Annotated in this window: 55 protein-coding genes (2 of these 55 cut by a window edge); 31 read left to right on the forward strand and 24 right to left on the reverse strand. The window is 58.9% G+C overall.

The genetic code is table 11. The features are described from left to right. Positions 1–216, reverse strand: partial view of a lipid IV(A) palmitoyltransferase PagP gene (gene pagP / locus FHC52_RS08630; protein WP_008501026.1) — the beginning only. The gene continues 402 nt to the left of window position 1, outside the view; only the first 216 of its 618 coding nucleotides appear in the window; it begins with the start codon at positions 214–216; its stop codon lies off the left edge, out of view. A gap of 394 nt (positions 217–610) precedes the next feature. Between pagP and dcuC the strand changes: the two genes are divergently transcribed. Together dcuC and rna are read left to right on the forward strand one after the other, a co-directional pair. Continuing rightward, positions 611–1978 (forward strand): anaerobic C4-dicarboxylate transporter DcuC, encoded by a 1368-nt coding sequence (gene dcuC / locus FHC52_RS08635; protein ID WP_021242585.1) that lies wholly within the window; start codon positions 611–613, stop codon positions 1976–1978. A gap of 94 nt (positions 1979–2072) precedes the next feature. Next, positions 2073–2882, forward strand: a complete 810-nt coding sequence (gene rna, locus FHC52_RS08640) for a ribonuclease I (RefSeq protein ID WP_100122694.1) — start codon at positions 2073–2075, stop codon at positions 2880–2882. Here the strand turns inward: rna and FHC52_RS08645 are convergent. Then, entirely contained in the window at positions 2876–3493 is a 618-nt protein-coding gene (locus FHC52_RS08645) for a flavin reductase family protein (RefSeq protein ID WP_063417924.1), read from the reverse strand. The two genes, rna and FHC52_RS08645, sit on opposite strands and share 7 nt — an antisense overlap. A 246-nt stretch (positions 3494–3739) precedes the next feature. Here FHC52_RS08645 and rnk point away from each other — a divergent pair, with 246 nt between their 5' ends. Beyond that, positions 3740–4150, forward strand: coding sequence for a nucleoside diphosphate kinase regulator (gene rnk / locus FHC52_RS08650; RefSeq protein WP_008501021.1), 411 nt, complete (start codon positions 3740–3742; stop codon positions 4148–4150). Between the two features lie 139 nt (positions 4151–4289). Beyond that, positions 4290–4379: a small membrane protein YldA gene (gene yldA, locus FHC52_RS22925; protein WP_008501020.1), complete on the forward strand. Its 90-nt coding sequence runs from the start codon at positions 4290–4292 to the stop codon at positions 4377–4379. 10 nt (positions 4380–4389) lie between these two features. Here yldA and FHC52_RS08655 read toward each other — a convergent pair whose 3' ends face one another. Continuing rightward, positions 4390–5628 carry a zinc-dependent alcohol dehydrogenase gene (locus tag FHC52_RS08655; protein ID WP_008501018.1) on the reverse strand — a complete coding sequence of 413 codons (1239 nt, stop codon included), beginning with the start codon at positions 5626–5628 and terminating at the stop codon, positions 4390–4392. A 180-nt stretch (positions 5629–5808) separates the two neighbouring features. Between FHC52_RS08655 and uspG the strand changes: the two genes are divergently transcribed. Further along, positions 5809–6237: a universal stress protein UspG gene (gene uspG, locus FHC52_RS08660; RefSeq protein ID WP_008501017.1), complete on the forward strand. Its 429-nt coding sequence runs from the start codon at positions 5809–5811 to the stop codon at positions 6235–6237. 61 nt (positions 6238–6298) lie between these two features. Here uspG and ahpF read toward each other — a convergent pair whose 3' ends face one another. Then, positions 6299–7864 carry an alkyl hydroperoxide reductase subunit F gene (gene ahpF, locus FHC52_RS08665; RefSeq protein ID WP_063436470.1) on the reverse strand — a complete coding sequence of 522 codons (1566 nt, stop codon included), beginning with the start codon at positions 7862–7864 and terminating at the stop codon, positions 6299–6301. A 187-nt stretch (positions 7865–8051) separates the two neighbouring features. After that, positions 8052–8615 carry an alkyl hydroperoxide reductase subunit C gene (gene ahpC, locus FHC52_RS08670; RefSeq protein ID WP_008501015.1) on the reverse strand — a complete coding sequence of 188 codons (564 nt, stop codon included), beginning with the start codon at positions 8613–8615 and terminating at the stop codon, positions 8052–8054. 675 nt (positions 8616–9290) lie between these two features. Between ahpC and FHC52_RS08675 the strand changes: the two genes are divergently transcribed. The 3 genes from FHC52_RS08675 to FHC52_RS08685 all read left to right on the forward strand — a co-directional run bounded on the left by FHC52_RS08675 (position 9291) and on the right by FHC52_RS08685 (position 12182). Further along, entirely contained in the window at positions 9291–10190 is a 900-nt protein-coding gene (locus FHC52_RS08675) for a DNA-binding transcriptional repressor CitR (protein WP_220420025.1), read from the forward strand. 157 nt (positions 10191–10347) lie between these two features. Next, a complete protein-coding gene (locus FHC52_RS08680) occupies positions 10348–11571 on the forward strand; it encodes a phosphoadenosine phosphosulfate reductase (protein ID WP_021242593.1) in 1224 nt (407 codons plus the stop codon). Beyond that, on the forward strand, positions 11556–12182 hold the full coding sequence (locus FHC52_RS08685) for a ParB/RepB/Spo0J family partition protein (protein WP_032656202.1): 627 nt from the start codon (positions 11556–11558) through the stop codon (positions 12180–12182). The genes FHC52_RS08680 and FHC52_RS08685 overlap by 16 nt, the downstream gene beginning before the upstream one ends. On the opposite strand, the gene FHC52_RS08690 is transcribed toward FHC52_RS08685, so the two are convergent. Beyond that, entirely contained in the window at positions 12183–13343 is a 1161-nt protein-coding gene (locus FHC52_RS08690; protein ID WP_220420026.1) for a pyridoxal phosphate-dependent aminotransferase, read from the reverse strand. 248 nt (positions 13344–13591) lie between these two features. Here FHC52_RS08690 and FHC52_RS08695 point away from each other — a divergent pair, with 248 nt between their 5' ends. The 3 genes from FHC52_RS08695 to FHC52_RS08705 are packed head-to-tail and all read left to right on the forward strand — an operon-like array spanning position 13592 to position 15431. Beyond that, on the forward strand, positions 13592–14206 hold the full coding sequence (locus FHC52_RS08695) for a methylthioribulose 1-phosphate dehydratase (protein ID WP_008501010.1): 615 nt from the start codon (positions 13592–13594) through the stop codon (positions 14204–14206). Continuing rightward, a complete protein-coding gene (mtnC, locus tag FHC52_RS08700) occupies positions 14203–14892 on the forward strand; it encodes an acireductone synthase (protein ID WP_126288516.1) in 690 nt (229 codons plus the stop codon). The genes FHC52_RS08695 and mtnC overlap by 4 nt, the downstream gene beginning before the upstream one ends. Beyond that, positions 14889–15431 (forward strand): acireductone dioxygenase, encoded by a 543-nt coding sequence (locus FHC52_RS08705; RefSeq protein ID WP_126288518.1) that lies wholly within the window; start codon positions 14889–14891, stop codon positions 15429–15431. Before mtnC ends, FHC52_RS08705 begins: the two co-directional genes overlap by 4 nt. Positions 15432–15484: 53 nt before the next feature. Here the strand turns inward: FHC52_RS08705 and FHC52_RS08710 are convergent, their stop codons facing one another. Next, complete coding sequence (locus FHC52_RS08710; protein ID WP_220420027.1) at positions 15485–15955, reverse strand: SRPBCC family protein; 471 nt, start codon at positions 15953–15955, stop codon at positions 15485–15487. A gap of 42 nt (positions 15956–15997) precedes the next feature. After that, on the reverse strand, positions 15998–17014 hold the full coding sequence (gene mtnA / locus FHC52_RS08715) for an S-methyl-5-thioribose-1-phosphate isomerase (RefSeq protein ID WP_126288522.1): 1017 nt from the start codon (positions 17012–17014) through the stop codon (positions 15998–16000). Positions 17015–17118: 104 nt separating this feature from the next. On the opposite strand from mtnA, the gene mtnK reads away from it, so the two are divergent. Beyond that, positions 17119–18318, forward strand: a complete 1200-nt coding sequence (gene mtnK / locus FHC52_RS08720) for an S-methyl-5-thioribose kinase (protein ID WP_126288524.1) — start codon at positions 17119–17121, stop codon at positions 18316–18318. An 87-nt stretch (positions 18319–18405) separates the two neighbouring features. On the opposite strand, the gene FHC52_RS08725 is transcribed toward mtnK, so the two are convergent. From FHC52_RS08725 to FHC52_RS08740, 4 genes are all read right to left on the reverse strand, one after another. Further along, entirely contained in the window at positions 18406–19647 is a 1242-nt protein-coding gene (locus FHC52_RS08725; RefSeq protein ID WP_032674350.1) for an LVIVD repeat-containing protein, read from the reverse strand. A gap of 83 nt (positions 19648–19730) precedes the next feature. Further along, the gene (locus FHC52_RS08730; RefSeq protein WP_126288526.1) at positions 19731–20795 is read right to left on the reverse strand and encodes a sugar ABC transporter substrate-binding protein; all 1065 of its coding nucleotides are present in this window, start codon (positions 20793–20795) and stop codon (positions 19731–19733) included. A 19-nt stretch (positions 20796–20814) separates the two neighbouring features. Next, on the reverse strand, positions 20815–21810 hold the full coding sequence (locus FHC52_RS08735; RefSeq protein ID WP_123922757.1) for an ABC transporter permease: 996 nt from the start codon (positions 21808–21810) through the stop codon (positions 20815–20817). After that, complete coding sequence (locus tag FHC52_RS08740) at positions 21807–23309, reverse strand: sugar ABC transporter ATP-binding protein (protein WP_220420028.1); 1503 nt, start codon at positions 23307–23309, stop codon at positions 21807–21809. The genes FHC52_RS08735 and FHC52_RS08740 overlap by 4 nt, the downstream gene beginning before the upstream one ends. 159 nt (positions 23310–23468) lie before the next feature. Here FHC52_RS08740 and FHC52_RS08745 point away from each other — a divergent pair, with 159 nt between their 5' ends. The 4 genes from FHC52_RS08745 to FHC52_RS08760 all read left to right on the forward strand — a co-directional run bounded on the left by FHC52_RS08745 (position 23469) and on the right by FHC52_RS08760 (position 26223). Then, positions 23469–24557 (forward strand): oxidoreductase, encoded by a 1089-nt coding sequence (locus FHC52_RS08745; protein WP_220420029.1) that lies wholly within the window; start codon positions 23469–23471, stop codon positions 24555–24557. Positions 24558–24614: 57 nt separating this feature from the next. Then, positions 24615–25358: an SDR family NAD(P)-dependent oxidoreductase gene (locus FHC52_RS08750; RefSeq protein ID WP_039024444.1), complete on the forward strand. Its 744-nt coding sequence runs from the start codon at positions 24615–24617 to the stop codon at positions 25356–25358. Between the two features lie 183 nt (positions 25359–25541). After that, positions 25542–25838 (forward strand): type II toxin-antitoxin system RelE/ParE family toxin, encoded by a 297-nt coding sequence (locus FHC52_RS08755; RefSeq protein ID WP_023326881.1) that lies wholly within the window; start codon positions 25542–25544, stop codon positions 25836–25838. Continuing rightward, positions 25819–26223 carry a helix-turn-helix domain-containing protein gene (locus tag FHC52_RS08760; protein WP_008500997.1) on the forward strand — a complete coding sequence of 135 codons (405 nt, stop codon included), beginning with the start codon at positions 25819–25821 and terminating at the stop codon, positions 26221–26223. The genes FHC52_RS08755 and FHC52_RS08760 overlap by 20 nt, the downstream gene beginning before the upstream one ends. On the opposite strand, the gene FHC52_RS08765 is transcribed toward FHC52_RS08760, so the two are convergent. The 7 genes from FHC52_RS08765 to entC form a co-directional block, all read right to left on the reverse strand. Further along, the gene (locus FHC52_RS08765; RefSeq protein ID WP_006809671.1) at positions 26220–26417 is read right to left on the reverse strand and encodes a YbdD/YjiX family protein; all 198 of its coding nucleotides are present in this window, start codon (positions 26415–26417) and stop codon (positions 26220–26222) included. The genes FHC52_RS08760 and FHC52_RS08765 overlap by 4 nt on opposite strands. 59 nt (positions 26418–26476) lie before the next feature. Next, positions 26477–28582: a pyruvate/proton symporter CstA gene (cstA, locus tag FHC52_RS08770; protein ID WP_045335465.1), complete on the reverse strand. Its 2106-nt coding sequence runs from the start codon at positions 28580–28582 to the stop codon at positions 26477–26479. 145 nt (positions 28583–28727) lie between these two features. Beyond that, a complete protein-coding gene (gene entH / locus FHC52_RS08775) occupies positions 28728–29141 on the reverse strand; it encodes a proofreading thioesterase EntH (protein ID WP_008500995.1) in 414 nt (137 codons plus the stop codon). After that, the gene (entA, locus tag FHC52_RS08780; protein WP_055322158.1) at positions 29142–29894 is read right to left on the reverse strand and encodes a 2,3-dihydro-2,3-dihydroxybenzoate dehydrogenase EntA; all 753 of its coding nucleotides are present in this window, start codon (positions 29892–29894) and stop codon (positions 29142–29144) included. Continuing rightward, positions 29894–30748: an isochorismatase gene (locus tag FHC52_RS08785; protein ID WP_023293058.1), complete on the reverse strand. Its 855-nt coding sequence runs from the start codon at positions 30746–30748 to the stop codon at positions 29894–29896. The genes entA and FHC52_RS08785 overlap by 1 nt, the downstream gene beginning before the upstream one ends. A gap of 10 nt (positions 30749–30758) precedes the next feature. Beyond that, positions 30759–32369, reverse strand: a complete 1611-nt coding sequence (gene entE / locus FHC52_RS08790; protein WP_126288532.1) for a (2,3-dihydroxybenzoyl)adenylate synthase EntE — start codon at positions 32367–32369, stop codon at positions 30759–30761. 9 nt (positions 32370–32378) lie between these two features. Beyond that, positions 32379–33554, reverse strand: a complete 1176-nt coding sequence (entC, locus tag FHC52_RS08795) for an isochorismate synthase EntC (RefSeq protein ID WP_047748663.1) — start codon at positions 33552–33554, stop codon at positions 32379–32381. A 188-nt stretch (positions 33555–33742) separates the two neighbouring features. Here entC and fepB point away from each other — a divergent pair, with 188 nt between their 5' ends. Beyond that, entirely contained in the window at positions 33743–34702 is a 960-nt protein-coding gene (gene fepB / locus FHC52_RS08800) for a Fe2+-enterobactin ABC transporter substrate-binding protein (protein WP_128299254.1), read from the forward strand. Positions 34703–34785: 83 nt separating this feature from the next. Here the strand turns inward: fepB and entS are convergent, their stop codons facing one another. Beyond that, positions 34786–36021 carry an enterobactin transporter EntS gene (entS, locus tag FHC52_RS08805; protein WP_039265929.1) on the reverse strand — a complete coding sequence of 412 codons (1236 nt, stop codon included), beginning with the start codon at positions 36019–36021 and terminating at the stop codon, positions 34786–34788. A gap of 108 nt (positions 36022–36129) precedes the next feature. On the opposite strand from entS, the gene fepD reads away from it, so the two are divergent. Genes fepD through fepC form a run of 3 tightly spaced genes read left to right on the forward strand, consistent with a single transcriptional unit; the run spans position 36130 to position 38914 of the window. Further along, complete coding sequence (gene fepD / locus FHC52_RS08810) at positions 36130–37134, forward strand: Fe(3+)-siderophore ABC transporter permease (protein ID WP_126288536.1); 1005 nt, start codon at positions 36130–36132, stop codon at positions 37132–37134. Further along, positions 37131–38123 (forward strand): iron-enterobactin ABC transporter permease, encoded by a 993-nt coding sequence (fepG, locus tag FHC52_RS08815; RefSeq protein WP_126288538.1) that lies wholly within the window; start codon positions 37131–37133, stop codon positions 38121–38123. Before fepD ends, fepG begins: the two co-directional genes overlap by 4 nt. Continuing rightward, complete coding sequence (gene fepC / locus FHC52_RS08820) at positions 38120–38914, forward strand: iron-enterobactin ABC transporter ATP-binding protein (protein WP_063453221.1); 795 nt, start codon at positions 38120–38122, stop codon at positions 38912–38914. The genes fepG and fepC overlap by 4 nt, the downstream gene beginning before the upstream one ends. A gap of 87 nt (positions 38915–39001) precedes the next feature. Here fepC and entF read toward each other — a convergent pair whose 3' ends face one another. From entF to fes, 3 genes are read right to left on the reverse strand one after another with little or no spacing between them, the layout of a single operon-like run. Beyond that, complete coding sequence (entF, locus tag FHC52_RS08825) at positions 39002–42859, reverse strand: enterobactin non-ribosomal peptide synthetase EntF (protein ID WP_220420030.1); 3858 nt, start codon at positions 42857–42859, stop codon at positions 39002–39004. Beyond that, entirely contained in the window at positions 42856–43068 is a 213-nt protein-coding gene (locus FHC52_RS08830; protein ID WP_021242619.1) for an MbtH family NRPS accessory protein, read from the reverse strand. Before FHC52_RS08830 ends, entF begins: the two co-directional genes overlap by 4 nt. 10 nt (positions 43069–43078) lie before the next feature. Beyond that, complete coding sequence (gene fes, locus FHC52_RS08835) at positions 43079–44278, reverse strand: enterochelin esterase (protein WP_220420031.1); 1200 nt, start codon at positions 44276–44278, stop codon at positions 43079–43081. Between the two features lie 144 nt (positions 44279–44422). On the opposite strand from fes, the gene FHC52_RS08840 reads away from it, so the two are divergent. The 5 genes from FHC52_RS08840 to FHC52_RS08860 all read left to right on the forward strand — a co-directional run bounded on the left by FHC52_RS08840 (position 44423) and on the right by FHC52_RS08860 (position 48975). After that, positions 44423–46672: a TonB-dependent siderophore receptor gene (locus FHC52_RS08840; protein WP_008500981.1), complete on the forward strand. Its 2250-nt coding sequence runs from the start codon at positions 44423–44425 to the stop codon at positions 46670–46672. A gap of 85 nt (positions 46673–46757) precedes the next feature. After that, positions 46758–47399 carry an enterobactin synthase subunit EntD gene (gene entD, locus FHC52_RS08845; RefSeq protein WP_032656132.1) on the forward strand — a complete coding sequence of 214 codons (642 nt, stop codon included), beginning with the start codon at positions 46758–46760 and terminating at the stop codon, positions 47397–47399. Between the two features lie 153 nt (positions 47400–47552). Then, positions 47553–48113: a hypothetical protein gene (locus FHC52_RS08850; protein WP_021242623.1), complete on the forward strand. Its 561-nt coding sequence runs from the start codon at positions 47553–47555 to the stop codon at positions 48111–48113. Then, positions 48110–48466, forward strand: a complete 357-nt coding sequence (locus FHC52_RS08855) for a putative T6SS immunity periplasmic lipoprotein (protein WP_032656129.1) — start codon at positions 48110–48112, stop codon at positions 48464–48466. Before FHC52_RS08850 ends, FHC52_RS08855 begins: the two co-directional genes overlap by 4 nt. Beyond that, the gene (locus FHC52_RS08860) at positions 48466–48975 is read left to right on the forward strand and encodes a type VI secretion system tube protein Hcp (protein WP_126288544.1); all 510 of its coding nucleotides are present in this window, start codon (positions 48466–48468) and stop codon (positions 48973–48975) included. The genes FHC52_RS08855 and FHC52_RS08860 overlap by 1 nt, the downstream gene beginning before the upstream one ends. A gap of 157 nt (positions 48976–49132) precedes the next feature. Here the strand turns inward: FHC52_RS08860 and betT are convergent, their stop codons facing one another. Further along, positions 49133–51166, reverse strand: a complete 2034-nt coding sequence (gene betT / locus FHC52_RS08865; RefSeq protein ID WP_024906970.1) for a choline BCCT transporter BetT — start codon at positions 51164–51166, stop codon at positions 49133–49135. Between the two features lie 128 nt (positions 51167–51294). Between betT and betI the strand changes: the two genes are divergently transcribed. From betI to FHC52_RS08895, 6 genes are all read left to right on the forward strand, one after another. Continuing rightward, a complete protein-coding gene (betI, locus tag FHC52_RS08870) occupies positions 51295–51882 on the forward strand; it encodes a transcriptional regulator BetI (protein WP_008500977.1) in 588 nt (195 codons plus the stop codon). 13 nt (positions 51883–51895) lie between these two features. Continuing rightward, on the forward strand, positions 51896–53368 hold the full coding sequence (gene betB / locus FHC52_RS08875; protein WP_032674329.1) for a betaine-aldehyde dehydrogenase: 1473 nt from the start codon (positions 51896–51898) through the stop codon (positions 53366–53368). Positions 53369–53381: 13 nt separating this feature from the next. Further along, complete coding sequence (betA, locus tag FHC52_RS08880) at positions 53382–55046, forward strand: choline dehydrogenase (RefSeq protein ID WP_023293075.1); 1665 nt, start codon at positions 53382–53384, stop codon at positions 55044–55046. 143 nt (positions 55047–55189) lie between these two features. Continuing rightward, positions 55190–55753, forward strand: a complete 564-nt coding sequence (locus tag FHC52_RS08885; protein ID WP_032674327.1) for a fasciclin domain-containing protein — start codon at positions 55190–55192, stop codon at positions 55751–55753. A 43-nt stretch (positions 55754–55796) separates the two neighbouring features. Next, positions 55797–56351, forward strand: coding sequence for an RNA polymerase sigma factor (locus FHC52_RS08890; RefSeq protein WP_220420032.1), 555 nt, complete (start codon positions 55797–55799; stop codon positions 56349–56351). Continuing rightward, positions 56348–56698, forward strand: the 5' portion of a protein-coding gene (locus FHC52_RS08895) for an anti-sigma factor domain-containing protein (protein ID WP_220420033.1). It continues 297 nt past the right edge of the window; the window shows 351 of its 648 coding nt (coding positions 1–351); its start codon is at positions 56348–56350; its stop codon lies off the right edge, out of view. The genes FHC52_RS08890 and FHC52_RS08895 overlap by 4 nt, the downstream gene beginning before the upstream one ends.

Raw genomic sequence — 56698 nt, forward strand, 5'->3', positions numbered from 1 at the left:
CGGAACATAGAGATCATAATGTTCGGGCGCCGTCCAGGTCTGAGAGACATTATCCGTAAAGGTTGAGAACCACCCTTTATCCGTCGCGTTGTCCTCTGCCTGTGCAACAGAAGAAAACGTTAACTGCCCAAAAATAAACAATAAAATTGAGAAAAATGTATTACGTACGATCACAATGCAATTACCATTCTTAGTATTCGAGGCAAAGTTTACCATAAAGTAGTTGAATCAAGGCTTAACGACATCAGCGTTATTCCTAATTATTCGGCCTTTTTCCGGGAATATTCTCAATAAACTGGACCGCAAGTCTGAATAAGCACATTCAGAGTGAGCCTTTAACCTGTTTAGCCCTGTATATCAGCAACATGCTGAATTACACAAAATATTAACAATCTGTTATCATTGTAAGGACATATTGCGCTATTTCTGACGGTCAAGACTCTCATGGCGTAAATGTAAGAGCCATGGCAAAAACACGGTTGTTCTGCTCTCTAGTCGTCTGTTTATTGATTTTAATCAGCAAGAACAGGCCATTTATTCGGCACATTTTCATCCTTCTTATTTTTATTGATTTTTTGTGCTCCATTGCAGCAGAGATACAGGGGAAATCATGCTTACGTTATTCGAACTCCTTATTGGGGTCGTCGTCATTGTCGGTGTCGCACGCTACATCATTAAAGGCTATTCGGCCACGGGCGTATTATTTGTTGGCGGTTTAACGCTGCTGATTATCAGCGCCATAATGGGACATCAGGTATTACCTGCCAGTGCAACCAGTACGGGTTACACCGCCACTGATATTGTTGAATACATTAAGATATTACTCATGAGCCGCGGCGGCGACCTGGGTATGATGATCATGATGCTGTGCGGTTTTGCCGCCTACATGACCCATATCGGTGCCAACGACATGGTCGTTAAGCTTGCCTCAAAACCGCTGCAATACATCAACTCACCCTATCTGCTGATGGTCGCCGCCTATTTCCTCGCTTGCCTGATGTCGCTGGCCGTGTCGTCGGCAACCGGACTTGGCGTACTGCTCATGGCCACGCTGTTCCCGGTCATGGTGAACGTCGGTATCAGCCGCGGCGCGGCAGCAGCCATTTGCGCGTCTCCGGCAGCCATTATTCTCTCCCCGACCTCCGGCGACGTTGTGCTGGCGGCAAAGGCTGCGGAGATGTCGCTCATCGACTTCGCCTTTAAAACCACGCTGCCAATCTCTATTGTCGCCATTGTGGGAATGGGAATCGCGCATTTCTTCTGGCAGCGCTATCTGGATAAGAAAGAAAACATCAGCCACGAGATGATGGACGTGAGTGAGATCACCACCACCGCACCCGCGTTTTATGCCATTCTGCCCTTCACGCCGATTATCGGAGTGCTGATTTTTGACGGCAAATGGGGCCCGCAGCTGCACATCATCACCATTCTGGTGATCTGCATGCTGCTGGCTGCCGTGCTGGAGTTTGTGCGCGGTTTCAACACGCAAAAGGTGTTCTCTGGTCTGGAAGTCGCCTATCGCGGTATGGCGGATGCCTTCGCTGGCGTGGTGATGCTGCTGGTGGCAGCGGGCGTTTTTGCTCAGGGTCTGAGCACCATCGGCTTTATCCAGAGCCTGATCTCTATCGCCACCTCGTTCGGCTCGGCCAGTATTATCCTGATGCTGGTCCTGGTGGTACTCACCATGCTGGCGGCCATGACCACCGGTTCCGGCAATGCGCCTTTCTACGCTTTCGTGGAGATGATCCCGAAACTGGCCCACTCCTCCGGTATTAACCCGGCCTATCTCTCCATTCCCATGCTGCAGGCGTCAAACCTGGGCCGCACCATTTCCCCGGTATCGGGCGTGGTCGTCGCCGTTGCCGGGATGGCGAAAATCTCGCCATTTGAAGTGGTAAAACGCACCTCAGTGCCCGTTATGGTTGGGCTGATTATCGTGATTATCGCCACGGAAGTGCTGGTGCCCGGCGCAGCCTAAGCTAAATTCCTGATATCCAGAAAGCGCCTGCGGGCGCTTTTTGTGCTTTAATAACCCCCAGAAATCAATCACGCTCATTCGATCAGGAAATCATATGTTCAGGAAGGATATCGTTATCCCGTCTGGGGCAATCGCGCTTGCCCTCTGTGTTTTCTCCACGCAGGCAGAACCGCTCAAGGCAACCCAGTATGGCGATTTCGATCGCTATGTGCTGGCCCTGTCCTGGCAAACCGGTTTTTGCCAGAGCATGGTCGAGCGCAACCGCAATGAACCTGACGAATGTCGCCTGCAAAAAGAGCGCGAAAATAAAGCTGATTTTCTGACCGTTCACGGGCTATGGCCCGGCCTGCCGAAATCCATTGCCGCACGCGGGGTGGATGAACGTCGATGGATGCGTTTTGGCTGCGCCACGCGCCCCATTCCGAACATGCCGGAAGTGAAGGCCAGCCGCAAATGCGATGCCGCCGAAACCGGACTGTCGCTTTCCGCTGCCGCAAAGCTCAACGACGTGATGCCGGGTGCGGGCGGTAATTCCTGCCTGGAACGCTACGAATACGCCAAACATGGCGTCTGCTTTGGTTTCGATCCGGATGCCTATTTCGGCACGATGGTGCGGATGAATCAGGAAGTTAAAAACAGTGCGGTCGGTAAATTCCTTGCCAATAACTACGGAAAACCCGTCAATCGCAGCGACTTTGACAGTGCCGTAGCCAAAAGCTGGGGCAAGGAGAACGTCAGAGCGTTCAAGCTGACCTGCAACGGCAATCCGGCTTATCTGACCGAGATGCAGATTTCGCTGAAGGCTGACGCCATTAACAATCCGCTTTCTGCGACCTCATTTGCCCCGCAGCCACATCCGGGTAACTGCGGAAAACAATTCGTGATTGATAAAGCCGGTTACTGATCCGCGCCCGGGCGCACCATATCAAACCGGTTTTCATCGCTGATGCCATAGTATGCCGTCGGCCCACCCGCACGCAGGATGGGCTGCGCTTTCGCCGTCTGGTATATCCCCTCTTCCAGCAGCGTTTCGGCAATATGGATACCGACCACTTCCCCCAGCACCAGCCACGTGTCCACCGGCGTACCGTCGGCTCCGGTAAGCTGAATGCACTGGGACAGTCGACATTCAAAATTCACCGGGCTTTCTGCAACGCGGGGGGCGTTAACCAGCTGGCTGGCCGCTGGCGTGAGTCCGGCAAAGCTAAATTCATCCCGATCGTGGGGAAGCATCGCGGAGGTTTGATTCATCGCATGTGCGAGATCGCGCGTTGCCAGGTTCCAGACAAACTCCCCGGTTTCCGTAATATTACGCACGCTGTCCTTCCAGCCGTTGCTGGAAAAGCCGATGATCGGCGGGCGGTAGTTAAAGCAGTTGAAGAAACTGTACGGTGCAAGGTTCAGCTGACCGGCCTTGTCGCAAGAGGAGATCCAGCCTATCGGACGTGGACCAATAATGGCGTTCAGCGGGTCATGCGGCAGGCCGTGCCCCTGAGACGGTTGATAGAAGTACATAGTTCTCTCTCGTTGGTGGGCAACGCCCGGGTTCAGGACACTCAGCGTAACGTATTCCGTCAGGAATGAAGACTGAATAAATTTCAGCGAAAATTCATATGGCCCATGAATGTGACTTTCATCACTTCAAACTTGCGCGCTCAGCCAGTATCATCGGGAGAGTTAAACCCTCGCTGCCAGACGGCGAGGGTTTTCTTTTGGATCAGTTTCTGCGTTAGACGCAGCATTAACGACATGGAGTAAAAAATGTCCAGACCTACCATTATCATCAATGAGCTCGACGCAGAACGTATCGACAGGCTGCTGGAAAAAGCGGAATTTGCCTCGCTCCCCGTGGCCGACGCCCTGAATGAGGAGCTCGACCGGGCACAGATGTGCACGCCTGAGACAATGCCACATGACGTGGTCACCATGAACAGCCAGGTGAAATTCCGCAACCTGACCACCGGTGAAGAGTTGACCCGTACGCTGGTATACCCGGCTCAGATGACCGACAGCAGCACACAGCTTTCTGTTCTGGCCCCTGTGGGTGCCGCACTGCTGGGACTGCGTACGGGGGATACGATCCACTGGGAATTACCGGGTGGGGCGTCAACCCATCTGGAAGTGCTGGAGCTGCTCTACCAGCCAGAAGCCGCGGGCGATTACCTGCGTTAATCTCTTCTGAATAAGCGCCTACCCGCTTTGCACAGAGGATGCAGCCGCATCCTCTTTCCGCAAATTCACCCAATTTTCCTATACCGCGCAAAATGGCCTTAATCCACGCTTAACCTGTTTTGGTGCCGCGGGGACGGTCATGAGTGAGATAGGCGTTATCACACTTATCTTTCTGATTTTTGTGGCGATTATCGTCACGGCCGTGCTCTATCTTGAACGCCACTGGTAAGCGAATATTCTCAGGCAACCCCGCCCGGGAAGGCATTCACCAGCCCTTTAACGGTCTGCTCTGCGGCTTCGGGGGTCTCTGCGCCCGGGACCAGAATCACCTTCCGGCACTCCTCCTCCCGTTTTTCGAAAATCTTATAGGCGCGTTCCGCATCCGCAAGGGGGAGATAATGGGTCACGATCTCTTCCGGCGTAAGCAGCCCTTTTTCGATCAGCGGTAACAGTTCACCCAGCCAGGCATGGACGTGCGTCTGGCCCATCTTAAACGTCAGCCCCTTATCAAAGGCATCGCCAAACAGGAAGCCATGGATAAACCCTGCGTATACGCCGGGTACGCTGACCACCCCGCCGCGACGCACGGCAGCAATGCACTGACGCAACGCTTTGCCGCTGCTGCCTTCGATTTTAAGATTGCTGAGGATCGTTTCCGTGGTGCTGCCTTTCGCTTCAAACCCGACCGCATCAATCACGGCGTCAACGCCGCGCTGGCCCGCGGTCTGCTCGATGATTTTTTCCGCCGCGTCGTTGTCATCATCAAAGTTGATGGGGATAGCGCCATAGCGCGCCTCGGCAAATCGCAACCGGTAGGGATGGTGATCGATAACAAAGATCTGCTCAGCCCCCAGCAGCCGCGCACAGGCAATGGTCAGTAGCCCCACCGGCCCGGCGCCAAAAACGGCTACGCTTGAGCCTTTTTCAATCTGCGCATTTTTTGCCGCCTGCCAGGCCGTGGGCAAAATGTCGGACAGGAACAGCGCTTTATCATCAGAAAGAAGCTGCGGGACTTTAAACGGCCCGACGTTACCCTTCGGCACGCGAACGTATTCCGCCTGCCCGCCCGGCACGCCGCCGTAGAGGTGGCTATAGCCAAACAGCGCCGCAGGCGCGGGAATTTGCTTTTTGTTCAGTGCGGCACCCTGCCCGGCGTTGGTATTCTCACAGGCCGCATACTGCTGGAGGCGACAGAAGAAACAGTCCCCGCAGGCGATAACAAAGGGGATCACCACGCGATCGCCCTTTTGCAAATTCTTCACCTCTGCGCCGCACTCGACGATTTCCCCCATAAACTCATGGCCAAAAATATCTCCGTGCTGCACCTTCGGGATCTTTCCGCGGTAGAGATGCAAATCGGAGCCGCAGATAGCCGTGGCCGTGACGCGCAGAATAATATCGTCGGGCTGTTCGATGATGGGGTCGGGGACATTCTCGACGCGAACATGGTGTGGACCGTGATACGTAAGTGCTTTCATGCGACCTCCGAAAGGTTCCGGGTAAGTGTATAAGGGTAGCTACCCCTGAAGGTCTGCCTGTGAATACGGGTCTTTTGAGATTTATCCTGGCAAGATAAGAAAACTGACGGAGCGCTTACAGAAACCATGACTATTTTGTGGTTGAATGAGTACAGCGTTTATAAACAAGGAGAAACGGGTATGTATCAGAGAATCATTATGCCGGTTGATGTTTTTGAAATGGAGCTGAGCGACAAGGCCGTACGCCACGCGGAGTTTCTGGCGCAGCAGGACGGTGTCATCCATCTGCTACACGTGCTGCCAGGCTCCGCCAGCCTGAGCCTGCACCGCTTTGCCGCCGATGTGCGTCGCTTCGAGGAACATTTGCAGCACGAAGCGGAAAATCGCCTGCAAACCATGGTCAGCCACTTCAGCATCGACCCTTCACGGATCAAAACACACGTCAGATTCGGCAGCGTACGCGATGCGGTCAATGAGCTGGCGACCGAACTGAAGGCAGACGTGGTGGTTATCGGTTCGCGTAACCCGTCCATTACCACGCATCTGCTGGGCTCTAACGCCTCCAGCGTCATCCGCCACACCCATATACCGGTGATGGTCGTTAGATAAAAAAAAGAGGCCACCTTTCGGTGGCCTCTCGCTATTGCAGGTGTAGCCTTACTTTCTTTTCTTATGCGGTTTTGGTGCGGATCAGGTAGTCAAACGCGCTCAGAGACGCCTTCGCCCCTTCGCCCGTGGCGATAATAATCTGTTTGTACGGCACGGTGGTGCAGTCGCCGGCCGCAAACACGCCTTTCACGCTGGTTTCACACTTGGCATCGATGATGATTTCGCCCATGCGGTTGCGCTCAATCGCCCCTTCCAGCCAGGTGGTGTTTGGCAGCAGACCAATCTGCACGAAGATCCCTGAAAGCTGCACGCTGTGCACGTCGCCGCTCACGCGGTCGCGGTATTCCAGACCGGTGACCTTGCTGCCGTCGCCCTTCACTTCCGTGGTCTGCGCGTTCAGTATGATGTCGACGTTTTTCAGGCTGCGCACTTTATCCTGCAGAACCTGGTCGGCCTTCATGTCTGGCGCGAACTCCAGCAGGGTTACATGTTCAACAATCCCCGCCAGATCGATCGCCGCTTCCACGCCGGAGTTTCCGCCGCCGATCACCGCCACGCGCTTACCTTTAAACAGCGGGCCGTCGCAGTGCGGGCAATAGGTCACGCCTTTGGTACGGTACTGATCTTCGCCCGGCACGTTCATGTTGCGCCATTTCGCGCCGGTGGCAATGATGATGCTGCGCGCTTTCAGCACCGCGCCGGAGGCGGTTTCAATCTGGTGTAAACCACCCTCGACCGCTGCCGGAACCAGCCTGCTGGCGCTCTGGCTGTCGATCACATCCACGTCGTAATCGCTGACGTGCGCCTTCAGCGCACCGGCCAGCTTCTGGCCTTCGGTTTTCGGCACGGAGATATAGTTTTCAATGTCCACGGTATCCAGTACCTGGCCACCAAAACGTTCGCCCATCAGGCCGGTACGGATACCTTTACGTGCGGAGTATACTGCCGCCGCCGCCCCCGCAGGGCCGGAACCGACAATCAGCACGTCGTAAGCATCACGTTTGTTCAGCGCTTCTGCGGCACGTTTTTCGGCACCGGTATCCACTTTGGCGACGATTTCCGTCAGCGTCATACGGCCCTGGCCGAATTCCTGACCGTTCAGATACACCGCCGGAACGCCCATCACGTTGCGATCGGTGATTTCATTCTGGAAGGTACCGCCATCAATTGCCGTGTGTTTGATGCGCGGGTTGAGGACCGACATCAGGTTCAGCGCCTGCACCACGTCAGGACAGTTGTGGCAGGAGAGCGAGTAATAGGTTTCAAACTCAAAATCACCGTCGATATCGCGGATCTGCTCCAGCAGCGCCTGCGCCTCTTTCGACGGATGACCGCCGGTCCACAGCAGCGCCAGCACCAGCGAGGTAAATTCATGCCCCAGCGGCGAGCCGGCAAAACGCGGCCCCAGCTCAGAGCCTGGGTTAGTGATCAGGAAAGACGGCTTACGGACGTTAAGCGAGTTATCCTCTTTGAAGGTCACTTTTGGTGACAGTTCAGCGATCTCTGCCAGCAGTTCCTTGATCTCTGCCGATTTCGCGCTGTCGTCCAGCGTGGCAATCAGCTCAACGGGTTTGGTCAGTTTCTCAAGGTAGGCCTTGAGCTGGGTTTTCATCGTGGTGTCGAGCATGGTTCTTCCCTCTCTTAAAACGTCATCATGCAAGCTGCCTTATACGGGCGGCCTGAATGCAACTTGCATCATGGTGCTGGAATGAAATGGGCGCGGGTGCGCCCATTGATTGCCGGGTGGCTCGTCGTTTACCCGGCCTACGATACTGTAGGCCTGTGCAAGCGCAGCGCCGCCAGGCTTTACAGACTTAGATCTTGCCGACCAGATCTAAAGATGGCGCCAGCGTTGCTTCGCCTTCTTTCCATTTAGCCGGGCACACTTCGCCTGGGTGAGAAGCGACATACTGCGCTGCTTTTACTTTACGCAGCAGGTCAGACGCATCACGGCCGATACCTTCAGCGGTAACTTCGATAGCCTGGATAATGCCCTGCGGGTCAACAACGAAGGTCGCACGGTCAGCCAGGCCTTCATCTTCACGCATGTTGTCGAAGTTACGGGTCAGGGCGCCAGTCGGGTCACCGATCATCGCGTATTTGATTTTGGCGATGGTTTCAGAGCTGCTGTGCCATGCTTTGTGGGTGAAGTGGGTATCGGTAGACACAGAGTAAACGTCTACGCCCAGCTTCTGCAGTTCGTCGTAATGGTCAGCCACGTCGCCCAGTTCGGTCGGGCAAACGAAGGTGAAGTCAGCCGGATAGAAGAAGAAGACGCTCCAGCGACCTTCGGTATCTTTCTCGGTTACTTCGATGAACTCACCGTTTTTGAACGCCTGGTTTTTGAAAGGTTTAATTTTAGTGTTAATCAAAGACATCTGTACTTCCTCCGTGTTTTCGTTGAGATGTAAGGTAACCAACTTTATCCATCGGGGCTAATGCGTATGCTTTATCAAATCAATCAGCCAAACCTTACAAAGCCAACAAGACAACCTTGTGAACGGAACTAACGGAAAGCCTGAACGTAAAAAGGCCGCCCTGGTGGGCGGCCCTGATACCTGAACTTTCCACAGGAACTTTCAGTGCCAGCCTGGGCTGGCGTTGCGTTGCGCTCTACATACCTTATTTCAGGCCGTAACAGCGGTTTGATTACAGCACCGGTTTTCAGTTTGGGCAATGCGTCACGCCGGCATTCCGCCCTATGGCTGTGATAGGTTTTACCGAATAGCCTCCGCGTCTGCCTGACTCAACGAGAGGCTTAATAATGAGAATGAGTTGCAATAAGTGGTCTGCCTGGTGGCCAGAACGAAAGTGACAATAATGAGTCACAGCGAATGTATAACCAATAATGGTTATTTGAGAACAACGCCGCAAGTTTTAAAGATAAAAATATCTTAATAACGGCTGAAGTTCTATTTCAATAATCCAGCCTCGTGATATATTAAGCTCGTATTTAAAACAAATTAAGTAGGTTAATCACAAGGATTGTAAATGATTAACTTCGAACTATAGTTATCAGTAATGTGATGACAACAACACACTCAGGATGATTTATGGCAAATCTTTACGACCTTAAAAAATTCGATCTTAATCTGTTAGCCATTTTTGAGTGCATTTATCAGCACCTTAGCATTAGCAAGGCAGCGGAAACACTCTATATCACGCCCTCAGCAGTGAGCCAGTCCCTGCAACGCCTGCGCGCGCAACTGAATGACCCGCTTTTTATTCGTTCGGGTAAAGGCATTACCCCGACGACGGTGGGGATCAATTTGCATCACCATCTGGAAGAAAACCTTAATAGCATTGAGCAAACCATTAATATCCTGAATAACGCGCAGATCAAAAAGAGCTTTGTCATCTACTGCCCGCAGATTGTGGCCCATGGGCGCTTCGGCGGCCTGCTAAGCTCTCTGCTTGCAGACGAAAATTACGACATAGAACATAATGATGTGCTCTTATCTCCTGAGTCAGCCGAGGATTTGCTCGCCTACCGCAAGGCCGACCTGGTGTTTAGCTTTGCTCCCGTTAACAGTCGCTCTATCGTCTGTACCCGCTTTATGAAGTTAGCAATGCTGTTGGCGTGCAGCAAAGATCACCCCCGCCTCGGCGATAGCGCAACGATTGAGGAACTCAGCCAGGAAAAATTCACGCTGATGCGCAGTCAGGAGAATGGCATAAAAGAGTTCCAGCTGCAGTCAAACATTCTCCTTCCGGAACGCAACGTCTGTTTCCGCAGTGACTCACTGCTTTCGATTATGAATATTATTGGCGTGAGTGATTTAATAGGCTTTGTACCAACAATATTGTTTGAACGATATAAAGACCATCTCAACCTGAAGAGCATTTCCTTGCCTTTTGCGATTCCTCAAGTAGATGTTTACATGCTTTACAATCGCTCGGCGTTAAACAGCAGCGTGTTTACGCAATTCATTGAAAAAATCGAAGTGGAATAACTTGCGATATCGCCTGAATACTTTTTAATTACATTCGGGCAACAAATCCTTTAATGGAAGATCTTATTCTTCCGGTTTCTCCTTAATATCTTTACTATTCATGGTTAATCAGCGTAAATAAAAGCCCCCGACAGTCATACTCAGGAAGAGATTGAACATGTCACTGTATAAATATCCCCTGCAGCTTAACGTGCTGGAGGCCGCGCAGGAGCGCATCGGCTGGACGTTCGCCACCTTTTCCCGCATCTGCGTCTCCTTCTCCGGCGGCAAAGACTCTACCGTCATGCTGCATCTCACCGCGCAAATGGCCCGGGCGCAAAAACGAAAAATCAGCGTGCTTTTTATTGACTGGGAAGCACAGTTCTCCTGCACCATTGAGCACGTTAATGCGCTGCGCGAAGGCTACCGGGACGTCATCGAGCACTTTTACTGGGTGGCGCTTCCGCTGACCACGCAAAATTCCCTCTCACAGTATCAGCCTGAATGGCAATGCTGGGCGCCGGACGTGCGCTGGGTGCGCCAGCCACCGGAAGGCGCCATCACCGCTGCGGATTATTTTGATTTTTACCAGACGGGAATGACCTTTGAAGCCTTTGTCCGCTCGTTTTCCGACTGGTTTGCCCTGCACCGTCCGGCAGCCATGCTGGTGGGCATTCGCGCCGATGAATCCTACAACCGATTTTTGACCATCGCCAACAACCGCAAGCATCGCTTCGCGGACGATAAGCCATGGACAACCACCGCGCCCGGCGGGCACGCGTGGTACGTCTATCCTCTTTACGACTGGAAAACCGCAGACATCTGGACATGGTTTGCAAAATCCGGAAGCAGCTATAACCCGCTCTACAACCTCATGTTTCAGGCGGGCGTCCCGCCGCGCTATATGCGCATCTGCGAGCCCTTCGGCCCGGAACAGCGCCAGGGACTCTGGCTCTATCACGTTCTCGAGCCTGAGCGCTGGGCCGCCATGTGCGAGCGCGTCAGCGGCGTGCGCAGCGGCGGCTTCTACGCCGGGCAGGACAACCACTTTTATGGCCACCGGAAAATCCTCAAACCCGATCACCTCGGCTGGCGCGACTACGCCATGCTCCTGCTGAACAGCATGCCGCAAAACACGGCTGAGCATTACCGCAATAAAATCGCGATCTATCTGCACTGGTATCAGAAGAGAGGCATGCCGGATATCCCCGAGACGCAGGACGGCGATATCGGCGCCAAAGACATCCCCTCATGGCGCCGTATTTGTAAGGTTTTACTTAATAATGACTACTGGTGCAGGGCGCTGTCGTTCAGCCCGAATAAACCTAAACATTATCAGCGCTACAGCGAACGAGTGAAGGCGAAGCGCAAGGAGTGGGGCATTTTATGCGACAAAGAATAATTACCGAGATCGAAACGTACCTTCAGTCACTTTGCGAGGAGGATCGGATTACTGCCATCAATGCCTTTCGCGAAGCGATCCATAAAAACAGCCCTTTTCGCGAGCAACCGATAGACTGCGTTCTCTGGATCAAACAGGACGCGATTATCGCTAACGACTACAACCCCAATAACGTTGCCCCTCCGGAAAAACGGCTGCTCAGCAAGTCACTCGAACTCGATGGATTCACCCAACCTATTGTTGTGACGGAAAGTGAAGCCCATCACTACGAAATTGTGGATGGCTTTCATCGCCACGAAATCGGCAAAAATCGGGCGGCGTTGAAGCGTCAGCTCAGAGGATATCTCCCCGTCACCTGCCTGCGCCAGCACCGGCAGGATAAACATGACCGTATGGCCGCCACGATTCGCCACAATCGGGCGCGGGGTCGGCATCAAATCAACGCCATGTCAGATATCGTGCGCGAACTGGCACAGCTCGGCTGGAATGATGAGCGAATAGGCAAAGAGCTGGGCATGGACAGCGACGAGGTGCTGCGCCTCAAGCAAATCAACGGTCTGCTGGAGCTGTTTGCAGACCGCCGTTACTCAGAAGCGTGGACGGTGAAATAATCAGAGCGTGTTCAAACGCTCCGCCGCCGCCAGCAGCGTCGATTCCTGCTTCGCAAAGCACAGGCGGATCAGCTTGTGCGGGAAGGGATCGGCGCAGAACACCGACAGCGGAATAGCGGCCACCCCCACCTCTTTCGTTAGCCACTGGCAAAAGCTAACGTCGTCCAGTTCGGAAATCGCGCTGTAGTCGGCGAGCAGGAAATAGGTTCCTTCAGACGGCAAAATTTCCAGGCGGCTTTGGCTCAGCGCCGCCACAAACAGATCCCGACGTTCACGATAGAAGTGCGGCAGCTCGCGGTAATGCGCGGGTTCCGCGCGCAGCATATCCGCCAGCGCCAGCTGAGCCGGCGTGTTCACGGCAAACGTCAGGTACTGATGCACTTTGCGCAGCTCAGCGCTGATGGCCGCCGGGGCCACGCAGTACCCTACCTTCCAGCCGGTCATATGGTAGGTCTTACCAAACGAAGAGACGGCGATTGCACGCTCGCGAAGCTGCGGATGCGCCAGCACGCTGGCGTGCCCTTCCTCTGCAAAGCAGATGTGCTCGTACACTTCGTCGCTCAGAACATAAATCTCACGTTCGGCAATGGCCTGCCACAGCGCGGCGAAATCGGCCTTTTGCCACACCGTCGCCGACGGGTTGTGCGGCGTATTCAGGATCACCAGGCGGGTTTTATCGCTCAGCAGCGCGGCAAACGCCTGCCAGTCAGGGCGGAAATGCGGCGGCTGGAGCGCCACGCGTTTCACCACGCCGCCGGAGAGTTCAACCGCAGGCGCATAGCTGTCGTAGCTCGGATCAAAGCAGATGACTTCATCCCCCGCGCGCACCAGCGCGGTGATGGCCGCGTACAGCGCTTCGGTTGCCCCTGCCGTCACCGTGATGTCGGTGTTCGCATCGGGCTTATGGCCATACAGCTCCGCCGTTTTGTCGGCAATCGCTTCCCGCAGCGCCTGCACGCCCGTCATCGGCGCATACTGATTCGCCCCCTGCGCAACGTGGTACGCCAGGCGCTCCTGCAAATAGCCTGGCCCGTCAAAATCCGGAAACCCTTGCGAAAGGTTAATGGCGTTGTGCTGCTGCGCCAGGGCGCTCATCTGCGTAAAGATGGTGGTACCGAGACCGGGAAGTTTACTCTGCGGGATCAATGCGTTATTGCTCATTTTGTTGTGCCTGCTTTTAATACTTATGTTGCTGCCACTATAACACGATGTTAGTCTTTGGCAATCAAGACGCTTAGACGTCTATACCCTAAATAATTCGAGTTACAGGAAGGCGGCAAGGGAACGAATCCCCGGGAGCGTACATAAGTACGTGACTGGGGTGAGTGAGTGCAGCCAACGCACCTGCAACTTGAAGTATGACGGGTATAAACCATATGAATATTCCTGGCCGAGAGGGTAAAAGGAAAATGACAGACAACCTGCAACTCACGCATCTAGTCGACGCCTGCCGCTGGATCGGTGCCAAAGGCTGGGCGCCCGCTACCGGCGGTAACATGTCGGTGCGTCAGGACGAACATCTCTGCTGGCTCAGCGAATCCGGCAAGGACAAAGGTAGCCTCACAACCGATGACTTTCTGCAGGTGGAGATCGCCACCAACCGCGCGCCGTCCGGTCGCAAACCGTCGGCGGAGACCGGTCTGCACACGCTGATTTATCGCCTGTTCCCGGAAGCCAACGCCGTGCTGCACGTTCACACGGTTAACGCCACGGTGCTGTCGCGTCTGGTCAAAGAGGCCGAGCTCACCATCAGCGGCTTTGAGATGCAAAAATCCCTCACCGGACAAACCACGCATCTGGATACGGTGGCTATCCCGGTCTTTGATAACGACCAGGATATCGACGCCCTCGCCTCACGCATCGCCCATTACGCCCAGGAACGGCCGCTTAATTATGGTTTTCTTCTGCGCGGTCATGGCTTAACCTGCTGGGGACGCGACGTGGCCGAAGCCCGGCGTCATCTGGAAGGATTAGAGTTCTTATTTGAATGCGAAATGCGTTTACGACAACTGGAGAGAGTATGATTCGCGCGATTGTGACGGATATTGAAGGGACCACCAGCGATATTCGTTTTGTCCATGATGTTTTGTTCCCCTACGCGCGTGAGCGACTGTCGGCCTTCGTGACCGCGCAGCAGTACGCCGAGCCGGTCAAATCCATTCTGGACAACCTGCGTGATGAAATCGCTAACCCACACGCCAGCGTCAGCGAACTTATCGACGCCCTGTTTGCCTTTATGGATGAAGACCGTAAATCTACGGCACTTAAAGCGCTGCAGGGGATCATCTGGCACGACGGCTACGTTAACGGCGACTTTACCGGCCATCTCTACCCGGACGTGCTCCCGGCGCTGGAAAAATGGAAAGCGCAAGGGATTGATCTCTATGTTTATTCCTCTGGCTCCGTCGCCGCGCAGAAACTGTTATTTGGCTACAGCGACGAAGGTGATATTACTCATCTGTTCAGCGGCTATTTCGACACCCACATCGGCGCCAAGCGCGAGGTGCAGTCTTATCAGAACATTGCGGCGCAAACGGGCATCGCCCCGTCGCAGATCCTCTTCCTCTCCGATATTCATCAGGAGCTGGACGCGGCTGAACAGGCAGGTTTTCGTACCCTGCAGCTGATTCGCGGCGATGATGACGGCGCAAGCCACCACCATCAGGTCCACCAGTTTGACGAAATTAACCCGGAGCAGATCCCTTCATGAGCGCATTGACCATTTATTCCGACAAAGACGCCAGTCAACACCAGTGGCACAGCACCGACGCCGCCGAGATTGCCCAACAGCTCAACGCGAAGGGCGTGCGGTTTGAACGCTGGGCGGCGGATCGCAATTTAGGACACGATCCCGCACCTGAAGCCGTGATCGAGGCGTATCAACATGCGATCGACAAACTGGTTGCAGAGAAGGGTTACCAGAGCTGGGACGTGATCAGCCTGCGCGCCGACAATCCGCAGAAAGACGCGCTGCGCGCGAAGTTCCTGAACGAACACACCCACGGCGAAGACGAAGTGCGCTTTTTCGTGGAAGGCGCGGGCTTGTTCTGCCTGCACATCGGCGATGAGGTATATCAGGTCTTGTGCGAGAAAAACGACCTGATCTCCGTGCCCGCGGGCACGCCGCACTGGTTTGATATGGGCTCAGAGCCGAACTTTACGGCGATTCGTATTTTCGACAATCCGGAAGGCTGGGTTGCCCAGTTTACCGGTGACGCAATTGCGGATGCGTATCCGCGGTTGGCCTGATCTTTTCTCCCTCTCCCTGTGGGAGAGGGTCGGGGTGAGGGCACCAGCGCGCACTAAGCGTTAAGCCCTTTCACATACGCCACCAGCTGATCCAGCACAATCCCCCACCCTTCGTGAAATCCCATCTGTTCATGCTGCTCGCGGATCTCCTTCGTGGGGTGGCGCGCAATCGCCGTATAGCGGGTTTTCCCCTCCCCGGCGTCTTCCAGCAACAAAATTCCCGTCATAAACGACTTCTCGGCCGGTTTCCAGCCTTCGGTATAGCCGTCGGTAAAGACCAGCTTTTTCGCCGGGTCGATTTCAAGAAACACGCCCCGGTTATCCATCCGCTGACCGTCCACCTCAAACACGGTGTTGAACCGCCCGCCCACGCGGAGATCGAGATCGCAGTCGGTCACCTTATGCGGTGCAGGGATGAAGAAGTGTTTGATGTGTTCGGGCGTGGTCCAGCAGAGCCACAGGAGGTCGCGCGGTGCGTCCACCACGCGCTCCAGTTTTAAGTCTGTTTCAGGGTCGAGCGTCACGATGTTGTCCTCTTAAGGGAGCCCCTTAAAGGATAGCCGGACTCAGGCAAATTTCCCTTCTGCAACCTCTTCCGGCGTGACCACGCCCGTATCCAGCACCCAGCCGCTAATCAGCGAGGCTGGGGTCACGTCAAACGCCGGGTTGTAGACCTTCGCGTTTTCCGGCGCCCACTGCACCGCGCCAAAGCTTCCGGCGACGCCCATCACCTCGCTGGCGGCGCGCTGCTCAATCGGGATCGCGTCGCCATTCGGGCAGTCCGGGTCGAGGGTCGTTTGCGGCGCGGCCACGTAGAACGGAATGCCGTGGAATTTTGCCAGCACCGCCAGGGAATAGGTGCCGATTTTGTTCGCCACGTCGCCGTTAGCCGCAATGCGGTCTGCGCCCACCCACACGGCGTCGACCTGCCCTTTCGCCATCAGGCTGGCGGCCATGGAGTCGGTAATTAGCTGATACGGCACGCCCAGCTCGCCCAGCTCCCACGCGGTTAATCTTCCCCCCTGCAGCAGCGGGCGGGTTTCATCGACCCAGACGTTGCTGACGTTGCCTTCCTGGTGCGCGCGAGCAATGACCCCCAGCGCGGTGCCGACGCCCGCCGTTGCCAGCCCGCCGGTGTTGCAGTGGGTCAGCAGACGGCTGCCGGGCTTCACCAGCGCGCTGCCCGCGCTGGCAATCGCGTCACAGAGCCGTTTGTCTTCGTCAATCAGGCGCAGCGCTTCGGCCACCAGCGCCGGAACAAAATCTTCCTGCCACAGCGCCCACTTCATGCGGTCGAGGTTGTTCATCAGGTTCACCGCCGTCGGGCGGGACGCGCGCAGGGTTTCCAGCGCAACCGCCAGCTCGTCGCGGCTTTTGCCGTTTTCCGCCAGCAGCGCCAGCAGTAGGCTTGCAGAGAGACCGATCAGCGGCGCGCCGCGCACCCGCAGGGCGTGAATATGTCCTACCAGCGCCTCTACCGTTGAGGCATCCAGCCAGCGTTTCTCCTGCGGAAGGGCCTGCTGGTCGAGTATAAAGAGCTGATTATCCGCTACCCGCAGGCTGGTCGTCTGTAATGTCTGCATGTCGTTAATTCCCTGTTGCGTTGTTGTAGCACATTGTGTCAGGATGAAATCCAGATGTATAGACGTCTACATGTCTTTATTAGCAAACCCGTGAGGAGCAGGCCATGTCGCAATACCGTACCTTTACCGCTCAGGACGCCGTGGAATATGCCAGGCAATTTGGCGGCCTTGACGATCCTTCATCGCTGGTGGAGGCGCAGGAGGTAGGCGACGGCAACCTCAATCTGGTGTTTAAAATTTTCGACAGCGCGGGCGTGAGCCGCATCATCGTCAAGCAGGCGCTGCCCTACGTGCGCTGCGTCGGCGAGTCCTGGCCGCTGACGCTGGATCGCGCCCGTCTGGAGGCGCAAACGCTGGTCGAGCACCACCGGCACAGCCCGCAGCACACCGTGAAAATCCACCACTTTGACCCGGAACTGGCGGTAATGGTGATGGAAGATCTCTCCAGCCATCGCATCTGGCGCGGCGAGCTGATCAAAAATAATTATTACCCGCAGGCGGCGCGTCAGCTGGGTGAATACCTCGCGCACGCGCTGTTCCACACCAGCGATTTCTTCCTGCACCCGCACGAGAAGAAAGCGCAGGTGGCGAAATTCATCAACCCGGAGATGTGCGAGATCACCGAAGATCTGTTCTTCAACGATCCGTACCAGATCCACGAACGCAACAGCTACCCGGCCGAGCTGGAAAATGACGTCGCCGCGCTAAGCGACGACGCCCAGCTGAAAATTGCCGTGGCCTCCCTCAAGCACCGCTTCTTTTCTCAGGCTGAAGCCCTGCTGCACGGAGACATCCACAGCGGCTCGATTTTTGTGGCCGACGGCAGCCTGAAGGCCATCGACGCTGAGTTCGGCTATTTCGGCCCGATTGGATTTGATGTCGGCACCGCCATCGGCAACCTGCTGCTCAACTTCTGCGGCCTGCCGGGGCACCTGGGCATTCGCGATGCCGCCGCCGCGCGCGAGCAGCGCCTGACCGATATTCAGGAGCTGTGGAACACCTTCGCGGAACGCTTCCAGGCGCTGGCGCACGAGAAAACGCGCGACGCGGCGCTCAGCGCGCCGGGCTATGCCTCCGCGTTCCTGAAAAAGGTCTGGCATGACGCCATCGGCTTCTGCGGCACCGAACTCATTCGCCGCAGCGTCGGGCTTTCCCACGTCGCGGATATCGACACCATTCAGGACGAGGCGATGCGCCACGAATGCCTGCGCCACGCGATAACGCTCGGCAAGGCGCTGATCGTGATTGCCGATCGTATCGACAGCGCGGAAGATCTGGTGGCGCGGGTGCGGCAGTACAGTTGAGAACGTTTGCCCGGTGGCGCTACGCTTACCGGGCCTACGGGTGCAAAATGTAGGCCGGGTAAGGCGAAGCCGCCACCCGGCAAAAACTCACCCCAGATACTCAATTACCGACAGCCCGCCGTTATAGTCCGTGCTGTAGATAATCCCCTGCGCATCCACAAACACGTCGCACGACTGGATCACCTGCGGGCGATTCGGGCGGGTATCCATCATTTTCGCCGGCGCGGCAGGCACCAGCGCCCCCGTTTCAACCGGCCGATACGGATTGGAGATGTCATACGCGCGCACGCCCGCATTCTGATAGGTGGCAAAAATCAGCGTTGAGCTGACAAAGCTCCCCGGCCGGTTCTCGTGCAGGTTGTGCGGGCCGAAATGCGCCCCTTTCGCCACGTAGTCGATTTCATCCGGCTGCGGGAAGGTAGAGATGCTGACCGGGTTCGACGGCTCGCGAATATCAAACAGCCAGATCAGCTTCTCGCCGTCTTCCTGGTTATCGAGCACCGCTTCGTCCAGCACCACCAGCAGATCGCGGTCCGGCAGCGGCAGCGCGGTGTGCGTGCCGCCGCCAAACGGCGGACTCCAGTTGCGGTGGCTAATGAGCTTAGGCTGGGTACGATCCTTCACGTCCAGCAGCGTCAGGCCGCCGTCGCGCCAGCTGCCGTACGCGGTATCGCCGGCAATAATCGCATGGTGGAGCGCGTAGCGTTTCCCTTCCGGCCAGTTAGGCTTCTCCCCTTCTGCCTGATTCATCCCCGGCAGCCACCAGCGCCCTGCCACCTCAGGCTTACGCGGGTCGGCCAGGTCAATCGTCAGAAAGATGTAGTCGGTAAAGCCGTCAATAAGCGCCGACACGTACGCCCAGCGGCCACCGACGTACCAGATGCGGTGAATGCCGATGCCGCTCAGCGACAGAAAGCCGATTTCGCGCGGCCTGTCCGGCGTGGAGATATCAAACACGCGCAGCCCGGCGCTCCAGCCTTTGTCCTGCACGTCGCTGACGGTCTCGCCCACCTGCCGGGTGTAGTAGACCTTCTCGTCGGCAAAACGCGCATCGGCAAACAGATCCCGGGCGTTGATGACCAGCAGCAGGTCATCATGCGCCTGCAGATGCACGTTCCAGGTGCCGGGCGGCGCGGGCACGTAGCCCGCCGCTTTTGGGTTTTTCGGATCGCGCACGTCGACAATCGAAAAGCCCTGCGACACCATATGGCCGATATAAGCGAAACCGCGGTGCACCATCAGCTGCACGCCGTCCGGGCGACCGCCCTGAACGCTATGGCCAATCAGCCGCATATTGCGGCTGTATTCGGGAGGGGGTAAATGAGTCACCTTGAGCTCCTTTCGCCGGGTGGCGGCTGCGCCTTACCCGGCCTACCAAACCGTAGACCCGGTAAGCGAAGCGCCACCGGGCATTATTTTGACTTGGCTTCCAGCGTCGCAAACCACGGCGCAATGAAATCTTCCGTCTGTCCCCAGCCCGGAATGATTTTCCCCAGCGACGCCACGTTCACCGCGCCCGGCTGGGTGGTCAGCAGCGTCTGCGGAATCGCGGCCGCCTTAAAATCGTAGGTCGCAGGCGTGGCTTCCCCGGCAATCTTATTGGCGATCAGGCGCACGTTGGTCGCCCCAATCAGCTTCGGATCCACCGCCACGCTCACCTTCCACGGGCTGCCCGGCTCGCGCATCAGCTGCAGATCCTGGTTGGAGATGTCGATGCTGTAGAGTTTGATCTCGGTACGGCCGTTCTCCTTCAGCGCCTTATACGCCCCCTGGCTGAAGGCGTCCCAGGTTCCCCAGATGGCGTCGATTTTGCCTTTCGGGTATTTCGCGAGGATCGCGCCCACCTTGTTGGCGGTGTCGCCCTGCACGTCAGAGGAGACCGCGCCGATAGACTCCAGCTCTTTGATGTCCGGGTACTGTTTTTGCAGCTCTTTATACGCCGCCTGACGACGCTCCATCGGCGGGAAGCCCGCTACCCACAGCTTGACGATATTGGCCTTGCCGTTGAAATCTTTCGCCAGCTGGCCGAAGGAGAGATTCGTCAGAGAGGCATCGTCCTGCTGGGTAACGGTCACGCCCGGGATCTCGCCGTTGACGGCGGTATCAAACACGGCAACCTTAATCCCGGCGTCCACCGCCTTCTTCACCAGCGCGGTGGAGTACGGATCGCGGCCCTGAGACAGGATAATCCCGTCGTACTTCTGGCTGATGGCCTGGTTCACGAAGTCCTGGAATTTGGCGTCGTCCCCGTTGCTTAAAAAGGTGCTGACCTTAAAGCCAAGCTTCTTCCCTTCCTGAATGGCCCCGGCAATAAACTGCGTGGTGTTGTCGTCTGAGCCGAGGTTACGGATCACCGCAATGCGAATGGGGCCGTCATGGTTGGCAATGGCCGCCGGGAGCGGTGCGGGCGTGGCCGCGAAGCCAGGCAGAGCGGTGAATAACCCTAATGCCACCAAAGAGAGTGCAATCTTTTTCATTTTTTATCCCGTTGTGTTGTCAGCGTTTTTGTATGTAGGTAATCGCCAGCGCTACCGCGAGCACCAGCCCTTTTATAATGTCCATGGCGTAATACGGCACGGAGAGCATCACCAGCCCGTTCGACAGCACGCCGAGAATCACCGCCCCGACCAGGGTGCCCAGGGCATTCGGCTTGCCGGATCCGGCCAGCGAGAAGCCGATCCACGCCGCCGCTACCGCATCCATCAGATAACCGCCGCCCGCGTTCACCTGCGATGAGCCAATGCGCGAGGCCAGCAAAATCCCGCCCAGGCCCGCCAGCAGGGAGGCAATCACGTAGGCCGCCACCTTGTAGCGGGTGGTGCGAATCCCCGAGAGGCGCGCCGCTTCCGGGTTACCGCCAATGGCGTACATCCGACGACCGTGAGTGGTGAGCGACAGCCCCAGCTGCGCCAGAACCGTCACCACCAGCATGACGATCACGATAGTCGGCACCTGTCCCAGCAGGCTGAACGTCGCAGGGATGGTGCCTTCCGCCATGTCGCCGCTCGGCAGCACCATGTTCTCGGTAATCGACCCGCCGTAGCTGTAGGTCATCGCCACGCCCTGGATCACAAACAGGCTGGCCAGCGTCGCGAGCATGTCCGGAATGCGCAGGATAACGATCAGAAAGGCGTTAAACAGCCCCACCAGCATGCAGAGCGCGAGGGTAATCAGAATCGACTCGGTGGTGCCGAAGCCGTGCCAGACGAAAAGCGAAATCACCAGCGCGTTCGCCAGCGACGCGGTAGACCCCACGGAGAGATCGAACCCGCCGATGGTCAGCGAGATCGACACGCCGATGGCAATCACCGTCACGATGGCAATCGAACGCAGAATATTGATGATATTGTTCGGATCGAGGAAGCTGTCCGACGCCAGGCCAAAGACGGCCACCAGCGCGACGACGGTTAACAGCATGCCCCACTTGTAGAGAAAATCGAAAATCTGCTGACGGCCAGACGCCGTCGCGTTTACTGAAAGGGCCTTGCTCACGACGCCGTTCCTCCGGTTGAATAATAAAGTAGTGTCTCTTCACGGGCCTCGGCCCCGGCGATTTCCGCCACGATGCGCCCGTCCCACAGGACGCAGATGCGGTCGCACAGCCCGACCAGTTCGGCAAATTCGCCCGAGGCGTAAATCACCCCTTTGCCCTCGCGCGCCAGGCCGTCAATCAGCTGGAAGAGATCGGTTTTGGCCTTCACGTCCACGCCTTTGGTCGGCTCGTCGAAGATCAGCACGCTCGCGTCATTGCGCAGCCACTTGCCGATGGCGACCTTCTGCTGGTTGCCGCCAGATAAGCGACGCAGCACCTGCCCCGGCCCGCGCGTGCGCACGCCGACGCGGGCAATCACCTCTTCCGCCCAGCGCCACGCCTGACGATGGCCGAACAGGCTCCAGCGCGAAAAGCTGTTATCGGCGCACACGGCAAGGTTCATGCTCACCGGCTCGTCGATAAAAATGCCCTCTTTGCGCCGCTCTTCCGGCACCAGCGCCAGGCCGCGCAGCACCGAGTCCGCCGGGTCGCGCGGCTGCCAGGGCTGTTGATTCAGCTCACCGCGCGCCACGCGGCTTTTGCTGGCGCCAAACAGCGCCTTACAGAGTTCTGTTTTGCCCGCGCCCGCCAGCCCGGCAATACCGAGAATTTCGCCCTTGCGCAGGTGCAGCGAGATATCTTTCAGCAGCGCGTCGTCGTGCAGCCCTTCTACCCGCAGCAGCGTTTCGTCGCCGTGCGGCGGCCGCGCGGGCGGGTAGATATCGCTGAGCACGTGGCCGAGCATCTTCTCGACGATCGCTTCGCCGCTCAGATCGGCCATCGGGCCGGACTCAATCAGCTTGCCGTCGCGGAGCACCGTCAGGGTGTCGCAGATGGCCTTCAGCTCGTGAATGCGATGGGAGATAAACACCACGCCGATGCCTTGCTGCTTTAACCGTCTCACCACCGCAAACAGGCGCTCGCTCTCGTGCGCGTCCAGCGGCGCGGTGGGCTCATCAAGAATGAGAAAACGGCAGTGGTGTGACAGGGCGCGCGCCAGCAAAATCTGCTGCTTTTCGGCAAGCGTGCAGCTGTCGATGGAACGGCGTACGTCCAGAGCAACGTCCAGCTGCGCCAGCGCCTGTCTTGCCTGCTGGCGGGTCGCGCGCCAGTTGAAGCGATGCCCCGGCTGCGCCAGCTGGTCGAGCATGATGTTCTCGGCGATGCTCAACCCCGGGATCAGCGCCACGTCCACCTCCTGCTGCACGAGGTGGATCCCCAGCCGTTTGGCATCAAGCGGTTCGCGGATCGTCACCGGCTGGTTGTTAATGCTGATCTCACCCTCATAGTGGTTGTGCGTGCCGCACAGCACCGCCATCAGGGTCGATTTCCCCGCGCCGTTGGCGCCGGTCAGCGCATGTACCGATCCGCCGGTTAAGGTGAAATTCACGCGCGACAGCGCCTGAAAGCCGGAAAAGGCCAGGCTGATACCGCGCATTTCAAGGCGACTGGAAACCATCCGCGTAAATCCTTCATTACTCTTCTGATTTATCGAATTTTTCACAGCTCCGGTTGACTGACAACGACGGAAAAGGCATAAGATAAAGCGAAATATTATTAGCCATCCGGATGTCCAGACATAACATCGGGTTAGCGCTTGCTAAAAAAGGACAACACCATGAGCAACACCGATATCCGCGTCGTGCCTGGCCCGGCGAACTACTTCTCTCACCCCGGAAGCCTTGCGCAGCTGGATAATTTCTTTACCCCGGAACAGCTTTCCCGCGCGGTGTGGATCTACGGCGAGCGTGCCATCGAAGGCGCGCGCCCTTTCCTGCCGGAGAGCTTTAACGCGCCGGGGGCGAAGCACCTGCTGTTTAAGGGCCACTGCAGCGAGCGCGACGTCACTCATCTGGTGAATGAATCCGGCAGCGACGCCAGCGTGGTCATTGGCGTCGGCGGCGGTGCGGTGATGGATACGGTGAAAGCCGTGGCGCGTCGTTTAGGCGTTCCGTTCGTGGGCATCCCCACCATTGCCGCCACCTGCGCGGCGTGGACCCCGCTCTCCGTCTGGTACAACGATGCCGGTCAGGCGCTGCATTTTGAGATCTTCGACGACGCCAACTTCCTGGTGCTGGTGGAGCCGCAGATCGTCCTTAACGCCCCAGCGGAATATCTGCTGGCAGGCATCGGCGATACGCTGGCGAAGTGGTACGAAGCGGTGGTGTTGGCACCTGAGCCGGAGAACCTGCCGCTGACCGTGCGGCTCGGCATCAACGGCGCGCTGGCGATCCGCGACGTGCTGCTGACGCGCAGCGAAGAGGCGCTGGCCGACCAGCAGCGCGGTGACCAGACGCAGGCGTTCCGGGACGTGGTGGATGCGATTATTGCCGGTGGCGGGATGGTCGGCGGTCTGGGCGAACGCTATACCCGCGTGGCGGCAGCACATGCGGTACACAACGGCTTAACCGTGCTTCCGCAGACGGAAAAATATCTGCACGGCACCAAGGTAGCCTACGGGATTCTGGTGCAGAGCGCCCTGCTCGGTCAGGACGATGTGCTGGCGCAACTGGTGACGGCGTACCGGCGTTTTAACCTGCCGACCACGCTTCGCGCGCTGGACGTTGACATCAATAACCGGGAAGCGCTGGATAAGGTCATTGCCCACACCCTGCGCCCGGTGGAGTCGATTCACTCTCTGCCGGTGACGTTAACGCCCGACGTTCTGCGCGCCGCGTTTGAGAAGGTGGAATCCTTCAGCCGTTAATCGCGCCGACAGGCTATACCTAATGATGATTCTCACCACTCTCGTCACGAGGTCATCATGCAGATCGATTTAACAGGTAAAAAGGCGCTGGTTACCGGCGCCAGCCGTGGATTGGGTCGGGCTATCGCGCTGTCGCTGGCACGCGCCGGTGCCGATGTGGTTATTACGTATGAAAAATCCGCCGATAAAGCCCAGGCCGTCGCCGATGAAATTAAGGCGCTTGGGCGGCACGGCGAAGCGATTCAGGCCGACAGCGCCAGCGCGCAGGCGATTCAGGATGCCGTTACCCATGCAGCGCGTGCCCTTGGCGGGCTGGATATTCTGGTCAACAACGCGGGTATCGCGCGCGGCGGCCCGCTGGAGTCCATGACCCTGGCGGACATCGACGCGCTGATCAACGTCAACATTCGCGGCGTGGTGATCGCCATTCAGGAAGCGCTGGTGCACATGTCCGACGGCGGGCGCATCATCAACATCGGCAGCTGTCTGGCGAACCGCGTGGCGATGCCGGGCATTGCCGTTTACTCGATGACCAAGTCTGCCCTTAACTCCCTCACCCGCGGCCTGGCGCGCGATCTGGGCCCGCGCGGCATTACCGTTAACCTGGTGCATCCCGGCCCCACCAACAGCGATATGAACCCGGAAGACGGCGAACAGGCGGAAGCCCAGCGCCAGATGATCGCGGTCGGCCACTACGGCCAGCCGGAAGACATCGCGGCGGCGGTCACCTTCCTTGCCAGCCCGGCCGCCGGGCAGATCTCCGGCACAGGGCTGGATGTCGACGGCGGGTTGAACGCCTGATCGCACCTTTTCTGCAAGCCTCTGTCGCCCGGCAGAGGCCTTGTCGAGCCGCCTCGATGTTTCGCTTTTTACCGCTTACTTCCGTTTTATGTCCGCTCTACAGTACCCCATAAGAAATTCGGAATTTATCTAATAGTCTTATTATTTCCTTATAATTTGTGTGGGCGTACAGTGGAGGTACGGATGAAGATTGTCTGGTCTAATGGTGCAAAAAAGGCTTTTTCCAGAATTGACGAGCGGTATCAACGCCGCATTGAGGTAAAGCTTGCCGAACTGGATGACCGCTCGGCACCCCGGCCCGATATCAAAAAAATATCGGCGACAGAAAATCATTTCCGGCTTCGCGTTGGCGATTACCGCATCATCTATACGCTTCGGGACGATCCCGATAACCATTGTTATGTTTTAGCCGTCAAGCGCAGAACTTCAACGACTTACCTGCATGAGGAGAAAGCCACCTATGGCTGTTCAGCTAATTAAGGACGATAACGGTAAAACGCAGTATGTGGTTATTCCTTATCACGAATACTTCCGCATGTGCTCACAGATGGCAGAGATCGACGACGAAACCGATGACGATCTGGAGGATATTGAGGTCGAACACGATAGTCTGGATGACGTGGAATTGCCCGGAGACGTGTGCAGCATCATGACCTGGCAGAACGTCAGCCTGCAGGCCGCGTGGCGTATCCTGCGCGGGCTATCCCAGCAGGAGGTGGCGGAGAAACTCGGCATCAGCCAGTCCGCCGTGTCACAGCTGGAAGCGCTGGACTCCCGTCCGCAAAAGCGCACCCGCGAAAAGCTGGCGGCGATCTACGGCTGTAAGCAGGAGCAGATCAGCCTCTATCTCCCGAAAGAGGGTTAACAGCACTTCGCCCCGCCCTTGCCACCGTAGCGGGCGTCCTGGCGGTCGCGGAAAAATTCTTCGTAGGTCATGGGCGTCTGGTCTGGATGGTTGACGCGCATATGCTCGACGTAGTTGTCGTAGTCCGGCACGCCAATCATCATTTTGGCGGCCTGTCCCAGGTACTTACCGGCTTTGGAAAGGGTGTCGAACATAGTTCTGATCTCACAGGGAATGTAGGCCGGGTAAGCGCTAGCGCCACCCGGCACACGGGTTAATGCGCCCCTTTGGCCTGGGTCACAATCTCTTCCAGGTTTTCAGGCATTGGCTCATACGGCGTCTCTTTCGCCGTTGGCGCGTCGACTTTCAATGCTGCCAGCGCGGTCCTGAGAGAATACAACGCCAGCACCACGACCACCACCATAAAGAAGATGGTCAGCCCGGCGTCCAGACGGTTGTTAAACACCAGCTGCGACAGCTGCGATTCGGTGTACTGTGCCGGGATCTTGCCGCTGTCGATCATCGCCTGGAACTTGTTGGCGATCGCCAGGAAGCCCACCTTGTTATCCGGGCTGAAGGCCTTCTGCCAGCCCGCCGTCAGGGTACAGACCAGCAGCCACGCGGTCGGCACCAGCGCCACCCACGCGTAGCGCTGGCGCTTCATCTTGAACAGCACCACCGCGCAGAGCATCAGCGCCATGCCCGCCAGCATCTGGTTGGCGATACCGAACAGCGGCCACAGGGTGTTAATCCCGCCCAGCGGATCGACCACGCCCTGATGCAGGAAATAGCCCCACGCCAGCACGCACAGCGCCGTAGCCAGCAGGTTAGCCGGGAGCGAATCGGTCCGCTTCAGGTTCGGGGAGATGACGCCCAGCAGATCCTGCAGCATAAAGCGCGCCGCACGGGTTCCCGCATCCACCGCCGTCAGGATAAACAGCGCTTCAAACAGAATGGCGAAGTGATACCAGAACGAGACATCCATCAGCCCGCCCAGCGCGCCGTGAAGAATATACGCCATGCCAACCGCCAGCGTCGGCGCCCCGCCCGCGCGGGAGATAATGGACTGCTCGCCCACTTCGCTGGCGATGCTCGTCAACGTTTCAGGCGTAATCGCAAAGCCCCAGCCGCTCACCACCTGCGCGGCGGAAGCGACCACGTCAACGGTGCCCGCCGGAGCCAGGACCGCCATCGGGCTGTTCATCGCGAAATACACGCCCGGGTCGATAATACAGGCGGATACCAGCGCCATAATCGCCACGAAGGACTCCATCAGCATGCCGCCGTAGCCAATCAGGCAGGCCTGATTTTCATTCGCCAGCATCTTCGGCGTCGTCCCGGAGGCGATCAGCGCGTGGAAGCCCGACACCGCCCCGCAGGCGATGGTAATAAACAGGAACGGGAACAGATTGCCGGTCCAGACCGGGCCGGTACCGTCGATAAATTTGGTTAACGCCGGCATGGTCAGGGTCGGGCGCATAATCAGAATACCGATTGCCAGCCCGACAATCGTGCCGATTTTCAGGAAGGTAGAGAGGTAGTCACGCGGAGCCAGCAGCAGCCATACCGGCAGCACCGCCGCCACAAAGCCGTAGCCCACCAGCATCCAGGTCAGCTGCACGCCGGTAAAGTCGAAGAACGGCGCCCAGGTCGGGCTTTCCGCCACCCAGCCGCCGGAGATAATCGCGAACACCAGGAATACCAGGCCAATCACCGACACTTCACCAATGCGGCCCGGACGCAGGTAGCGGATGTAGATCCCCATGAACAGCGCCAGCGGAATGGTAAAGGCAACGGTGTACGTTCCCCACGGGCTGTGGGTCAGCGCTTTCACCACAATCATCGCCAGCACCGCGAGGATGATCACCATGATCATAAAGGTCGCCACCAGCGCAATCACTCCGGCGGTCGCCCCCATCTCCTCTTTCACCAGCTCACCCAGCGAACGTCCGTCGCGGCGGGTAGAGACGAACAGCACCATAAAGTCCTGCACCGCCCCCGCCAGCACCACGCCCGCGAGGATCCAGATCATCCCCGGCAGGTAGCCCATTTGCGCCGCCAGCACCGGCCCCACCAGCGGGCCTGCCCCGGCAATCGCCGCAAAATGGTGACCGAACAGCACTTTCTTGTCGGTCGGCACATAGTCCAGACCGTCGTTATGGCGGACGGCAGGCGTCATGCGCGTTGCATCAACGCCCAGGACGTTCTTGGCGATATAGCGGCCATAAAAACGATAGGCGATCAGGTAAACGCAGACCGAGGCAACGACGATCCAGAGCGCGTTGATCTGCTCCCCCCGGTTGAGGGCGATATAGCCCAGGGCAAAAGCTCCCACAACGGAGAGCCCTGCCCATGTAAGGTATTTCCCTGAGTTGTTCATAGTTGTTGTCCGTTGTCGTGAAACAGTGAGATGTTACATTTTGTTTCTAGAACAACCGGAAAAATTTAACAACTTTGAAACGCAATAATGCGTGGTCAAACCAGAGATTTACACCACAGTGTTAAGCCGATCACTTTGATCTGAGTTAGCCCAGCACCATCGTACTTAACCGGCAGGTACAGCACCGCCGCCCCTGCTCGTCGAAGACCCCAATCTCCCAGCTCTGGCTCGAACGCCCAAGATGCAGCGGCTGACACACGCCGCGAACCTTGCCGTGGGATACCGCCCGATGATGCGTGGCGTTCAGCTCCGTGCCCACCACGCTCTGCCCGTCGCGGGTCATCAGAAATCCGGCCATTGAGCCGAGCGTTTCCGCCAGCGCCGCCGACGCCCCGCCGTGCAGCAGGCCAAACGGCTGATGGGTACGCGCATCCACCGGCATCTCCGCTTCCAGCGCGTCGTCCCCGAGGCGGGTATAGACGATGCCCAGGTTCGCCACCAGGGTATTCACGCTGGTGGCGTTCAGCTCCTCAAGCGATAAATGACGTTTCCAGATCATTTACGCCCCCAGCGTGGAGCCGCCGTCCACCACGATATCCTGCAGGGTGATGTGGCTGGCGGCATCGGAGGCAAGGAACAGCACGGTCGCAGCTATCTCCTGCGGGCGGGCGATTTTGCCCAGCGGAATGCCGAGCTTGAACTGCTCGCCAAAGCCGCGAATACGCTGCTGTTCCGCGTCGTCGCTGGTCCACAGGGTGCGCTGCATGTCGGTGTCCGTTGAGCCCGGCGACACCAGGTTACAGCGCACGCCGCAGCTCGCCAGCTCCAGCCCGACGGTCAGGGCCAGGCTTTTCAGCGCCGCTTTCGACGCACCGTAGGCGCTCATGCCGATGCGCGGCGCGTGCGCCGCGTCGGACGCCACGGTGACTATCGCCCCGCCCTGCTGACGGCGGAACTGGCCCATCGTCTGCTGGAACAGGTTGAACGCACCGCCGACGTTGACCGCGAAGGTCTGCTGCCAGTCCTCCTGCGAGAGCTGGTCCGTCGCCCCCATGCGCAGAATGCCCGCCGCGTTGACCAGCACGTCAAGGCGGTCGAGCGATGCCAGCACGCGCCCGCACACCTCCTGCACCTGCCCGGCATCCGCCACGTCCAGCGTTTCGGTGGCAAACGGATAGTCATTCTGCGGGAAGGCCAAATCGAACCCGGTCACCTGCGCGCCGGCTTCGGCAAACGCCAGTGCGGTCGCGTAGCCAATCCCCTTCCCCGCGCCCGTGACCCAGACGGTTTTGCCGGTGAAATCAAACACCATCACTTCACCTCGCGGGAGAGCAGCGCCCACCAGGCGTCGAGTGTGGGATTTTTGGCCAGCATCACGAAATCGATATCGCCGTGTACTTTGCGCCAGCGGGCGGCCAGCGCCATCATGCGCACTGAATCCAGGCCGTAGTCGATCAGGTTTTCGTCATCCATCGGCTCGTCGGACTCGTCCAGCAGCGGCAGGATCAGCGCGCGCAGCGCGGCTTTCGTTGCAGGAACGGACGGCAGCAGCTCGTCGGTCATCACCACGCGGCCAGAACGTCCTGCCACGTATTTCAGCGACATCAGGTGCTCGTCGCGGGTGAAGTCCGCCAGCGCGTCGGCAATAAAGAACGGCTTGATGTCGCGCATAAAGGCGTCGGTGGCGGTGGTCATGCAGCCGATGTGGGCATACACGCCGGTAATCAGCAGCTGGTTGCGCCCCGTTTCTTTCAGCATCTGCTCCAGCGGCGAGCGGTGAAACGCGCTGTAGCGCCACTTCACCAGCACGGTGTCCGCTTCGTCCGGCGTCAGTTCAGCCACGATGCGCTGCTGCTCCGGCGAGCGGGTCAGGCCCGGCCCCCACATGTCGTTCAGGAGGGCGCGGTCTTCATCGCTCTGCTCTTTCGGCTGCGCGGTGTAGTACACCGGGATATTGTGTTCTTTGCAGTACGCGCGCAGTCTGGCGATGTTCGCGACTACCTGCTGCATCATGTCGCTATTTTCGCCCCAGAAGTTCAGGAAATACTCCTGCATATCGTGGATCAGCAGCGCCGCGCGCTCGGGCTCAAACGCCCAGTTCACCTTGCTGGTCGGCAGCTCTGCGGCGGTCGGCAGCGCGTAAGCGGTTAATTTTGGAATGGCCATACTCTGTTCCTCAGCCCCGGGCGCGTTCAGCAAGCCACAGGCGCAACTGTTTCTTATCAACTTTGCCGACCGGCGTCAGCGGGAGCGCATCCACGCTCTCCACGCGGTCCGGCAGCTTAAATTCGGCAACGCCCTGCTCGCGCAGGAAGCGGCGCACCTCCACCGCGCGCAGGGGATGTTTCACCACCAGATACGCGCAGCTCTTCTCGCCCAGCAGGCTGTCCTCCATGCTCACCAGTGCGGCGTGGATCACCGCTTCGTGGCGCAGCAGCAGGTTTTCGATCTCTTCGGCGGCAATCTTTTCGCCACCGCGGTTGATCTGATCTTTCTCGCGCCCCTGCACGGTGATGTAGCCCTGCTCGTCAATGGCGATCAGATCCCCGGAGCAGTAAAAGCCGTCGGCGTCGAAGGCGCTGGCGTTGTGTTCCGGGCTGTTGAAATAGCCGCGGAAGGTGTACGGGCCGCGCGTCATCAGGCGTCCGACCTCCCCACGCGGCAGCGGATTGCCGTGCTCGTCCGCCACCCACACTTCGTCGTCCGGGCACATCGGGCGGCCCTGGGTGTTGATGATGCGTTCCGGGGCGTCGTCGAGCGCGGTGTAGTTCACCAGCCCTTCCGCCATGCCGAACACCTGCTGCAGCTGGCAGCCAATTTCCGCCGGAATGCGCGCCGCGAGCGTGGCGGAAAGGCGCGCGCCGCCCACCTGCAGCAGCTTCAGTGATTTAAGCTGCGCGCTGTCCGCCCCGTCGGCAATCGCCTGCAGCCAGAGGCTGACGGCAGGCGGCACCAGCGAGGTGACGTTAATCTGATGCTGTTCAATCAGCGGGAAGCAGAGCGTGGCGCTCGGATCGTTCGCCAGCACCACGCAGCCGCCCGCGGTAAAGACGCCTAACGACCCCGGCGAGCTCATGGCGTAGTTGTGCGCCGCAGGGAGCGCGTTCAGGTAACGCGTTTCGGCGGTAATGCCGCAGATCTCGTTGCTGCGACGAATGCTGTAGTCATAGTCGTTGTGCGTTCGCGGGATCAGCTTCGGCGTGCCGGTGCTGCCGCCGGAGAGCTGGAAAAACGCCACCTCGTCGGCGGGCGTCGGGTTGGCAATAAAATTGTCCGCCGGGCGGGTAATCGCCGCCTCCAGCGCATGCTCGCCCCCGTCACCGCGAAGCAGGACGACGCGTACCGAACGGTGTTCACCCACGAAAGCGTTGAGGAAGTCATCGCCCGCAAACAGCGCGTGGTCGCGATCGGCGATCAGCACGGCGGGTTTGATCTGCGCCGCGTAGGCGTTGAGTTCGCTGCGCTGATGGCTAAAGAGCGCGTTCACCGGCGCGACGCCGATTTGCAGCAGCGCGAAGAAGGTCATGTAGAACTCGGCCACGTTGCCAAGCTGCACCAGCGCCGTCTCGCCGCGCTGCAATCCTCGCGCCTGAAGGGCTGAGGCCAGGTTGTTTACGGCCTGATTCAGCGCGCGGTAGGTAATGTGGCGATCGCCATCGATAATCGCCACCGCATCGCTGTCCGCCCGATCCGTCAGGATGTGGGTCAACGGCAGATCCTGCCAGTAGCCTTTTTCACGGTAGCGGCGGGCAAAATCCTCAGGCCAGCGGGTAAAGGGAATGGTCATGAGTCTTCCTTAGTGCAAACCAAAAACGTTAAGCATGGTGGAGAGCTTTACGCCCGTCTCGCGCCACTCGCCCACCGGGGAGGACGCAGGCACAATGCCCGCACCGGCAAACAGGCGAACGGTATTTTCGCGAAGACGCGCGCAGCGGATGGTCACCACCCACTCGCCGTTGCCTTCGCTGTCGCACCAGCCAACGATGCCGCCGAACAGCTCGCGGTCGAACGGCTCCAGCTCGGCAATCAGCTCTTTCGCCGCCTGATGCGGGAAGCCGCTCAGCGCCGGAGTCGGGTGCAGCAGGCAGGCCAGGGTCAGGGCGTTCTCGTTTTCACGCGCCTCGCCTTCAACCGGCGTTGCCAGATGCCACAGCGTCGGCGTGGTAATCAACTGAGGAGAATCAGGCATGCTGAGATGGTGGCTGCGCGGTGCCAGAATGGCCTTCATCGCCTGGGTGACCAGGTCGTGCTCGTGACGGTCCTTTTCGGAGGCCAGCAGCTTGTTGCCCGCCTCGCGATCCAGCACGTCGTCAGGCTGACGGCGCGCGGAGCCCGCCAGCGGCAGCGAGCTAAAGTGCGCTCCCTCTTTGCGCAGCAGCAGCTCCGGGCTGGCGCCCAGCAGCACCCCGCCGTCTTCCAGCGGCACGTGGAAGTTGAAGCTCGCCGGGTTCTGGGCGATCAGGCGCTCCATCAGAGCGCCGCTGTCCAGGCGTTTGTCGGTCGCGATATCAATCAGGCGCGACAGGACCACCTTGTTCACCTGCGGCGTGGCGGTCAGCGACGCGGCGCGAGCGACCATCTCTTCGAAGACGGGCTGCGGCGGGATCTCGGTGCGTTGTGCCACCTTCAGGGCCTGCGCGCCGGAAAAATAGCGTGCGGACTGCTGACGTGCGGGACGGGAAAAGGTCTCCCAGCGTTGCGGAATAAACAGCGACGAGGGCTTGCGGGTGTCGAACGGGATCGCCCCCACCATCACCGGGTGAGCAATACCGCTGGCTTTTGCCGTGCGGAAGGCCTGGGCTAATTTTTGCTGGAAGCGACCCGCCGGATCGTCACCGCCGACGGCGGGTTCACTGAAGCGGGAAAAGCAGCCGGACGTGGTAAAGCTGCGGTAAGGCGACATAAAGAAAAAACGGTCTGATTCCAGCGTGGTTGCGGCATGCTGAACTTCCTCAGCCAGGGACGTATCCATATCATCCTCCTCAAAATGATAAAAGAAGCAATAATGATTATCATTTATATTTTCGTCGGCTAACCTAATCCCACATCGCTTCGCTGTCAACCGTCGGGCAAATAACTTGTGCGACAAAAGCTTGCATCCCGTTGCGGCAAATATGAAAATGAGAAGCATTATCTCCAACAAAAACAGGATCCCGCGCTGTGAAATTCCCTGCCGTTTTCCGTAATCCCCTGCTTTTATTATCACTTTTTGTTTTAGGACTTACCTCAGCCACTGCCGCCGACTGGCCCCGTCAGGTGACCGACAGCCGCGGCGTTCACACGCTTGAGAGCAAACCGACGCGCATTGTCTCCACCAGCGTGACCTTAACCGGCTCCCTGCTGGCCATTGACGCACCGGTCGTCGCCAGCGGCGCGACCACGCCGAACAACCGCGTGGCGGATGGACAGGGTTTCCTGCGCCAGTGGGGCGATATCGCGAAGCAGCGCAAGGTTGCACGGCTGTATATCGGCGAGCCGAGCGCTGAAGCGGTGGCCGCGCAAATGCCGGACCTGATTTTGATCAGCGCCACCGGCGGGGATTCCGCGCTGGCGCTGTACGATCAGCTTTCCGCCATTGCGCCGACGCTTATCATCAACTACGACGACAAGAGCTGGCAGGCGCTGCTGACCCTGCTGGGCGAGATCACCGGACACGAAAAGCAGGCCGCAGAGCGCATTGCCGCGTTTGATAAACAGCTCGCGCAGGTGAAACAGCAGATGACGCTGCCGCCGCAGCCGGTGAACGCCATCGTCTACACCGCCGCCGCGCATTCCGCCAACCTGTGGACCGCCGAATCGGCGCAGGGCAAACTGCTGCACCAGCTGGGCTTTACGCTGGCGGACCTGCCTGCCGGGTTGCAGACCTCAACAAGCCAGGGCAAGCGCCACGACATTATCCAGCTGGGCGGTGAAAACCTGGCGACGGGGCTGAACGGCGAAGGGCTGTTTGTGTTTGCCGGCGACGAGAAAGACGTGGCGGCGATTTACGCTAACCCGCTGCTGGCGCACCTGCCGTCGGTGAAAAACAAGCGCGTGTGGGCGTTGGGAACCGAGACGTTCCGCCTGGATTATTACAGCGCGATGTTGGTGTTGCAGCGTTTAGAGGCAATTTTCGGGTAATGCCTGCGCCCGGTGGCGCTTTGCTTACCGGGCCTACGGGTGCAAAATGTAGGCCGGGTAAGGCGCAGCCGCCACCCGGCAAATCACACAGGGGCACTCTCCTGCCTGAACCGGCGCAATTCCACCAGCGCCACCAATAAGATCACACCAACCATTGCTAACACAAACCCGCTGCTGCTCGCCGACGCCGCCGGGGTCATTATTGCCCCCAGCCCGCCGAGGATCGCCGCGCCAATGGCATCGCCCGTGACGTTTTGCGCGGTCCACAGGCCGTTAATGCGCCCGAGCATTCCTTCCGGCGTCTGGGTCTGGATCAGGGTGTACTGCAGCAGCGAGCTGATGGCGCTCAGCCAGCCGAAGATCACCAGACACATCACCCCCAGCGCCCAGACCGGCATCAGGCTGAAGAAGCCAATGGCGATAAACGAGGCCAGCGTGGCAAGCAGCATAATCAACCCCGGCCGCGCGCTCTGTGCCAGGTTGCCGCTGGTCAGCGCCCCGCACGCCGCGCCGAGCGGAATGGCGGCGTAGAGAATGCCTATTTCCGAGGCGCTCATCTGCCACTCGCCCGCCAGCGCCGGGTACAGCACGCGCACGGCGCTCGCCATCGTCAGCAGGCCGCCGAGCAGCGCAATCCCGCCAATCAGCGGGTTGCTGAACAGGAAACGAATCGCGGCCATCAGAGACTTCAGCGGATGCTCGCGCGGCTGCGGCGGGGGTGGCAGCAGCGGCAGGCGCAGCAGCGTCAGCGTGGTGATAAACGTCCCCGCCGCGGCCAGGCCGTAGTTCCACGCCACGTTGCCGGTTGCCAGCAGCAGGCCGCCGACCATCGGCGAAATCACCGAGCCGAGGCGCACGGTGAGCATGGTGATCGCCCCCGCCTGCATCAGATTTTCTCGCCCGACCAGCGCGGGCGTCGCCGCCAGCAGCGCCGTCACGCCTAAGGAGGCAAAGAAACCGTCCCACAGCCCGAGGGCATAAATGGCCATCAGCGACGGCTCAGGGAGCATGGCGTTCAGACACAGCCCGATAAAGCCCACGCCGCAGGTGCCGCGCGCCAGCAGGATCAGCTTTTTACGCTCGTAGCGGTCCGCCAGCACGCCGCCGACCATCAGACCGATAAACATCGCCCCGCCGGTTAACGTTACCGATAACCCCACCAGCCAGCTGGAGTGGGTCATCGTCTGGATCTGGACCGGTACGGCCACGCCGAGCAGGCCGAGGGATAAAATGGAGATAAAGCGGGCGATAAACACGGCGCGATACGCCGGGTGCGTTTTAAGCAGGCTGAGGTTGAGCAGCCAGGATTTTTGATTCATGACAAAGCCTTGAGTGTAATTCTACCCATTCCATGGGCGCACATGCTAACATAGCCAAATAAGATAGATAACGATAATCACTATCATTATCAAATCATGGATGTTGCTATGTCGTTTTCCTCATCTTCGGTGCGCGCCGTTGCCGTGCCCGTTTTATTGCTGCTGTTGAGCCTCGCGATTGCACTCAGCCTGCTGGTCGGCGCGAAGCCGCTTCCCGCGTCCGTCATCGTTGATGCGCTTACTGGCACCTGCCAAAGCGCTGACTGCACTATCGTGCTCGACGCTCGCCTGCCCCGCACCCTTGCTGGACTGCTGGCCGGCGGCGCGCTCGGCCTTGCCGGTGCCCTGATGCAAACCCTCACCCGCAACCCGCTGGCGGACCCCGGCATTCTAGGCGTGAACGCCGGCGCCAGCTTTGCCATCGTGCTGGGCGCGGCGCTGTTCGGCTTCACCTCTCCGTCTGAGCAGCTGGTAATGGCCTTCTGCGGCGCGCTGGCCGCCTCGCTGGTGGTCGCGTTTACCGGCAGCCAGGGCGGCGGTCAGCTGAGCCCGGTGCGCCTGACGCTGGCGGGCGTGGCGCTTGCCGCGGTGCTGGAAGGCTTGTCCAACGGCATCGCCCTGCTCAACCCGGACGTTTACGACCAGCTGCGCTTCTGGCAGGCCGGTTCGCTGGATATCCGCACTCTTGAAACGCTGAAAGTGGTGGCGATCCCGGTGATGATTGCCGCCGCCGTAGCGCTGTCGTTAAGCCGGGCGCTGAACAGCCTGAGCCTCGGCAGCGACACCGCCACCGCGCTCGGCAACCGCGTCGCGCGCACGCAGCTGATTGGCCTGCTGGCCATCACCGTGCTGTGCGGCAGCGCGACCGCCGTGGTCGGGCCAATCGCCTTTATCGGCCTGATGATGCCGCACATGGCGCGCTGGCTGGTGGGGGCGGATCACCGCTGGTCTCTGCCGGTCACGCTGCTGGCGACGCCTGCCCTGCTGCTGTTTGCCGACGTGCTGGGCCGCCTGCTGGTGCCGGGTGAACTGCGCGTCTCGGTGGTCAGCGCCTTTATCGGCGCGCCGGTGCTGATTTTCCTGGTGCGCCGTAAACGCGGAGGTGGCGCATGAGGGCCCCGTCCGGGCGTTTAGTCACCAGCGTCTCCCTGCTGGTCGTCGCCAGTCTGCTGCTGGCGGTCTGGAGCCTGCAAAGCGGTGCCGTAACGCTTGATTTCGCGCAGGTCTTTCACGCTCTCACCGGCAGCGCGCCGCGTAACATCACCATGGTGGTCACCGAATGGCGACTGCCGCGCGTGGCGATGGCAATCCTGGTCGGCGCGGCGCTCGGCGTCAGCGGCGCGATATTCCAGTCGTTGATGCGCAACCCGCTCGGCAGCCCGGACGTGATGGGCCTCAATACCGGGGCCTGGAGCGGCGTGCTGGTGGCGATGGTGCTGTTCGGCCAGCACCTGACGGCCATTACCTTCACGGCGATGGCGGGCGGCATTCTGACGTCGCTGGTTATCTGGCTGCTGGCCTGGCGCAACGGTATCGACACCTTCCGGCTGATCATTATCGGTATCGGCATCCGTGCGATGCTGATGGCCTTTAACACCTGGCTGCTGCTGCAGGCCTCGCTGGAAACGGCGCTTTCCGCCGGGCTGTGGTACGCAGGTTCTCTCAACGGCCTGACGTGGGGCAAAACCTGGCCCGCCGCGCCGCTGATTGTGCTGATGTTTATCGGCGCGCTGCTGCTGGTGCGACGCATGCGGCTGCTGGAGATGGGCGACGACAGCGCCTGCGCGCTGGGCGTGAGCGTCGAACGCTCGCGCCTGATGCTGATGCTGGTGGCGGTATTGCTGACCGCCGCCTCCACCGCCATCGCTGGGCCGATCTCGTTTATCGCCCTTGTCGCGCCGCATATCGCACGACGTCTAAGCGGGACGGCGCGCTGGGGATTAACTCAGGCGGCGCTGTGCGGCGCGCTGTTACTGCTGGCCGCCGATCTCTGCGCCCAGCGGCTGTTTATGCCTTACCAGCTTCCGGTGGGAGTGGTGACCGTCAGCCTCGGCGGGATTTACCTTATCGTCTTGCTCGTTCAGGAGTCACGCAAGAAATGACAGATTCAATCACCCGCTTGCGCGGCGAACATCTCACCCTCGGCTACGGCAAAAAAATCGTTGCCCGTGACTTATCCGTTGCCATTCCGGACGGCCACTTCACGGCGATTATCGGCCCGAACGGCTGCGGCAAATCGACCCTGCTGCGCACGCTGAGCCGCCTGATGACGCCGGTGGAGGGCAGTGTCTTACTGGACGGGGAGCAGATCCAGCGTTTCGCCAGCAAAGAAGTGGCCAGGCGCATCGGGCTGCTGGCGCAAAACGCCACCACGCCGGGGGACATCACGGTGCAGGAGCTGGTCTCGCGCGGGCGCTACCCGCACCAGCCGCTGTTTACCCGCTGGCGTAAAGAGGACGACGAGGCGGTCAGCCGCGCGATGCAGGCGACGGGCATCACCGATCTCGCCCAGCAGAGCGTGGACACCCTTTCCGGCGGCCAGCGTCAGCGGGCGTGGATCGCGATGGTGCTGGCGCAGGAAACGTCGATCATGCTGCTGGACGAGCCGACAACCTGGCTGGACATCAGCCACCAGATTGATCTGCTGGAGCTGCTGAGCGAGCTGAACCGCACGCAGGGCTATACTCTGGCGGCGGTGCTGCACGATTTAAACCAGGCGTGCCGTTACGCCACGCACCTGATTGCCTTGCGCGACGGGGAGATTGTGGCGCAGGGTGCGCCGAAAGAGATTGTCACACCGGAGCTGATCGCGCGGATCTACGGTATGCGCTGCATGATTATTGACGATCCGGTGGCGGGAACGCCGCTGGTGGTGCCGTTAGGTCGGCGGTAATTGCCGGGTGGCGGCTACGCCTTACCCGGCCTACACTCGGCTTCCGTAGGCCGGGTAAGGCGTAGCCGCCACCCGGCGCTTTTGACGTTACCCCAAAATCTCCCTCAACACTGACCCAATTTTCTCAAACGCCTGCGGTGAAATGATATCCACGTGGGCGCAATCCTGGCTGTACACCTCCAGTTCCCCCACCCACGGTGCCCAGGCGGCCTGCGGATCCATCATGCGCGTGCGCTCGGCAACAAACAGCGTCGCTTTACCGTCAAAGCGTGAACTGTGCGCCGTGGTGAGCAGCCGCACCGCGTCGGCGTAGTTGCCTTCGATAGCGTTAAACAGCTCGCTGGAGCCCTGTCCCTGCTGGGCGGCGATAAACGCCTGCCGCTCGCGCTCGATCTCCGCCAGCACCGCCGGGTCGAGGCCGTTGGCCTCTTTTTCCGCCCAGTTCTGGGTTTCCGGCGGCCAGGTATCCAGCAGGCCGAGGAACGCCACCGCTTCACCCTGCTCGCGCAGGCGGGCCGCAATGCCCTGCGCCAGCGTGCCGCCGAGGGAATAGCCGAACAGGTAATACGGCCCCTGCGGCTGCTGCTTACGCAACGTATTCAGGTGATGATCGATCGCCCCATCGAGATCCGCGCACTGCTGCATCGGACCGTCCGGACGCGGCGACTGAATGCCGACGATTGACCAGCGCGGGCTGAGGTAGCGCGCCAGGACGCTAAACTGCCAGGCAAAGCCGGACGCAGGATGGAAGCAGAACAGCGTCGGGCCGTTGCCTTCGCGCAGCGGCAGAAGGGTTTCATACCCCAGACGCTGCGCCTGCTCGTCGCTCAGTTGAGAGTCCAGCAGCGCGCTGAGCTTGCCGACCGTCGAGGCGACCATAATCTGCCCCGGCGTGACCTTGCGGTTGAACGCGCGGCTGAGCTGAGCCGCGAGGCGCATCGCCAGCAGCGAGTGGCCGCCGAGGGCAAAGAAATCCGCCTCAATGTCGCTGATCTCACAGCCCAGCAGCGCGGCAAACGCCTGCGCCACGGCGATTTCAGTTTCGCTTTCCGGCGCGCGACCGGAGGTTTTACCGGTCAGTTCCGGCAGCGGCAGCGCCTTGCGATCCAGCTTGCCGTTGGCGCTCAGCGGCAGCGCGCTGATTTGCAGCAGCACCACCGGCACCATATGCGGCGGCAGCTGGGTTCTGAGCGATTCCAGCAGCGCGTCGCGGTCCAGCGGTAAGCCGGATTCAGAAACCACGTACCCCACCAGCTGGCGGGCATCGCCGCCCGTTGCCGCCGCCTGGTTGAAGACGCAGGCGTGCGCCACGGCCTGCGCCACGTCCGGCAGCGACAGCATCGCCCGGTCGATTTCACCCAGCTCGATGCGCTGGCCGCGAATTTTAAGCTGGTCGTCGCTGCGGCCCAGATATTCCACCGCGCCGTTATCCAGCCAGCGGGCAACGTCTCCGGTGCGGTACATCCGCTCGCCCGGCGCGAACGGGTCGGCGATAAAGCGGCTGGCGGTGAGATCGGGGCGTCCCAGATACCCCTGCGCCAGCTGAATGCCGGTGAGGTAGAGATCCCCCGCCACGCCGAACGGTACCGGGCGCATCATCGCATCCAGAATGCGCAGCCCCGTGTTCCACACCGGGAAACCGATCGGCACGCTGTTACCTTCCACCGCCGCCAGCTCGGGGCCATACGCCGGATACCAGCTGACGTCCACCGCCGCTTCGGTTGGACCATAGAGGTTATGCAGCGGCACATGGGTCAACGCTTCCCACTCACGGCACAGCGCCGTCGGCAGCGCTTCGCCGCTGCAGAACACCTGCTTAAGCGTGTTGCAGCACCCGACGTTTTCCGGCGTCAGCGAGGCAACAAACGCCGCCAGCATCGATGGCACGAAGTGGGTTGTCGTCACGCCGTAGTGCGTGAAGAAGCTCTGCATCGCCTGCGGATCGCGGTGCGCGTCCGGCTCCGCCATCACCAGCTTTGCCCCGGCGATAAACGGCCACCAGAACTCCCACACCGACACGTCAAAGCTGCACGGCGTTTTCTGCGCCACCACATCGTTCGCGCCCAGCGGATAATGGTCCTGCATCCACTTCAGGCGGTTAACGATGGCAGTATGGCCGACCATGACCCCTTTTGGACGCCCGGTCGAGCCGGAGGTAAAGATGATGTACGCCGTCTGCTCCGGCTTTGCCAGACGCAGCGGCTCAGCATCGGTGGCCGGTAACAGTGTGTTGTAACTACACGTCGTAATAGGCAGATCGCTAAAGCGCGGAAGCTGTTCGTCGGTGGTAATGAGCAGGGACGGCTTCGCGTCCTCGAGCATCATCCGCAGGCGATCGTCCGGGTAGCCGGTGTCGAGCGGCAGCCACGCGGCGCCCGCCTCCACAATGCCGTGCAAGGCTAACGTCAGGAATACCGAGCGCGGCAGGGCCACCGCCACGCTGTCGCCCGGCTTCACGCCGCGCGCGCGCAGCAGGTTTGCCAGCGCGACGACCTGCTCGCGCATCTGATGATAGCTGAGTTCAACGTGCGCATCCGCCAGCGCCGGGGCATCCGGCGTTCTGCTCGCCTGTTCCGCCACCAGATCCGCGAGCGTGGTCGACGGCAGCGCCAGCCCGGTATCGTTGATGCGCGCGAGCTTTGCGTATTCCTGCTCTGAAACGGTTTCCACCTCGCCGCAGCGCAGGTCCGGGTTGGCCGCAAACTGCACCAGCATCGCGTTCAGGCGCGCCACGTGACGCGTCAGCGTCGCCTCATCGTAACGCTGCTTATTGGCGAGGATCTCCATGCTCAGCCCGCCCTGCTCGTCCGGGAACAGCGCCAGCTCCAGATCGTTCACCGGGCCGGTCGCCAGCGTGTGGGTGATAGCCTCCACGCCGTCGATATCCAGCTGGTAGTCGAACACTTTAACGTTCAGCACCGGACCAAACAGCGCTTCATCGCCCGCCGCTTTCCCGCTGTCGCGCACGATCTGCTCGGCGTCGTAGCGCTGGTGGCGGCGCATTTTTTTCAGCTGGTTCGCCAGGCGCAGCGCCAGCGAGGGCAGGCTCTCCTGGGGATCGATATTGACCGCCAGCGGCAGGACGTTAAGCACCGGCCCGGTCGCGGTGAGCGCCGCGGATCCCATCCGGCGCATAAAGATAAACCCGGCGGCGTAGTCCAGCCGTCCGGTGAGGCGCCCCAGCCACAGCGTCACCAGCGCAAGCGCCAGGTCGGTGCGCTGTACCTGCCCTGCCGCCTGTGCAAGCTGGCTGAAGGCGCGGCCGTCGGCGGTAATTTTCAGACGCAGAATGTCGGTCGTGGCGGCGCGGCCCGGCAGCGGCGCGGAGGAGAGCGAGACCGGAGAAGGCAGCTCTTTGCGCTGCCCGGCCCAGAAGGCGCCGTCGCGCCGGTACGCCTCGCTGTCGCGATAGCGCTGATACTCGTCCACCACCTCTGCGAATGGCGTAAACGGGGATTCCGGCGTGGGGTCGCCCTTTTTCCACGCGGCATAAATCGCGGCGATCTGGCGGGTTATGGCCGGGAAGCTGAAGCCATCCACTACCAGATGGTGATAGCGCTGATACCAGTACCAGTGTTTTTCACCGACCTGAATCAGCTGATGAAACGCCAGCGGCTGACCGCTGTCGACGCGCAGGTTCTGGTTAAGATCGGATTCCATCAGCGCCACGGCGGCGGCGTGGGAATCAACGCGAACGATGGACGGTTCCGGCAGAATGAAGGTGTCATCCACCCACTGCCACGCCTCACCGTTGTCTTCCGCAAAGCGCATGCGCAGGGTATCGGCCTGCATCATGCCCGCGGCAACGGCTTTTGCCAGCAGCGGCGCATCGATATCGCCTTTCAGCTCGGTGTAGTGCGCCACGCTCCAGGCGTTTGGCAGCGTGGACAGCTGTTCCGCCATCCAGATCCCCGGCTGGGCGGCGACGAGAGGAAGACGGTTCATGCGTTCTCCCCCGCGAAATAAGACGGCTCAAGCGTCTGCCAGCGTTCCGCCAGCCACTGCTGGCACGCCTCCTGAGACTGTGCTTCGCACACCACGCCCCACCCTGCCGGCAGTTCGCACTGCTGTGGCCACAGGCTGTACTGCCCCTGGTCGTTTTGCAAAATGGCGAACTGTCCCTGCGGATTATCGAAAGGATTGCTGAATTCCATACAGACTCCGTTAGTGAATAAGCGGCTGCCAGAGGGTGATAAGCCCCTGCGTCAGCCCACCGCGCCAGCAAAGCGCATCGTGTCCGCCGTCAACCTGACGCCAGATAACCGGTTGGTGTGCGTGCAGTTCGGCATAAATCGCCTGATTCGCGCGGAAGATGAGCGGCTCGTTGCGCCCGGCCTCAAGAAGGATGCGTAACCCGCGAGGGGATATTTCGCCGGTTTTAAGTTGCTCGATTAACAGCCCGTCCTGCTGGCCGCCGCGGTGTGGCCACCAGTAGGAGCCGGACTGGCTAAGCACGCAGCCAAAACGCTGCGGCCAGTTGAGGCCAGCATAAAGCGACGCGAGACCGCCAAAGCTCTGGCCAGCCACCACCGTACGGTCGGCGCGGTCGCTAAACGGCACGCGTTTTTTAACAAGGGGGAGAAGTTCTTCCTGCACCGCCAGCCAGAAGTCGGGATTGCACGGCAGCTCGCGGTTGCGATACGCCATATCGATAACATCGATTAAGACGTAGACCGCAGGCGGTAATTTGCGCCCGGTGGTGAGCGACGCCAGCGCAGGCCAGACGGGCATGCTTTCGGCCCAGAACTGCCCGTCGAGCAGCACCGCCAGCGGGCGTTCCCGGTCGTCCCCGCCGGAGGCGAAAATCCAGATGCGACGGCGATTTTTCAGGCGCGCGCTTTCCCACTCAATGCAGACTGGCGGCTGATACGGCGTATCGGGATGATTCCACCCCGGCTGAACGGGTGCTTCCGGCATTTCCAACGCCGAGACGGCATGGCCGCGCCCGCCGCGCCAGCTTTGCGGGTTCAGCGGGTCTGAAACCGCGTGCGGCAGCAGCTTGCGCCAGCCTTCACGCAGCGCCGTGCGTTCCGGCTGCTCGCCTTCAAACACGACGCTGGCAAAATCGTTTTCATTCACGGAAGGGATAAAACAGTAGCTTCCGCGCCACTCGGGGCTGAACTCGCCCTGCCACTGCCAGACGTCGGTATCGGGAATGCGTTCGAGGGACTGCGGGCGGGCATTTTGATGGTGATCGGTCACGCCGGTGACGTAGAGCCAGACGCGTTTGATCGGTGACGTTCTTTGCGTTCCTGCCGGGTCACGCCACCAGAACGTGACGCGATAGTTTCCCTTTTCCGGCGTCCATTCAGGCCCGTTTTTCGACTGCCACCACGCTTCACTTCCCGTTGTTAACGCCGTCACCCTTATAACCCCATGTTTAACAGTCTTTTTTGTTTCAGAGCAAATTTTATTGATAATATTATTGATAACTATTTGCATTTGCAATAGCGTAGTGCCCGCGCTGTGGGAAGCGCTCATAAAACAACCACAAAAGCAGGACGTACAATGAATAAGAAGATTCACTCTCTGGCCTTGCTGGTCAATTTAGGGATTTATGGCGTCGCGCTGCCTGCTCTGGCAGACGACAACACCGCCTCTGCGCAGCACGAAGACACGATGGTGATCACCGCCGCCGAGCAGAATCTGCAGGCGCCGGGGGTATCGACCATCACCGCCGATGAGATCCGCAAAAACCCGCCCGCGCGCGACGTGGCGGAAATCATCCGCACCATGCCGGGCGTTAACCTGACCGGTAACTCCACCAGCGGCCAGCGCGGGAATAACCGTCAGATTGATATCCGCGGCATGGGGCCAGAAAACACCCTGATCCTGATCGACGGCAAGCCGGTGACCAGCCGTAACTCTATCCGTCTGGGCTGGCGCGGCGAGCGCGATACGCGCGGCGATACCGGCTGGGTGCCGCCGGAGATGATCGAGCGCATCGAAGTGATCCGCGGTCCGGCCGCCGCGCGCTACGGCAACGGCGCGGCAGGCGGCGTGGTGAACATCATCACCAAAAAATTCGACGACCAGTGGCACGGCTCCTGGAACACCTACCTGAATGCGCCTGAGCACAAGGATGAAGGTTCCACCAAGCGCACCAACTTCAGCCTGAGCGGCCCGCTGGGCGGCGACTTCAGCTTCCGCATGTTCGGTAACCTGGACAAAACCCAGGCCGACGCGTGGGACATCAACCAGGGTCACCAGTCTGACCGTACCGGTGCCTACGCCGACACGCTGCCTGCTGGCCGGGAGGGTGTAGAAAATAAAGACATCAACGGCGTGGTGCGCTGGGACTTTGCGCCGATGCAGTCTCTGGAATTTGAGGCGGGCTACAGCCGTCAGAATAACCTCTACGCCGGTGATACCCAGAACACCAACAACGACAACAGCTCCAGCGGCCTGGTGAAAAAGAACTACGGCAAAGAGACCAACCGTATCTATCGCCAGAACTTCGCGGTGACCTGGAACGGCGGCTGGGATAACGGCATTACCACCAGCAACTGGGCGCAGTACGAGCACACCCGCAACTCCCGTCTGGGTGAAGGGCTGGCGGGCGGTACGGAAGGCTTGTTCAACAGCAATAAATTCACCGACACCGATCTGGCCGACGTGATGCTACACAGCGAAATCAACCTGCCGATTGATTTCCTCGTTAACCAGAACCTGACGCTGGGTACCGAGTGGAACCAGCAGCGCATGAAAGATTCCACCTCCTTCACGCAAACCCTGCAGGGCGGCACCATTCCGGGCATGAGTAACGATCGCAGCCCATACACCTCAGCGGAAATCTTCTCCCTGTTCGCTGAGAACAACATGGAGCTGACCGACAGCACCATGCTGACCCCTGCCCTGCGCTTCGATCACCACACCATCGTCGGCAACAACTGGAGCCCGTCCCTGAACCTGTCGCAGGGTCTGGGGGATGACTTCACGCTGAAGATGGGCATCGCCCGCGCCTATAAGGCGCCGAGTCTGTATCAGACCAACCCGAACTACCTGCTCTACAGCAAAGGTCAGGGCTGCTACGCCAGCTCCGACGGCGTAGGCTGCTACATGATGGGTAACGACGATCTTAAGGCCGAAACCAGCATCAACAAAGAGATTGGCCTGGAGTGGAAGCGCGACGGCTGGCTGGCGGGCGTGACCTGGTTCCGCAACGACTACCGCAACAAGATCGAAGCGGGCTACGCGCCGATCGGCCACACCTCGTCCGGTAAAGTGCAGACGGATATCTACCAGTGGGAAAACGTGCCGAAAGCGGTGGTTGAAGGGCTGGAAGGCTCCCTGAACGTGCCGGTCAGCGACACCATTAACTGGACCAACAACATCACCTACATGCTGCAGAGCAAGAACAAGGAGACCGGCGACCGTCTGTCGATCATTCCGGAGTACACGCTGAACTCGACCCTGAGCTGGCAGGTTCATCAGGACGTGTCGCTCCAGTCGACCTTTACCTGGTACGGCAAGCAGCAGCCGAAGAAGTACAACTACAAAGGTCAGCCTGTGACCGGGTCTGAAAAAGACGAGGTCAGCCCGTACAGCATCGTTGGTCTGAGCGCAACCTGGGACATGACCAAAAACGTCAGCCTGACCGGCGGCGTGGATAACGTCTTCGACAAGCGCCAGTGGCGTGCGGGTAATGCCCAGACGACCGGGAACGCCACCACCGGCGCGTATATGTACGGCGCGGGGGCTTATACCTATAATGAGCCAGGCCGCACGTGGTATATGAGCGTGAATACGCGATTCTAATAAAGGCAACAACGCCGCCCTCTCCCCGTGGGAGAGGGCTGGGTGAGGGCATCAGGCCGCACTATTTATTGATAGAGGAGAAACCATGCACACCACCCACCGCACGTTCATTCTCGCCGGCCATACCGTACACCACGTCACCTTCGACCCTACGACCTTCACCGACGCCGATCTCCTCTGGCTCCCCCACCACGCAGAGCTTGCAAACGCCGGGCGCAAACGCAAAGCCGAGCATCTGGCAGGCCGCATCGCCGCCGCGCATGCCTTACCTGACCACACCGTGCCCGGCATCGGCCCCAGCGGTGAACCGCTCTGGCCGGAAGGCGTTTCAGGGAGCATCACCCACAGCGGCACGCAGGCGATGGCGGTTGCCGTCCGTTATCCAGACGCGCTTGTGGGTATTGATTGCGAAGCCATTCTTCCTGACCGTGAAGCCCGAGAAATCCAGGACGGCATCATTGATGCACAGGAAGCGATGTGCCTGACGCGCTCGGGCTACCCCTTTGCGCTGGCGTTGACGCTTGCATTCAGCGCCAAAGAGAGTCTGTTTAAGGCACTCTACCCGCGGGTGAAGATTTACATGGGTTTTGACTGTGCCCGCATAACAAGACTCAATGAGAAAACACTCACGCTAGCGCTGACCTACCCACAGGCTGAGTTTAAAGTAGGAACTCTATTTACACTTCACTGGCTGCTTCATGGCGACCACGCGATCACTTTGCTGTAACGCTCATCAGGTTTCGAAAATCTTCTTTCATTCCCTATTTGATTTATTTCTCACAACGCAAAAATCGTTTTTTAGGAATATATCAATCTTCTTTTCCATTTCGACAGGAGTAGGATAAAAACCCAATAACCACACTATTACAATGGATTTATAATGCCGGTAAATGAACGCATTATTCCCACCTCAGGAACCCCGATTAACCCAGGCGGTATCCGACAACTCACCATCGGTGAGATAGCCCTCGCGAAGACGCTTTACGGTTACAGTATCCATTATCATCTGGTGTGGGTGCACAGGGAAAGTTATCTTCCTTTTAATCTCCAGCCTGTCGATATAGCGATGAGTCCCAATGGTGAAATGTGGTTTAGAGAAGAAACTTATTCACCTGATTTCTCATTAGAGGACGACTTAGTTAAGAAGCATAGATTTATGCATGAGATGATGCACGTCTGGCAAACACAAAAAGGGATGTTTGTCAGGACCAGAGGATTATTTTCCGGTATTGCTGACTATACTTATAGTTTAGATAAAGTATCTCTATTGCATTATGGGTTAGAACAACAAGCATCAATTGTAAGCGATTACTGGTTATTGAAATACTTTGGTCTGGATAAAAATCAAAGTTTATTACAATATCGCGATCTGCATCTTAAAGAAACACTCTATTATCTCCTGAGTAAATACCAAACAGTCTTAAAAGGATTTCCCGGATGAAAAAACTGCTGTTCATTATAGCTATGTGTATTTCAATTACCGGTTGTCCCGGTGGTAAACGAGCCCCAAAAACACGACTAACTTTTATTAATGGCAATCATATTTGTTTCAGCATTAATAAAAATGACATATTGAAGTATTATACAATATATTCAAGCAAATCCCATCAGATAAGCATAGTGGCGGGTTCCGGATACGGTGATTTAAACCTTTCCTATCCTGATACCTGTATGAATATTAAATGGGAGAATGAACATACTTACGTAATTCACTACGGCTTAAATGGCAAAGAATATGTACATCAGTTCGATATCGATAAAAATGGCAAGCTAATAAATTTAGGAGAACGATAATGTTACTACCCGCTTACCTATTTCTCTACGACGAGAACGGAATGCTCGTACAGGGCGAATGTATGATGCCAGGTCGAGAAGGTGCTATCGAAATCATGAACAGCAGCTATGGTGTAAAACAAGCCGTCGATAGTCATACCGGAAATATGACCGGAACACGACAGCATGGCCCGGTTACGCTGCATAAGCAATTAGATAAGGTAAGTCCTTACCTTGCCGTTGTCGCTTGCGAAGGAAGACGCCTGCAAAAAGCCATTATTAAATATTATGAAATTATTGAAGCGGGAGCAGAAAGAGAGATCTACACCATCACGCTTGATAGCGTGGTAATATCATCTTTAGATTTTACGCATGTATACTATCCAGGCAGTTCTGCCCCTAACATGCATGAAGTAGTAGGCCTGCGATTTCGTGGCATTCAATGGAACTATGTTAAAGGCAATATTATTTATGATGATGCATGGATGAAATCTGCGCAGAAAGAAAAACAGAATGGTGAATATAAATAAAGGAAATATTGCCTTTCAGTCCCAAAGCACATTTAACGCCTGATGGCGCTTCGCTTATCAGGCCTATGGTAAACCGGTTTTGTAGGCCGGGTAAGGCATCGCCGCCACCCGGCATGAAGGCAGCAGCGATGCCTTTTTACGTTCTTCACTTCAAGGATCAAACATCCGGGAACATCACGCTATTCCCCGGCGCTTCCCGGTGCAGGTGGATAAAGTTCAGGTGCCGTTCATACTGGTCCAGAATATCCGTAATCACCTGCTCCTTGCTGTAGTCCATCAAATCATTCCCCTGGCTCCCTTCCAGCAGGAAGGTCTCAAGCCGGTAGTAGGTCGACTTCCCGCTGCGCGCCCGGTAGGTAAAACCGGGAACCGAGTACTGCTGCGGCCAGATCTGGTAGACAAAGTTCTGCTCGTCGCCCATGTGCACCAGCAGATCCAGGTGACCCAGGGTTTCACCCTCCTCTGGCGGCAGGTTTTTTAGCTCCACGTACGCACCGCGCAGCTTCAGTTCCTGCGCCACCTCTTCCATTGCCGGGAAGCAGACCGTCTCCATCATCTGTTTGGTGTAGCGCGTGCCCGGGTAGTTCATCAGGCGCGACAGGCGTTTCTTCCAGCTCAGTCTGTCCTGCGCCCCCATCGGACGCGGTGCGGTATCGCGGCTGGCGCTGACGCGGCGGTAATCTTCCACCTTGAGCGATTTATACAGCCCGGCCATCACAAAGAAGATGACGAAGCTGAACGGCAGCCCCATGATCACCGTGGTGTTCTGTAGCGCCGAGATGCCGTTGGTCATCAACATGCCGAGCGTCAGCAGGCCGATGGCGACGGACCAGAAGATGCGCAGCCAGTTCGGCGCATCGCTGTTGATATCCTTCAGCTTCGAGGTGAAGTTGCCCAGCACAAGCGCGCCGGAATCCGCCGAGGTGACGTAGAACAGCAGGCCGGTAATGGTCGCCACGGAGGCGCTAAAGGTGAACGCCGGGTACTGCGCCAGCAGGCTGTAGAAGCCGCGCTCCGGGTGCGCCATCGCTTCCTGTGCAAAGGTCGCGTTGCCGTGGATAATCTCATGCAGCGCGCTGTTGCCGAACACCGACAGCCACAGCAGGGTAAAGGTGAACGGGATAATCAGCGTGCCCATCACAAACTGGCGGATGGTGCGCCCGCGCGAAATACGCGCCAGGAACAGGCCGACAAACGGCGACCATGCGACCCACCACGCCCAGAAGAATAGCGTCCAGTTGTTCATCCACTCCACCGGACGGTCAAAGGCGAAGCTGTTCAGCGTCATGCCCATAAAGCGGTTTACGTAGTCGCCCACGTTCAGCACTAAGGCATTGAGCAGGAACGAGGTGTCGCCCATAAAGAGCACGAACAGGATGAGGCCCAGCGCCAGCGCCACGTTCAGTTCGGAGAGCACGCGGATGCCTTTATCGACGCCCGACGTCACCGAAATGGTGGCAATAATGACGGAGAGCGCAATCAGCGCCGCTTTCGCCGCCATCGAGTCCGGAATATCAAACAGCACGCTCAGCCCGTAGTTGAGCTGCACCACGCCAATCCCGAGCGTGGTCGCAATACCGAAGATGGTGCCGATCACCGCCGCGATATCCACGCTGTGGCCAATCGGGCCGTTAATCTTTTTACCGAAAATCGGGTACAGCGCGGAGCGAATAGTGAGGGGCAAATTATAACGATAGCTAAAGTATCCCAGCGCCATGCCCATCAGGGCGTACATTGACCAGCCGGTCAGGCCGTAGTGGAACAGCGTCCAGACCATCGCCTGGCGCGCGGCCTCCATCGTCTGCCCTGCCCCTTCCGGCGGCTGCATATACTGCGTGACCGGTTCCGCCACGGAGAAGAACATCAGGTCAATGCCGATGCCCGCGGCAAACAGCATCGCGGCCCAGCTCAGCAGGCTGAATTCGGGCTTGGACTGCTCTGGCCCGAGCTTCACGGAGCCGAAGCGCGAGCAGGCAATGCAGACCACAAAGACGATGTAGAGCGTCGCCGCCAGCAGGTAGTACCAGCCGAAGGTCTTCGATACCCAGTTCAGGGTGCGCCCAATCCACTCGGCAGAAAAATCGCGAAAGAAGATCGTTGTCAGGGAAAACAACAAAATCAGCCCGGCGGACGTATAAAAAACGACCGGGTTGATTTTGTCTTTTTCTCTGTCCTGTGAAAGGTCTGTCATCCAGTATCCTCACTGTTTTTGTAACTATTAAAATCCAAATCCGCAACAATTAAGACACATTTTATATTGAACGTCCAATCAAAAACCGCTTTAATGGTTAACCAACGCTGATGAATGGAGTGGCAATAATGCCCAAAGTGGGGATGCAGCCGATCCGGCGCAGGCAGCTTATCGACGCCACGCTGGAAGCAATAAATGAAGTGGGAATGCATGACGCGACGATCGCGCAGATCGCCCGTCGGGCGGGCGTTTCCACGGGGATCATCAGTCACTATTTCAAAGACAAAAATGGCCTGCTGGAAGCGACCATGCGCGACATCACCGGCCAGCTGCGCGATGCGGTATTAAGCCGCCTGCACGCCCTGCCGAACGGCAGCGCGGAGCAGCGTCTGCAGGCGATTGTCGGCGGTAACTTTGATGAAACCCAGGTGAGCAGCGCGGCGATGAAGGCCTGGCTGGCCTTCTGGGCAAGCAGCATGCATCAGCCCATGCTCTACCGCCTGCAGCAGGTGAGCAGCCGCCGCCTGCTGTCGAACCTGGTGTACGAGTTCCGCCGCGAGCTTCCGCGCGAGCAGGCCCAGGAGGCGGGCTACGGGCTGGCGGCGCTGATCGACGGACTGTGGCTGCGCGCCGCGCTGAGCGGCAAGCCGCTGGATAAGACCCTGGCGCAGTCGCTCACCAGCCACTTTATCAGCCAGCATTTACCGACCGACTAACCGAGGAGAATTTATGTCCCGAATGGCAGAACAGCAGCTTTATATCAATGGTGGTTATACATCCGCCACCAGCGGTCGCACCTTCGAGACCATCAACCCGGCCAACGGTGAAGTCCTGGCGACCGTACAGGCCGCCGGGCGCGAAGACGTCGATCGCGCCGTAGAAAGCGCAACGCGCGGGCAAAAAGTCTGGGCGGCGATGACCGCCATGGAGCGCTCTCGCATCCTGCGTCGCGCCGTCGACATCCTGCGCGAGCGCAACGACGATCTGGCAAAGCTGGAAACCCTCGACACCGGTAAAGCGTATTCCGAAACCTCAACCGTGGATATCGTCACCGGCGCGGACGTGCTGGAGTACTACGCGGGGCTGATCCCGGCGCTGGAAGGCAGCCAGATCCCGCTGCGTGAGACCTCATTCGTCTACACCCGCCGCGAGCCGCTGGGCGTGGTGGCGGGCATCGGCGCGTGGAACTACCCGATCCAGATCGCCCTGTGGAAATCGGCCCCGGCGCTGGCGGCGGGCAACGCGATGATCTTCAAGCCGAGCGAAGTGACGCCGCTTACCGCCCTGAAGCTTGCCGAGATCTACACCGAAGCGGGCCTGCCGGACGGCGTGTTTAACGTCCTGCCTGGCGTGGGCGCAGAGACCGGCCAGTACCTGACCGAGCATCCGGGCATCGCGAAAGTCTCTTTCACCGGCGGCGTCGCCAGCGGCAAAAAGGTGATGGCCAACTCGGCGGCCTCGTCCCTGAAAGAGGTGACGATGGAGCTGGGCGGTAAATCCCCGCTGATTATTTTCGACGATGCGGATCTGGATCTCGCGGCGGACATCGCCATGATGGCCAACTTCTTCAGCTCCGGCCAGGTGTGCACCAACGGCACCCGCGTGTTTGTCCCGGCTAAGTTCAAAGCCGCGTTTGAGCAGAAAATCGTTGAGCGCGTGGGCCGCATCCGCGCGGGCGATCTGTTCGATGGAGCTACCAACTTTGGCCCGATGGTCAGCTTCCCGCACCGCGACAGCGTGATGCGCTACATCGCCAAAGGCAAAGAGGAAGGCGCGCGCGTGCTGTGCGGCGGCGACGTGCTGAAGGGCGAAGGCTTCGATAACGGCGCGTGGGTGGCCCCAACCGTGTTCACCGACTGCACCGACGAGATGACCATCGTGCGCGAAGAGATCTTCGGCCCGGTGATGTCCATCCTCACCTACGAATCCGATGAAGAAGCGATTCGCCGCGCCAACAACACCGACTACGGGCTGGCGGCAGGCATCGTCACGGCCGACCTGAACCGCGCCCACGGCGCCATTCACCAGCTCGAAGCGGGCATCTGCTGGATCAACACCTGGGGTGAATCCGCCGCAGAGATGCCGGTCGGCGGCTACAAGCACTCCGGCATTGGCCGCGAGAATGGCGTGATGACGCTGCAGAGCTACACCCAGGTGAAGTCCATCCAGGTTGAGATGGGTAAATTCCAGTCCATATTTTAACCGGGAGGTTTATTTGCAATTTGACTACATCATTATCGGGGCCGGCTCTGCCGGCAACGTGCTGGCGACACGACTGACTGAAGATCCGAACACCACCGTCCTGCTGCTTGAAGCAGGCGGGCCGGATTACCGATTTGACTTCCGCACCCAGATGCCCGCCGCGCTGGCGTTCCCGCTGCAGGGCAAGCGCTACAACTGGGCGTACGAAACCGAGCCAGAGCCCTTCATGAACAACCGCCGCATGGAGTGCGGACGCGGCAAAGGGCTGGGCGGCTCGTCGCTGATCAACGGCATGTGCTACATTCGCGGTAACGCGATGGACCTCGACCACTGGGCGAAAGAGCCGGGCCTGGAGCACTGGAGCTACCTCAACTGCCTGCCCTACTACCGCAAGGCAGAGACGCGCGACGTGGGGCCGAACGACTACCACGGCGGCGACGGCCCGGTGAGCGTTACCACCTCGAAACCGGGCGTGAACCCGCTGTTCGAGGCGATGGTGGAGGCGGGCGTACAGGCGGGCTATCCGCGCACAGACGATCTCAACGGTTATCAGCAGGAGGGCTTCGGCCCGATGGACCGCACGGTCACGCCGCAGGGCCGACGCGCCAGCACCGCGCGCGGCTATCTGGATCAGGCGAAACCGCGTCCGAACCTGACCATCCGCACCCACGCCATGACCGATCGCATCCTCTTTGAGGGCAAGCGCGCGGTGGGCGTCGAGTGGCTGGAGGGTGAAAGCACCATCCCATCCAAAGCGACGGCAAAAAAAGAAGTGCTGCTGAGCGCCGGGGCGATTGCCTCCCCGCAGATCCTCCAGCGCTCCGGCGTGGGCAACGCTGACCTGCTGAAGCAGTTCGATATCCCGCTGGTGCACGATCTGCCCGGCGTGGGGGAAAACCTGCAGGATCACCTTGAGATGTACCTCCAGTACGAATGCAAAGAGCCGGTCTCCCTCTACCCTGCCCTGCAGTGGTGGAACCAGCCGAAGATTGGCGCGGAGTGGCTGTTTGGCGGCACCGGCATAGGTGCGAGCAACCACTTCGAAGCGGGCGGGTTTATCCGCAGCCGCGAGGAGTTTGAGTGGCCAAACATTCAGTACCACTTCCTGCCGGTGGCAATTAACTACAACGGCTCGAACGCGGTGAAAGAACACGGCTTCCAGTGCCACGTCGGCTCCATGCGCTCCCCGAGCCGTGGACACGTGCGCATCCAGTCGCGCGATCCGCACCAGCATCCGGCGATCCTGTTCAACTATATGTCCCACGAGCAGGACTGGCAGGAGTTTCGCGACGCGATCCGCATCACCCGCGAGATCATGCACCAGCCCGCGCTGGACAAGTACCGCGGCCGTGAAATCAGTCCGGGTATTGACTGCCAGACCGACGAGCAGCTGGACGAGTTTGTGCGTAACCACGCCGAAACCGCCTTCCATCCGTGCGGCACCTGCAAGATGGGCTATGACGAGATGGCGGTGGTCGACGGCGAAGGCCGCGTTCACGGGCTGGAAGGGCTGCGCGTGGTGGATGCATCGATTATGCCGCAGATCATCACCGGCAACCTGAACGCCACCACCATTATGATTGGCGAGAAGATTGCCGACGCCATTCGCGGTCGCGAGCCGCTGGCGAAGAGCACGGCGGCGTATTATGTGGCGAACGGGGCACCGGTGAGACGCTAAGTCATTTGCCCTCTCCCCACCGGGGAGAGGGGATTCACTTCCCCGCCACAAATTTATTTTCATTTCCCTGCATCCAGTTTCCCCCCGCCCCTCGTATATGAGTATGTGAGCAACGCCTTTGCTCCTTAATCCGAGGATAAATGATGAAAAAGCTACTCAGTGTTGCATTCGTATCCAGCGCGATACTCTTCTGTGCAGGCGCATCAGCAGCCATGACGTCAGACACCGTGATGGTGGGCGGAGCGGCGATGTTCCCGAGCAAAAATATTGTTGAAAACGCCGTGAACTCGAAAGATCACACTACGCTGGTGGCCGCCGTCAAAGCGGCCGGGCTGGTGGATACGCTCCAGAGCAAAGGGCCCTTCACCGTGTTTGCCCCAACCAATGCGGCGTTTGCGAAATTGCCTGACGGCACGGTCGAGAACCTGGTCAAACCCGAAAACAAAGCCACGCTCACCAGCATCCTGACCTATCACGTGGTCGCCGGTAATTACGATATGAAAGCGCTGGAGCAGAAAATTAAACAGGGCGGCGGCCACGCGGAGCTGAAGACCGTTAACGGTCAACCGTTGTGGATCATGAGCAACGGCCCGCACAATATTCAGCTTAAGGATGGTAAAGGTAACGTGGCGAACATCAGCACCTATGACGTCCATCAGAAAAATGGCGTGATCGATGTGATTGATACCGTCCTGATGCCTAAGTAGTTGTCTATACTTCGGAAGTGTGACGTTGCCTTCCGGAAAAAACATGGATAACGCGCTGGCTGAACAGCAGTTGAAATTAATGCAGGCGATCGCTAACGGCGATCGCCGCGCATTTGAACAACTTTACCGACTCACATCGCCTCACCTGTTTGCCGTTGCGCTGCGCATGCTGCGCGACCGCGCCTGGGCAGAAGAGATCCTGCACGACTGTTTTGTCACCGTCTGGAGTAAAGCCGAAAGCTATAACGCTACCCTGAGCTCCCCGATGACCTGGCTTACGCATATTGTTCGCAACCGCTGTATTGACTGGCTGCGCAGCGGGCAAACCCGGGCTGCAGCCCGTGAAGAGTCGTATTCGGAAGATATTCTGCTGAGCGAAAGCGATGAGCAGAATAACTGGCACGACGATGCGCAGGCAGAGCGGCTCAGGCATTGTCTCGAACATTTGAGCAGCGAGCAGCGCCAGAGCATTACGCTCGCCTACTATCAGGGAATGTCTCACAGCGACATTGCCGACTGGCTCCAGCAGCCTGTAGGCTCGGTGAAAAGCTGGATACGTCGGGCAATGGATCATCTTCGGGAGTGCGTGGGGCTATGAATGACGCAGAAAAACTCGATGACATGCTGGCAGCAGAGTATGCCCTCGGCACGCTGCGGGGAGGAGCACGGCTTCAGTTCCAGAAACGGATTGCCCATGAACCCGCTCTGGCCGCCCGCGTGGCGTACTGGCAGGACATGTTCAGCACGCTGGATAGTCATCTTGTGCCCGTCCCTCCACCCGAGACGGTGTGGAAAAGAATCGCCCTCGGCCTGCCGCCCAAAAAGCCTTTACGCAAAAGTCGGCCTTATGTCGGCTGGATGGCTGCGGCCTCCCTTGCCGCCCTGTCGGTCGTTGCCTGGTATGCCACTCGTACACCGGAACTCGTTCCGCTGATGGTCCTCAAC

The sequence above is a fragment of the Enterobacter sp. EC_64 genome, from assembly GCF_019584165.1.
Classification (GTDB): Bacteria; Pseudomonadota; Gammaproteobacteria; order Enterobacterales; family Enterobacteriaceae; genus Enterobacter; species Enterobacter roggenkampii.

Bases quoted from the DNA above. Each gene is read 5' to 3' on its own strand.
- betT (WP_024906970.1), bottom strand. From the start codon at position 51,166: ATGACAGACCTTTCACAGGACAGAGAAAAAGACAAAATCAACCCGGTC.
- FHC52_RS08645 (WP_063417924.1), bottom strand. From the start codon at position 3,493: ATGTACTTCTATCAACCGTCTCAGGGGCACGGCCTGCCGCATGACCCG.
- FHC52_RS08840 (WP_008500981.1), top strand. From the start codon at position 44,423: ATGAATAAGAAGATTCACTCTCTGGCCTTGCTGGTCAATTTAGGGATT.
- entC (WP_047748663.1), bottom strand. From the start codon at position 33,554: ATGGATACGTCCCTGGCTGAGGAAGTTCAGCATGCCGCAACCACGCTG.
- FHC52_RS08705 (WP_126288518.1), top strand. From the start codon at position 14,889: ATGAGCGCATTGACCATTTATTCCGACAAAGACGCCAGTCAACACCAG.
- ahpC (WP_008501015.1), bottom strand. From the start codon at position 8,615: ATGTCTTTGATTAACACTAAAATTAAACCTTTCAAAAACCAGGCGTTC.
- entF (WP_220420030.1), bottom strand. From the start codon at position 42,859: ATGAACCGTCTTCCTCTCGTCGCCGCCCAGCCGGGGATCTGGATGGCG.
- FHC52_RS08855 (WP_032656129.1), top strand. From the start codon at position 48,110: ATGAAAAAACTGCTGTTCATTATAGCTATGTGTATTTCAATTACCGGT.
- FHC52_RS08685 (WP_032656202.1), top strand. From the start codon at position 11,556: ATGCGACAAAGAATAATTACCGAGATCGAAACGTACCTTCAGTCACTT.
- FHC52_RS08695 (WP_008501010.1), top strand. From the start codon at position 13,592: ATGACAGACAACCTGCAACTCACGCATCTAGTCGACGCCTGCCGCTGG.
- FHC52_RS08730 (WP_126288526.1), bottom strand. From the start codon at position 20,795: ATGAAAAAGATTGCACTCTCTTTGGTGGCATTAGGGTTATTCACCGCT.
- FHC52_RS08765 (WP_006809671.1), bottom strand. From the start codon at position 26,417: ATGTTCGACACCCTTTCCAAAGCCGGTAAGTACCTGGGACAGGCCGCC.
- entH (WP_008500995.1), bottom strand. From the start codon at position 29,141: ATGATCTGGAAACGTCATTTATCGCTTGAGGAGCTGAACGCCACCAGC.
- rna (WP_100122694.1), top strand. From the start codon at position 2,073: ATGTTCAGGAAGGATATCGTTATCCCGTCTGGGGCAATCGCGCTTGCC.
- fepD (WP_126288536.1), top strand. From the start codon at position 36,130: ATGTCGTTTTCCTCATCTTCGGTGCGCGCCGTTGCCGTGCCCGTTTTA.
- FHC52_RS08850 (WP_021242623.1), top strand. From the start codon at position 47,553: ATGCCGGTAAATGAACGCATTATTCCCACCTCAGGAACCCCGATTAAC.
- FHC52_RS08750 (WP_039024444.1), top strand. From the start codon at position 24,615: ATGCAGATCGATTTAACAGGTAAAAAGGCGCTGGTTACCGGCGCCAGC.
- FHC52_RS08675 (WP_220420025.1), top strand. From the start codon at position 9,291: ATGGCAAATCTTTACGACCTTAAAAAATTCGATCTTAATCTGTTAGCC.
- FHC52_RS08690 (WP_220420026.1), bottom strand. From the start codon at position 13,343: ATGAGCAATAACGCATTGATCCCGCAGAGTAAACTTCCCGGTCTCGGT.
- FHC52_RS08655 (WP_008501018.1), bottom strand. From the start codon at position 5,628: ATGAAAGCACTTACGTATCACGGTCCACACCATGTTCGCGTCGAGAAT.
- entD (WP_032656132.1), top strand. From the start codon at position 46,758: ATGCACACCACCCACCGCACGTTCATTCTCGCCGGCCATACCGTACAC.
- mtnC (WP_126288516.1), top strand. From the start codon at position 14,203: ATGATTCGCGCGATTGTGACGGATATTGAAGGGACCACCAGCGATATT.
- FHC52_RS08745 (WP_220420029.1), top strand. From the start codon at position 23,469: ATGAGCAACACCGATATCCGCGTCGTGCCTGGCCCGGCGAACTACTTC.
- entS (WP_039265929.1), bottom strand. From the start codon at position 36,021: ATGAATCAAAAATCCTGGCTGCTCAACCTCAGCCTGCTTAAAACGCAC.
- betI (WP_008500977.1), top strand. From the start codon at position 51,295: ATGCCCAAAGTGGGGATGCAGCCGATCCGGCGCAGGCAGCTTATCGAC.
- FHC52_RS08680 (WP_021242593.1), top strand. From the start codon at position 10,348: ATGTCACTGTATAAATATCCCCTGCAGCTTAACGTGCTGGAGGCCGCG.
- FHC52_RS08760 (WP_008500997.1), top strand. From the start codon at position 25,819: ATGGCTGTTCAGCTAATTAAGGACGATAACGGTAAAACGCAGTATGTG.
- yldA (WP_008501020.1), top strand. From the start codon at position 4,290: ATGAGTGAGATAGGCGTTATCACACTTATCTTTCTGATTTTTGTGGCG.
- uspG (WP_008501017.1), top strand. From the start codon at position 5,809: ATGTATCAGAGAATCATTATGCCGGTTGATGTTTTTGAAATGGAGCTG.
- mtnA (WP_126288522.1), bottom strand. From the start codon at position 17,014: ATGCAGACATTACAGACGACCAGCCTGCGGGTAGCGGATAATCAGCTC.
- fepG (WP_126288538.1), top strand. From the start codon at position 37,131: ATGAGGGCCCCGTCCGGGCGTTTAGTCACCAGCGTCTCCCTGCTGGTC.
- rnk (WP_008501021.1), top strand. From the start codon at position 3,740: ATGTCCAGACCTACCATTATCATCAATGAGCTCGACGCAGAACGTATC.
- mtnK (WP_126288524.1), top strand. From the start codon at position 17,119: ATGTCGCAATACCGTACCTTTACCGCTCAGGACGCCGTGGAATATGCC.
- FHC52_RS08890 (WP_220420032.1), top strand. From the start codon at position 55,797: ATGGATAACGCGCTGGCTGAACAGCAGTTGAAATTAATGCAGGCGATC.
- FHC52_RS08885 (WP_032674327.1), top strand. From the start codon at position 55,190: ATGAAAAAGCTACTCAGTGTTGCATTCGTATCCAGCGCGATACTCTTC.
- entA (WP_055322158.1), bottom strand. From the start codon at position 29,894: ATGGTGTTTGATTTCACCGGCAAAACCGTCTGGGTCACGGGCGCGGGG.
- dcuC (WP_021242585.1), top strand. From the start codon at position 611: ATGCTTACGTTATTCGAACTCCTTATTGGGGTCGTCGTCATTGTCGGT.
- entE (WP_126288532.1), bottom strand. From the start codon at position 32,369: ATGACCATTCCCTTTACCCGCTGGCCTGAGGATTTTGCCCGCCGCTAC.
- FHC52_RS08755 (WP_023326881.1), top strand. From the start codon at position 25,542: ATGAAGATTGTCTGGTCTAATGGTGCAAAAAAGGCTTTTTCCAGAATT.
- fepC (WP_063453221.1), top strand. From the start codon at position 38,120: ATGACAGATTCAATCACCCGCTTGCGCGGCGAACATCTCACCCTCGGC.
- FHC52_RS08860 (WP_126288544.1), top strand. From the start codon at position 48,466: ATGTTACTACCCGCTTACCTATTTCTCTACGACGAGAACGGAATGCTC.
- betB (WP_032674329.1), top strand. From the start codon at position 51,896: ATGTCCCGAATGGCAGAACAGCAGCTTTATATCAATGGTGGTTATACA.
- FHC52_RS08785 (WP_023293058.1), bottom strand. From the start codon at position 30,748: ATGGCCATTCCAAAATTAACCGCTTACGCGCTGCCGACCGCCGCAGAG.
- ahpF (WP_063436470.1), bottom strand. From the start codon at position 7,864: ATGCTCGACACCACGATGAAAACCCAGCTCAAGGCCTACCTTGAGAAA.
- FHC52_RS08740 (WP_220420028.1), bottom strand. From the start codon at position 23,309: ATGGTTTCCAGTCGCCTTGAAATGCGCGGTATCAGCCTGGCCTTTTCC.
- cstA (WP_045335465.1), bottom strand. From the start codon at position 28,582: ATGAACAACTCAGGGAAATACCTTACATGGGCAGGGCTCTCCGTTGTG.
- FHC52_RS08830 (WP_021242619.1), bottom strand. From the start codon at position 43,068: ATGGAATTCAGCAATCCTTTCGATAATCCGCAGGGACAGTTCGCCATT.